Source organism: Achromobacter sp. UBA4530, assembly GCF_002388205.1.
GTDB lineage: Bacteria > Pseudomonadota > Gammaproteobacteria > Burkholderiales > Burkholderiaceae_B > Achromobacter > Achromobacter animicus.
This window is the reverse complement of sequence record NZ_DGMA01000016.1, coordinates 1-57,177: the sequence shown is the minus strand read 5'-3', so window position 1 is coordinate 57,177 and position 57,177 is coordinate 1. Positions and strand designations below refer to the sequence as shown.

The window sequence follows — 57,177 nt, the reverse complement described above, 5'->3', positions numbered from 1 at the left end:
ACGGCCGCCGGCCAGTTCAACCTGGGCGGCTACTGCAACAAGAAGGTGGACGAGCTGACCAACAAGATCGGCGTCGAAACCGATCAGGCCAAGCGCAACGCGATGATCAAGGAAGCCTTCGGCATCGTGCGCAGCGACTTCGGCTACCTGCCGCTGCACCAGCAGCCCATGTCGTGGGGCGTGAAGGAAAACGTCACCGTCACCCAGCGCGCCGACGACGTGCTGGACCTGCGCGACGTCGTGCTGCCGTAAGCGGCGCGTGATGCAACCCCGGGCGGCACGCGCCGCCCGGACGCGCCCGGCCCAGCCCCCATTCCCGCATCGCGCGCGGAACGCGGCCCGGCGCCGTGCGAACCAGAGGGCTTCCTGACATGCTTTCCTTTATTGCGCAGCGGCTGTTTCAGTCGGTGCTCGTGATGTTGACGGTGGCGCTGATCGCGTTCTCCATGTTCCGCTACGTGGGCGATCCGGTCGCCAGCATGGTGGGTCAGGACACGACGCCCGAACAGCGCGCCCAGTTGCGCGAACAGCTCGGCCTGGATGATCCCTTCGTCGTGCAGTACGCGCATTTCGTCATCAATGCAGTGCAGGGCGACTTCGGCATGTCGTACCGGCACCGCCGCCCGGTCAGCGACCTGCTTGAAGAGCGCATGCCGGCCACACTGGAACTGTCGTTCGTGTCCGCCGTCATGGCGCTGGCGCTCGGCATTCCCATGGGCATCTACACCGCGCTCAAGCGCCACGGCGTGCTGTCCAAGGCGTTCATGGCGATCTCGCTGGCGGGCATCTCGCTGCCCACGTTCCTCATCGGCATCCTGCTGATTTTGTTCTTTGGCGTGCAGCTGCGATGGCTGCCCAGCTTCGGGCGCGGCGATGTCGTCAGCCTGGGATGGTGGACCACGGGCTTTCTCACCAAATCCGGATGGCTGGCGCTCATCATGCCCGCCATCACGTTGGCGCTCTTTCAGATGACTCTCATCATGCGCCTGGTGCGTGCCGAGATGCTGGAAGTGCTGCGCGCCGACTTCATCAAATTTGCTCGGGCACGCGGGCTGCCTGAACGGCTGATCAATTTTCGCCATGCTTTGAAGAACACGATGGTGCCCGTCATCACCATCACCGGGCTACAGCTCGGTTCCATCATCGCGTTCGCCATCATCACCGAGACGGTGTTTCAGTGGCCGGGCATGGGTCTCCTGTTCATCCAAGCCATCAGCATGGTGGACATCCCGGTCATGGCCGCGTATCTGGTTTTGATCGCCTTCATGTTCGTGGTGATCAACCTGGTCGTTGACCTGCTGTACTTCGCCGTGGACCCGCGTCTGCGCGTGCAGAGCAAATAAAGGAATAACGCATGATTGCTCGCATCGCTCCCTTCTTCACACGCGCCGCCGACAGCGACCTGTGGCACAGCTTCAAGCGCTCGCCCGGCGCCATCATCGCCGCGATCGTCACGCTGGTCATCGTCCTGGGCGCGCTTTTCGCGCCGCTGGTCGCACCCCACAATCCGTTCGATCTCGCGTCCCTTAGCATCATGGACGCCAACACGCCGCCGGCCTGGGAAGAGGGCGGCAGCCCCGACTTCCTCTTGGGCACGGACGACCAGGGCCGCGACATCCTGTCGGCCGTCATGTATGGCTCGCGCGTGTCGCTGCTGGTTGGCTTTGCCTCGGTGCTGTTCTCGATGGTGCTGGGCGTGACGCTCGGGCTCATCAGCGGCTATGCGGGCGGGCGCGTCGACAGCTTCATCATGCGTATCGCCGACGTGCAGCTCTCGTTTCCGGCGATCCTGGTCGCGCTGCTGATCGACGGCGTCGCGCGCGGTTTGTTGCCGCGGGACATGCACGATCAGCTCGCGCTCTATGTGCTGATCTTCGCCATCGGCATTTCCGGCTGGGTGCAGTACGCGCGCACGGTGCGCGGCTCGACGCTGGTCGAACGCAACAAGGAATACGTGCAGGCGGCCAAGCTGATCGGCATCGGCCCGATCACCATCCTGCGCCGCCACATCCTGCCCAACGTCATGGGGCCGGTGCTGGTCATCGCCACCATCCACCTGGCGATCGCCATCATCACCGAGGCCACGCTGTCGTTCCTGGGCGTGGGCGTGCCGCCCACCGCGCCGTCGCTGGGCACGCTGATCCGCATCGGCAACAGCTATCTGTTCTCGGGCATGTGGTGGATCTCCATCTTCCCCGGCATCGCGCTGGTGGCGCTGGTGCTGTCGGTCAACCTGCTGGGCGACTGGCTGCGCGACGCGCTCAACCCCAAGCTGCGCTGAGGACGTCATGGCCCTGCTGAACATTGAAGACATCCGCATCGAATTTCCCAGCCGCCGCGGCACGCTGGTGGCGGTGGACGGCGTTTCCCTGTCGCTCGAAAAAGGCGAGATCCTGGGCGTGGTGGGCGAATCGGGCGCGGGCAAATCCACCATCGGCAACGCTGTCATCGGCCTCTTGGAAGCGCCCGGACGGCTGGCCGGGGGCTCGGTGCTACTCAACGGCGAACGCATCGACACGCTCACGCCCGCGCAAAAGCGCAAAGTGCGCGGCCGGCGCATCGGCATGATCTTCCAGGATCCGCTGACCTCGCTGGACCCGCTGCAGACCGTCGAAAGCCAGCTTGTCGAAACGATGCTGGTACATCTGGACCTGACGCATGACGCGGCCAAGAAACGCGCCGTGCAGCTGCTGGCGCAGGTCGGCATCGACCAGCCCGAACTGCGCGTCCAGCAATACCCTCACCAGTTCTCCGGCGGCATGCGGCAGCGCGTGGTGATCGCGCTGGCGCTGTGCTGCGAACCTGAAGTCATCATCGCCGACGAACCCACCACCGCGCTGGACGTGTCGATCCAGGCGCAGATCCTGGACCTGCTTAGAAAGCTGTGCCGCGAAGAGCAGGTGGGCATGATCATCATCACGCACGACATGGGCGTGATTGCGGATGTGACGGACCGCGTCGCGGTGCTGTATCGCGGCAAGCTGGTCGAGCAAGGCCCCACGGCCAAGATCCTGGGCGACCCCGACCACGCCTACACGCGCAGCCTGATCTCGGCCGTGCCGCGACCGGACATCAAGCTCAAGCGCTTTCCGCTGGTGACCTATATCGAATCCGTGCGCACGCCTGCGCAGCCGCTGGACCTGGCCACGCACTGGCTGGGCCAGCGCCGCGACTTCGGCAAGCGCACGGACGGTCCGCTGGTCCAAGCGCGCGACCTGTCCATGCGGTTCGTGCTCAAAAGTGCGTTCCTCAAGCGCAACCAGCGCACGCTGGACGCGGTCAAGCGCGTGAACCTGTCCATCGGCGAAGGCGAGGTCTTTGGCCTGGTCGGCGAATCGGGCTCCGGCAAATCGACCGTGGCGCGACTGATATCGGGGCTGTACACGCCCAGCGAGGGCTCGGTCACGTTCGGCGGCACCGACCTCACGGCGCTCAAGGGCGAGAAGGAACTGAACCCGTTCCGCCGTCAGATCCAGATGATCTTCCAGGACCCGTTCTCGTCGCTGAATCCGCGCATGCGTGTGCTGGACATCGTGGCCGAGCCGATCCGCTTTCACAAGCTTGCCGCCAGCGAAGCCGAGACGCGCCGCATCGTGGCCGACCTGCTGGACGTGGTGGGCCTCGCAGACCGCGCCGCGGAACGCTTTCCGCACGAGTTCTCCGGCGGTCAGCGGCAGCGCATCTGCATCGCGCGGGCGCTGGCCACGCGGCCGCGCTTTCTGATCTGCGACGAGCCAACGTCGGCGCTGGACGTCTCCATCCAGGCTCAGATCCTGAACCTGCTGAAAGACCTGCAGGAAGAGCTTGGCCTGACCATGCTGTTCATCAGCCACGACCTGCCGGTAATCCGGCAGATGTGCGATCGCGTCGGCGTGATGCGCCACGGCGAACTGCTGGAAGTCGCTGAGACCGAAAGCCTGTTCGAACACCCGCAGCATCCCTACAGCCAACATCTGCTCGGTTTGATGCCTCGTCTGCAATCCATGTCCCGCGAAGGGCTGGACGTGGTGGGTTGAGACCGCGCGCCAACGGAGTCCACTGACATGAGCGAGTCACGGCAAGCCCTCTTCATCGGCGGCAAGGTTTTCGACGGGGAGGGCAAGACACTTACCAACCACGGCGTGCTGGTGGAGGGCGCACGCGTGGCCCGCGTGGCGCCTGCGGGCGAGTTCTCGGGCTACGCGGGTGCAAGGGTCGACACCACCGGCATGACGCTCATGCCCAGCCTGGCGGATTGCCACGTGCATCTGGTGTACACGGGCGGCGCGGACCCCAATGCACAATTGAGCAAGCAGGGCCCCGCACAGATCACGCTGACCGCGCTGGAGAACGCGCAGGCCAGCCTGCGCGGCGGCGTCACGGCGCTGCGCGACTGCGGCGGCAAGGACTATCTGGAATTCGGCGTGCGCGATGCCATCGCGCGCGGCGTGTTTCCCGGCCCCACCATCAAGGCCTCGGGCCGCATCATCTGCATGACGGGCGGCCACGGCAACCGAATCGGCCGCGTGGCCGACGGTTGCGAGGAAGTGGTCAAGGCTGTGCGCGAACAGGTCCACGCCGGCTGCGACCTGGTCAAGATCATGGCCACGGGCGGCGTCATGACCCCGGGCGTCAGTCCCATGGATGCGCACTACAGCTTTGACGAAATGAAGGCGGGCGTGCACGAGGCCAAGCGCTTTCGAAAAAGCACCGCCAGCCACGCGCAAGGCACGCAAGGCATCCTGAACGCGGTGCGCGCGGGCATCGATTCGATCGAGCACGGCATCTTCATGGACGACGACTGTCTGCGCGAGATGCTGGAGGCCGAGACGTATCTGGTGCCGACCATCGCCGCCGTGCGCAACATCATCGCAAACGCCGACAACGGCATACCCGCCTACGCGGTGGAAAAGGCCCGCGCGGTGGAGCAGCGCCATCGCGAGTCGTTCCAGATGTACTACAAGGCCGGCGGCCGTATCGCGCTGGGCACTGACGCGGGCACGCCGTTCAACCTGCATGGCGAGAACGCCATGGAACTGGCGTACATGGTGGAGTTCGGCATGACGCCGGTGGACGCGCTGATCGCCGGCACGTCACGCGGCCATGACCTGATGGGCATGACCGATCACGGCGTGATTGCAGAGGGCAAGGTGGCCGACCTGCTGCTGGTGCAGGGTGACCCGGCTGAAGACATCATGAAGGCCGCCGACAAGCGCTTTCACGTCGCCGTGCTGCGCAACGGCGAACTTGCGGCGGGGGCCTTGCCGTTCTGACCCTCAGGGCGCCGGCGCGGCGCCCGGCGAATTGCGCATGAACATCTGGCCCAGGAACATTTCGATGGGCATGCGCTTGCCGTTGATGTCGACTTGACCATCGCGGTAGTCCGCCTCGAACTGGATCACGCCGTCCTCGATACGGGCCCAGGTCGTTGCGGCGACCAGGCCGCGCAGCCCTGCGGCTTCCCGCTCGGCTGCCGACCGGGCCGCCTCGCGCGTGGCGCCCTTCAGTTCCGCCCGCGCCGCGATCACATCGGCCAGGTTTTCCGGCGACAGCTTCAGTCGCACGCTCAGGTTCCGCACGACCTCCTTGGCGACGGCGATAGGGTCGCTTTTCCAGAATGACGGCGAGTCCAGGCCGATATCCAGGCTGAGCGACGACGTGCCACGCGCCGTATCGACCTGCAGCGTCGACAGCGTGAAGCTGGGACGGGCCAGAAGAAACTTCAACATTTGCGACGCGGCAAGCATCCCGTCGCCCGAAAGCGGATCGGCCTTTTTCGCGTTCAACGGCGTGCTTGTGGTGGCGTCCTGAAATGCCTTGAGCGCCGCCACGTCCAAGTCCTTGCCGCTCGCCGCCATCCGCAGCTTGGCCACGTGCAGGCCGCGCACGCTGATGCTGCCGACATCGAGCGCCATCTTGCCCGTCATGCGTTCGGGGGTCCCTTCGGAACCCAGCGTCAGCGCAATGTCCTTCAGGCCCAGCGGCAGCTTGTCCATATCGGACGCCCATTGCTTGACCGTCAGCGTCGAGCTGCTCGTGGAGGACGCCGCGGTGCCGGACAATTCATGCGACACCGCCAGATCATCCAGGGTCAGCGTGTTGGGATTGCCCCTGATCACTTCGGTCAGCGAAGCCTTGTTGACGGCGAGTGACACCGTGTCGTGCGTGCCGTCGCCGGCATGTTTGACCTGCATCTGCAAGCCCGAGAAGTCGAACGTGATCGGAGCGTCGGCATACTTCACCGGCGCCAGCGCCAGATCGCCGGAAAAGTCGCGGTCATACGCGATCAGGAAGTTTGCCGTCACCGGCGCCGATCCTCCCGCCGCCGCGAACCAGGCGGCTGCGTCGGGCGTCTCGGTCATGAGCAGCCGGCCCGCCGCCATCACGGGCGCGATGTCGCCTGACGAAAGCCGAGAGGCGGGAAACGGACCGTGCTCGATCTTGCTCGTGAACGCGAATGTCTTTTCGGCCGGCTTGCGTCCGGACGGCACGTTGACCTTCACCCCGAACCGCGCATCGGAAGAAAACACGCCGCGTTCGAACGATTGCAGTTCGAGCGTCACGGGCACACCCAGCTTTGCGCTCAGGCGCTGCGCCTCTGCATTCAACGCCTGCACATCCTGCGCCAGCCGGGCTTCGATCTGCTTGCCGGTGTACCACGCGGTGCCGACCCACGCCGCGGCCACCACCGCCACCACCACGCCACCCGCCACGATCCGCTTGTTCATGATGCCTCTGTCCGTTTGAGATACGCCGAGATTGCCGCAAGGGGCGATCATAAAGAAAAACGGGCTGTCGCAAGGACAGCCCGTCGCAGGCGACGCCGAGAAGATCGCGGCGTGCCAATCGTGTTGCGGCAGCTTAGCGCATGCCGCCCAGCACGCCACCCATCGCCATCATCAGGAACTGCTGCAGCGGCATCTTCTTGCCGTTGAAGTCGACCTGGCCGTCGGCGTAGTTCAGGTACGAGACGATGTTGTTGTTTTCGATCTTGCCCAGACCCATTGCCGTGGCCATGGTGCCGACCATTTCAACCTGGCCCTTGGCGGTCTGCGCGGCCTGCTCGGCCGCCACACCGCGCATTTGCGGTTCGATGGCCATCAGGTCCGCCAGGTTGCCCTTGGACAGCACGAGCTTGGCATCCAGCTTCTTCAGGGCCTTCACCGCCATGTCGGACGCGTCGCCTTCCAGCTCGGCCGGCTTGACCAGCGCCATGTCCAGGTTGAACGTCGACGTACCGTTAGCGGTGCGCACTTCCAGCGGCGCGACGGCCAGCGTGGGGTTGCCGGCCAGCAGTTGCTCGACGTTGGCCTGGATCAAGGCCTTTTCTTCGTCCGTGAATTGCGGCGTCTGCTCTTCGCCCTTGCTTTGCAGCATGCGGCGCGAGGCGGCCTCATAGATGTCGTTCAGCGACTTCAGCGCCTTGGAGTCCATGTTCTGCGCGTCGATGACCAGCTTCAGGCCGGCCATGTCCTTGGCCTGCACGTTGATCATGCCGAAGTCGACGGCCATCTTGGCGCCCATGGCCGCACCGTTCTCGGTCATGTCCACGGCGATCGACGTGTCCTTGAGCTGGACGGGCGGCTTTTCGCGCGACGTGATCGTCCAGTCCTTGAGCGTCACCTTCTGGCTGCCCACGTACATTTCGTTGGCGGCCGGCTTCAGGTCGCTGGTCAGGGTGATGCCCTTGACCGCCATGGCGGTGATGTCGCTGGTGTCGGACGGGCCCGACAGCTCCAGGCTGTCGACGGCCACGTCGAAGATGCCGCGCTTGGTGGAAGTGGCGTAATCGAAGTCGCCCTTCATGCCCGAGAACACGAGCTTGGTGGTGTCCTTGGCGACTTCGACCGGGGCCATGTTGAACGTGCCGGTGATGTCCTTGCCGTAGCTGACGCTGTAGTGGCCCGACAGCGGCACCGCGCCCTTGGCGGCGGCGAACCACTCTTTGACCGTCTCGCTTTCTTCCAGCGCGAAGTCGCTGGCCACCATGGCCGGCATGAACTTGCCCGACTTCAGGTTGGAGAACGGCAGGGGGCCGTGGCTTAGGTGCTCGATGAAGACCACGTCGCGCTCTTGCGCGGGCTTGCCTTCGGCGGCGGGCGTGGTGAACTTGATGCGGTAGCGGGACGTCGAGGTGAAGACGCCGCGGTCGAACGAGACCAGCTCGGCGACGGCATTGATGCCCCATTTGTCGGCGACCTTCTTGAGCTCGACGTTCGAGTCCTCGATGGCCTGCTTGACGAATGCTTCGGCCTTTTGGCCCGTGTACCAAGCCGTGCCGGTCCAGACCGCGCCCAGCGCGACGACGATGCCAACCAATGCCGATTTCTTCATTGCATCCCTTTTATTTTGAATAGATGAAAGCCGACGGATTATAGGGAGGGCCGACTAGGGAAAACACTTATTTTGTTCTAATTTAATTCAAAATATTGCTGAATGATTCTATAGCTACCTTTTGTGCGCTTGCTGCGCCGCCACATCAGCTACAATCCGTTCCGTGCGCCAAGCCAATCTGCGCACGTCCGCTCGGCCCTTCGCCGCCAAGCTTCGCCCTGATGGGCGCTTCCCCTTTTCTCCTTATTCGACCGCCTGGATTGGAGTCTCTCAAATAGAGCGACAGGCTGCCGCTGGAGCTGTTTTGACTACCACTTCCCCTTTCGCCGACCTCGGGCTGGCTGATTCGCTGTTGCGCGCCATTGCCGACACCGGCTACACCGCGCCCACGCCCATTCAAGCCCAGGCCATTCCCCAAGTGCTGAAAGGCGGCGACCTGCTTGCAGCCGCCCAGACCGGCACCGGCAAGACCGCCGGTTTCACGCTGCCGATCCTGCACCTGCTGTCGCAGAAAAAGCCCGAGGCCCGCAAGCCCGGCCGCCCGCGTTGCCTGATCCTGACCCCGACGCGTGAACTGACCGCGCAGGTCGCCGAATCGGTGCAAACCTATGGCAAGTACACCTCGCTGTCGTCCATGGTGATGTTCGGCGGCGTCAACATTAACCCCCAGATCTCCGCGCTGCGCAAGCCGCTGGACATCCTGGTCGCCACCCCCGGCCGCCTGCTGGACCATTGCGGCCAGAAGACGGTCGACCTGTCGGGCGTCGAAATCCTGGTGCTGGACGAAGCCGACCGCATGCTGGACATGGGCTTCATCCGCGACATCCGCAAGATTCTCGCGCTGCTGCCCAAGCAACGTCAGAACCTGCTGTTCTCGGCCACGTTCTCCGACGAGATCCGCACCCTGGCGCGCGGCGTGCTGAACAATCCGGGCGAAGTCTCGGTCACCCCGCGCAACACCGCCACCGAGCTGGTCACGCAGACGGTGCACATCGTCGAGCAACACCACAAGCGCGACCTGATCAGCCACATCATCCGTGAAAGCGGCTGGCACCAGGTGCTGGTCTTCACGCGCACCAAGCACGGCGCCAACCGCCTGGCCGAAAAGCTCGTGAAGGACGGCCTGACCGCCGCCGCCATCCACGGCAACAAGAGCCAATCGGCCCGCACGCGCGCGCTGGCCGGCTTCAAGGACAGCAGCGTGACCGTGCTGGTCGCCACCGACATCGCCGCCCGAGGCCTGGACATCGACCAGTTGCCGCAGGTCGTGAACTTCGAGCTGCCCAACGTGCCGGAAGACTACGTGCACCGCATCGGCCGCACGGGCCGCGCGGGCGCCACGGGCGCCGCGGTCTCGCTGGTCGACAACAGCGAGATCAAGCTGCTCAAGGACATCGAGCGCCTCATCAAGAAGACGATCGAACGCAAGCCCGTGGAAGGCTGGACGCCGCCCGCCACCAGCGCAGCCGCCTTCGAACGCCAGGAACGCGACGAAGACTCGCGCAGCATGCGCGGCGGTCCCCGTAATGGTGGCCGCGGCGGCAACGGCGGATCGGGCCGCTCCTCGCGCCCCGCCCAAGGCCAGCCGCGCGCAGCGGCCGGTGGCCGTGCCCCCGCACCGGCCCGTGCCGGCGAAGGCCGTGGCAACGGCGGATCGCGCGATGGCAAGCCCGCCGACCGTCCGGCTCACGCCGGCCGCAACGAGGGCCGTCCGCAACAGAATCGCCGTCCCGAAGGGTCGTCGCGCCCGGCCGGCAATGCTGGTTCCGGCCGCCCGGCCGAAGGACGCGCCGGCCAAGGGCGCCCCAGCGGCGCGCCGCGAGCCGCGTTGCTGAGCAAGTAATATCTCCCGCAACCCCGACACTGCGATACACGGACCCGCAACATCATGCCCTTATCCACCTGGTTGACGTTCTTCCTGGCCTCCTGGGCCATTTCGTTCTCACCGGGCGCCGGCGCCATCTCGGCCATGTCGTCCGGCCTGAAATACGGCTTTGCGCGCGGCTACTGGAACACGGCAGGCCTGATCCTGGGCATCTTGTTCCAGTTCGTCGTGGTCGCCGTGGGGTTGGGCGCCGTGCTGGCGACGTCGGAAATGGCGTTCAACGTGGTCAAGTACCTGGGCGTCGCCTACCTGATCTACCTGGGCGTGCGCCAGATCCGCACGGATGCCGCGCCGGTCGCGGTGGATGCCGGCGATCCGCGTCAGGCGTCCATTCGTGACCTGGTCCTGCGCGGGTTCCTGATCAACACCATGAACCCCAAGGGCACCGTGTTCCTGCTGGCCGTGGTGCCGCAGTTCGTGGATCCGGCGCTGTCGCTGACGCCGCAGTACGCGGCCTTGGCGGCCACGCTGGCGTTCACCGACCTGGTGGCGATGGGCGTGTACACGCTGCTGGCGGCGCGCGTATTGCGCCTCTTGCGCGACGCCAAGCACATCCGCTGGATGAACCGCACCTTCGGATCGCTCTTCATCCTGGCAGGCGTGTTCCTGGCAACCTTCCGCCGCCACAACTGAAATTAAAAGCGTGGGGCACGGGCCGGCAACGGCGCGTGCCCCACATGTTTTCGTGCATGACACCGGACCGCACCGGCCTGAAAAGCGGCGTTAAGTAGAATCCTCCGATCATGAGCATTTCCAACGAAGTCGCACGGCGCCGTACGTTCGCCATCATTTCCCACCCTGACGCGGGCAAGACCACGCTGACGGAAAAACTGCTGCTGTTCGCAGGCGCCATTCAGATCGCCGGCAGCGTCAAGGCGCGCAAGGCGTCGCGCCACGCCTCGTCCGACTGGATGGAAATCGAAAAGCAGCGCGGCATTTCCGTGGCGTCCTCGGTGATGCAGATGGAGTACCGCGACTGCGTCATCAACCTGCTCGACACCCCGGGCCACCAGGACTTCTCCGAAGACACGTATCGCGTGCTGACGGCGGTGGACGCCGCGCTGATGGTGATCGACGCGGCCAACGGCGTCGAGCCGCAGACCATCCGCCTCCTGCAGGTCTGCCGCGCGCGCAACACGCCGATCATCACGTTCATCAACAAGATGGACCGCGAAGTGCGCGAGCCGCTGGAACTGCTGTCCGAAATCGAAGGCCACCTGGGCATGGACGCCGTGCCGTTCTCGTGGCCGGTGGGCATGGGCAAGTCGTTCGGCGGCGTGTTCGACATCCGCCGCGACCGCATGCGCGTCTTCCGCCCCGGCCAGGAGCGCCGTTCCGACAACGACGACTTCATCGAAGGGCTGACCAACCCCGAGATCGCCAAGCGCTTCGGCGGGGCGTTCGACCAGGCCAGCGGCGAGATCGAGCTCATCAACGAAGCGGCGCCCGCCTTCGACCGCGACCAGTTCCTGGCCGGCAAGCAGACGCCCGTGTTCTTTGGTTCGGCCATCAACAACTTCGGCGTGCAGGAAGTGCTGGACGCCCTGGTCGATCAGGCGCCGCCCCCGGGCGCGCGCATGGCGCTGCAACGCGAAGTGAAGCCCGAAGAACCCAAGTTCACCGGCGTCGTGTTCAAGGTGCAGGCCAACATGGACCCCGCCCACCGCGACCGCGTCGCCTTCGTGCGCGTGAGCTCCGGCCGCTTCGAGCGTGGCATGCGCCTGAAGGTCGCGCGCACCAACAAGGAAATGCGCCCCAACAACGTGGTGTCCTTCCTGTCGCAACGCCGCGAACTGCTGGACGAAGCCTATGCGGGCGACGTCATCGGCATTCCGAACCACGGCGTGCTGCAACTGGGCGACGTGCTGACCGAAGGCGAGACGCTGCAGTTCACGGGCCTGCCGTTCTTCGCGCCGGAACTGTTCCAGGCGGTCGAAGTGAAAGACCCGCTGCGCACGAAGCAATTGCGCACGGGCCTCACCCAATTGGGCGAGGAAGGGGCCATTCAGGTGTTCCGTCCTGAAGTCGCCGGCGGCTCGCTGCTGCTGGGCGCGGTCGGCCAACTGCAGTTCGAAGTGGTCGCGCACCGCCTGAAGACGGAGTACGGCGTGGATGCCCGGATGCTGCCTTCGCGCTACACAATGGCACGTTGGATTACGTCTGAAAACCCCAAGGCGCTGCGCAAGTTCATGGATGCCAATGCCGCCCATATCGCCTATGATGTGGTCGATGCTGCGGCGTTTTTGATCGGTTCTCCCGCGCAGTTGCGCGTCGCCGAGGAACTGTATCCCGATGTGAAATTCCACGCCATGCGGGAGCACGGCGGCAAGGTTTTCGGAGACAAGGCGTAGACCCGTTCGGGTTCCGCACGGCAGATTGAGGGTAGCAATGTCTTGGCGTTTTTTATTCGCAACGCTCCTTATCGCGCTCGGCGCGTCGGCTTGGGGCGGAATTCAACTGGGTGACTGGCTGGTGGCGCATGCGCCGGCGGCCGCGCCCGCTCCTGGGCAGGACGCAGCCGCGTCCCAGCAGCCCGTGCTGGACGCCAATGGCCGTCCGTATGTGGCACAGCCGCCGCAGCCACGCATCGACGGCACGTTGGGCGTGCCTGACAAACCGTCCGATCGCGAATGGCAGGTCAACACGGTGTCGCTGTTCGACACTGTCAGCGATCCCGCCGTCCAGATCTCGCGTGAACGCATCAGCCCCGAACAGGCGCGCGAAATCGCCGCCTCGTCTCAGGTGCCCCTGCCGTCGGGCAATTCCGACGTCAGCACGATGGACCTGCTGGTGCCCGGCACCTCCACCGCCATCAACGGTGGCGTAGCCGCTGGCGGCAGCTACGGCACGCCGCAGATGGTGCAGGCGCCCCCGCCGCCGCCCAACACGGCGCCGGCAGCCGGCGCGCAAGGCTGGCAGGATGCGCTGCGGCGCGAACTGGCCCAATGCGCCACGCAAGGCTTCTTCGAACGCCCCTCGTGTTCCTGGAACGCGCGCAACAAGTACTGCGCGCCGAACCGCGCCTGGGGCACGATGGCCGAATGCCCGGCCCGTCCGCAGTAAGACGTCTGCAATAAAGACGTCACCTCGCCACCTGCACGTGCAGGGGCAAGACAAGAAAAATGGCGCCCCGCGGGGCGCCATTTCTTTTGCAGCCAGCAGCCTTATTCAGGCACGGACATCTGGCTTTGCAGGTAGTTCTGGATGCCGACCTTGTCGATCAGGTCGATCTGGGTTTCCAGATAGTCGATGTGCTCTTCGGTGTCGTCCAGGATGTCCTGGAACAGATCGCGCGACACGTAGTCCCGCACCGATTCGCAATACGCAATGGCTTCCTTGACGGTCGCCTGAGCGGCCGTTTCCAGCTTCAGATCACAGGCCAGCAGTTCCGGCACGTCTTCGCCGATCAGCAGCTTGTGCAGGTCTTGCAGATTGGGCAGGCCGTCCAGCATGAAGATGCGGGCGATCAGACGATCGGCATGCTTCATTTCGCCGATGGATTCTTCGTACTCGTGCTTGCCCAGCTTGTCGAAGCCCCAATGGTTCAGCATGCGGGCATGCAGGAAATATTGGTTGATGGCCGTCAGTTCGTTGGTCAGTTGCTTGTTGAGAAACTGGATGACGGTTTTGTCGCCTTTCATGATGGACTCCTTGCAGTCAGGCGCGACGCGAGCGCATCGCGACAAAGGAGCGCACGATGCCGCGCGTACGCAACCCATGCAGACTACCATTGGCCGCAGGGCCGCGCCTAGCCTTGCTCTGCATTTGGTAAACGGCTTTAGGAGCGCAACAAGAAAGCGACAAGCTAATGAGAATGAGTATGTGTGTCTGAGGCCTTGCATGCGTGGCGACGCAACGGCGCGGGCTGCAGACTCGGGACGCGCTGGAATGGCTTCGCGATTGTCCCCATATATGTTGCGCGGCGGCCCCTGCGCCGCGTCATTCTGCGCTGCCAACGCGTCACCCCGGCTCGTTGCATATCAGCAACCGGATCAGGCCGCGTTGACCGTCCTCAATTCACGCGGTGCGCCGCGTCGCAAGCCAGATGCCGAATGCGATGGGCACGATGCCCAGCAGGTCCAGCCACGAGACGGGCTCACGTAGCACCACCCAACCGAACAACAGGCCCAGCGGCGGCATCAGAAAATGCAGTGCGCTGGCCGAGGTGGCGCTGGCCCGGCCCAGGATCATGAACCACAGGTAATAACCGCCCATCGACACCGCGACGATCATGTAGGCCATGCTCCAGATCAGGCTGGACGTCAGACGCGCATCGCCGAGGTTTTCCGTGGCCAGGGCGAACGGCAGCAATGCCGCGGCGCCTGCCAGCGACTGGATGCCCGTCGACGTCCACAGACCGGAGGTGGGTTTGAGCATCTTGTAGAGCAGGGTGCCGGCCACCAACGCAATCAGGCCCCCGGTCACAAGCAGCGTGCCGTGCAGGTCTTCCTGCATGCCGGTCAGCCGCGATCGCAACACCAACGCCACGCCCGCCAACCCCAGGCACAGCCCCAGCAGTTTGCGCCAGCTCAGCCGCTCGCCCAGCAACGGACCCGCCAGCACGCCGATGAGCAGCGGGTTGGTGCTGATGAGCACAGCGGTGAACGCCGACGACACGGTGGTCATGCCCGACCAGCTCAAGCCCAGGTACAGCGCGTTGTTGAGCGCCCCCAGCAGGACCAGCGCGGCCAGGTCGCGGCCCGAAGGCAGCTTCCAGCGACCGCTGGCCGCCGCCAGGCCCAGCATCAACGCGCCCGCGATCAGGAACCGGATCGTCAGCAGGGTCAGCGGCGGACAGTCGCGCACGGCGATCTTGGCTGCGGCAAACGCCGAACTCCATAGAAAGCAGAACGCGGCGATCGGCAGGAGGCTGATGCCCGGGCTGTCGGATGCGGGCAAGGCAGGGGCAGGGGTCGAAAGGGCCTTCATGGTTGATCCGGCTTCGTAGATCTGCAACCGCATGCGCGGCGGGATGGGAGGCATTCTGCGCGCCGGGCCATCCATTGACAAACTCTTTATTCGGATCGAAAGTATTTGAAATTCGAATGCTTGAAGGCGCCGTCATGCTCGATCTCGATCTCCTGCACAGCTTTGTCTCGGTCGTGGACGCTGGCGGCTTCACCGCCGCAGGCGAACGCGTGCACCGCAGCCAGTCCACCGTCAGCCAACAGATCCGCAAGCTGGAAGAGACGCTGGAATGCCCGCTCTTCCTGCGCGAGGGCCGGCAGGTCCAGCTGACCGAGGAAGGCGAACGCCTTCTGGGCTACGCGCGCCGGATGCTGGCGTTGTCTACCGAAGTCCGTGAGGCCGTCAGCGGCCGCAAGCGCGTGGACGTGATCCGCCTGGGCATTCCGGACGACTTTGCGGTGGACGCGCTGACTGCCGTCGTCGCCGCCTTCGCCAGAACGAGGCCCGCGGTGCAGCTGTCGGTACGTTGTGACCTGACGGCGGTCCTGACGCGCAGCCTGGAGCGGGGGGATCTGGACGTGGCGCTGCTCAAGCGCGAGCCGGGCGCGGGCACGGCGCTGGCCGCGTGGCCCGAGCGGCTGCACTGGATCGGCAGCGCGTCAGAGCAGGCGCCGCTGACGCCGGAGGCGCCCGTGCCGCTAGTGGCGTTTCCGCAGGGCTGCATCTACCGCAACCGCGCCATCCATGCGCTGGAGGCCGCCGGACGCCGCTGGCGCATCGCCTACGAAAGCCCGAACCTGTCCGGCGTGCAGGCCGCGCTGGCGGGCGGGTTGGGTATCGCGCTGCTGGAACGCCGCTGCATCGCGGACGGGCACCGGATCCTGGACGTGGGCCTGCCCGCCGTCCCGCCGTCCGAATTGGCGCTATGCGTGGCCGGCAACGTGCGCGAAGCGGCACGTCAACTGGCGATGGATATCAGGGAATTTTGCGAGAAGGAAATGACGCGGCTCGCCGCATGAAGGCAGCGAGCCGGAATTGACACCAATGCTCAGGCGATGGCGACCAGCGGAATCGGGAAGCTGCTGTTGGCAGCCGGCGTGTCCGATTCGACGAGGGCGGGAGCATTGACCGGAACTGCGATGGAGCGCACGTCGCACACGCTGGAGCAGCGGCCGCCCGGCAGGTATTCGGCGGCGGTTGCCGCGCAGCAGCCGCAGCACGTGGCCACGCCCAGCTCGAACTGCAGGTCGGAAAGCGTCGTCGCGCCCGCGTCCACGCTGGCGCGGACTTGGCGTTCGGTGATGGCATTACATACGCAAATGTACATGCGAATGATTATCGAAAATTATTTAGGCCCTGGCAAGCCCTTCAAGCAAATAATTTTGCAACCGAAGTGTCACGCAAGCCATTGAAAATAGGGACAATTTTGCCGAAGCTTGTCCCTTATTTCAACGCGCGGCGGCTTGCGCCTTGCGCAGCGCGGCCGGGGCAATCCGCAGCGCTTCGCGGTACTTTGCCACCGTCCGGCGGGCGATCACTATCCCCTGATCGGCCAGTTTTTGCATGATCTGGCTGTCCGACAACGGCTTGGCGCGATTCTCGTCGGCCACCATCTGGCGGATGTAGGTCTGCACCGCCGTCGCCGACGTGGCGTCGCCGCCTTCGGTCGAAACGCCCGTGCCGAAGAAGCGCTTGAGCTCCAGAGTGCCGAACGGAGTGAGCATGTACTTCTGCGTCGTGGCGCGCGAAATGGTCGATTCGTGAAGACCGAGTTCGCCGGCGATGTCTTTCAGGATCAGCGGGCGCATGGCCGCCGGGCCCTGGCTGAAGAATGCCGTCTGGCGTTCGACGATGGCCTGCGACACGCGCAGGATGGTGTCGAAACGCTGCTCCACGTTCCGGATCATCCATTTGGCCTGCTGCAATTGCGCCTGCAGCCCGGCGTGCGCCGATTCCTTCTGGTTGCCCAGCATCTGCGCATACAGGCCGTTGATCTGCAAGCGCGGCACCGCGGCGCTGTTGAGCGTGGCCTGCCAGCCGCGCCGCGTCTTGCGCACAATGACGTCCGGCACCGCGTATTCAGCCGCCGGCACGGTCCACGCCCGTCCGGGGCGGGGCTCCAGGCGCAGGATCAACGCATGCGCCGCGCGGAACGTGGGTTCGTCGCAACCCAGCGCCGCGCATACGCGCGCAGCGTTGCCGGTTGCCAGCAGCGGCAGGTGTTCGGCGCAGATCCGCCGCGCACAGGCCAGCACGGCGGGATCGGCCGCCTCGGGCAGCCGACTGAGGTCAGGATTGCGCAACTGCAGGTGCAGGCACTCGGCCATGTCGCGCGCGCCGATACCCACGGGATCGAACGACTGCAGCAGCGACAGCGCCGCGCGCAGCTCGTCCATGTCCGGCTCCATCTCTGCCGGGAGCCAACTAAGAATCTCGTCCAGCGGCGATCCGAGGTATCCGTTTTCGTCCAGTTCGTCGATCAGCAGGGACGCCAGCGCGGCATCGCGCGGCGCCGCCCGGGTCAAGGCAAGCTGGCCCAGCAGATGCTCGCGCAAGGTGTCCGGACGCGCCGCCTCGGGCAGGCTGGCGTCGTCATCGGGGTACACGCCGCCCGAACCCGGCATCTCGTCGATGGGTGTCTCGCGCTCGGCCGCCGGCTCGTCGTCCTGCACCGAGGACTCGCGTTCGGACTCTGCCCGCGACTCCGCCTCGGCCGACGACGGCTCGTCCTCCCGGTCCAGCAGGGGATTTTCGGCCAGCACTTGTGAGATTTCCGCTTCAAGGTCGAGCGTCGACAGCTGCAACAACCGGATCGATTGCTGAAGTTGTGGGGTCAGCGTCAGGTGCTGGCCAGGCCGCAGTTCTAAAATTGGACGGGTCATAGGTACAATATTTTGCATGATGAATCTGACTTCGCCCGCAAGCGTTCGCCAGGACTGCCGACTGATCGGCCAGACCCTGCTCAAACTGGCGCTTCCCCGACTCGTTTTGCGCGCGATCGTCATCGCTGTCGCGATCGTTGTCTGGTATCTGGTTGCCTCCTGGATACTCGATTTCGGCAAGCGCATGAACTACGACTTCCTGCACACGCTAGGCCAGCCGACCCAGGACATGGCGCAGCGGATCAATCCCTACCTCTGGTGGGTGGTTGCCGGCATCTGGACCCTGATCGTCTTCTTTTCGGTGCGCGCCTGGTTCTACGCCAGTCTGGCCTCGGGCGCCGCGACGCCGGTCGGCACGGATACGCTGGCCGAACTGGCGCCCAATCTGTCTGAAGAATCGCTAGGCGTGCTGCGCTGGACCTGGGGCGACCGGCAGGAACCCTTCACCGTCGGCGACCTGCGCCGCTCGCTGTCGGAATTGCGCCACAACCGCATTGGCAAGATCGACATGGTGGCCGAGCAGGCCCGGATCCTGGAAGCGGGCGCCAACCGCCCCGGCCGCGATCCGCACGACGACGGCCGGCGTGACGACGTCCGCCGCGACGCGCCGCGCGAACCGCGCTATGTCGAACCCCGCATCGGCCCGGCCCGCTAGGCCGCATCCAGACTGCCAAAAGGCCGCCGCAAGGCGGCCTTGCTGTTTCCAAAGGCCCATTCGTCAGCCTTCGGAAAAGACCACGATCTGATCCGTCCCTTGCTCTTTCCGTTTGCGCTTCCTGAAAAAGTGTGTTTGACTAGCACCCCATGGCCGCTTACCGCACCCCCCTCGCGATTGCCACCGGACGCTCCGCCGCTCCGGTCGCCGGCCTGCGCGTTCAATCCTCCTTCATCGCGCTATCGCTATTGCTACCGATCGGTTGCCGGGCCTAGTGTCCCCGTGGTAGCTCGGCAGCCACGTTTGCCACACGCGATTTCCCCTTTTTATCTCTGAATCCTGCCGGCCATCCCGGCAAACCCTGGCACAAGACCGTCATCCGGTTGCGATGCCGACGAGCGCAAAACGCGCCGGGATTCAAAAGAAACCGATCGAGGTGTAGTGATGATGCTTGCCAACCCCGCCACCAAATACGTCCCCTTCGCGCCCTTTACCCGCGATTTCTCCGAACGCACCTGGCCCAGCCGCCGCATCACGAAGGCGCCGATCTGGATGAGCACGGACCTGCGCGACGGCAACCAGGCGTTGATCGAGCCGATGAGCGTGGAACGCAAGGTCCGCTTCTTCGAACAGCTCGTGAAGATCGGCTTCAAGGAAATCGAAGTCGGCTTCCCGTCCGCGTCGCAGACCGACTTCGACTTTGTGCGCAAGCTCATCGACGAGAAGCGCATTCCCGATGACGTGACGATCATCGTGCTGACCCAGTCGCGCGAAGACCTGATCAGCCGCACCGTGGAAGCCGCCGCGGGCGCCAAGCAAGCCATCGTCCACATGTACAACGCTTGCGCACCGGCCTTCCGCAAGGTCGTGTTCAACATGTCCAAGGACGAGATCAAGAACATCGCCACCACCGGCACGCGCCTCATCAAGCAGTACACGTCGCAGCGTCCCGAAACCAAGTGGGGCTACGAATACTCGCCCGAAGTCTTCAGCACGACCGAACCCGAATTCGCGCTGGAAGTCTCGGACGCCGTTGCCGAGGTGTGGCAGCCCACGCCCGACAACAAGATGGTGCTGAACCTGCCCGCCACCATCGAGGCGACCACGCCCAACCTGTACGCCGACCAGATCGAGTGGATGCACAAGAATCTGGCCCGCCGCGACAGCATCGTGCTCAGCGTCCATCCGCACAATGACCGCGGCACCGCCGTGGCCGCCGCCGAGTTTGCAGTGATGGCCGGCGCCGACCGCATCGAAGGCTGCCTCTTCGGCAGCGGCGAGCGCACCGGCAACGTCGACCTCGTCACGTTGGCGCTCAACCTCTACACGCAAGGCGTGCATCCCGGCCTGGACTTCTCGGACATCGATGAAGTGCGCCGTTGCGCCGAATACTGCAACCAGTTGCCGGTCCATCCGCGCCATCCGTACGCGGGCGACCTGGTCTTTACCGCGTTCTCGGGTTCGCACCAGGACGCGATCAAGAAGGGTTTCGCATTGCAAAAGGCCGACGCCGTCTGGGAAGTGCCGTACTTGCCGATCGACCCCGCCGATCTCGGCCGCAGCTACGACGCCGTGATCCGCGTGAACAGCCAATCGGGCAAGGGCGGCGTGTCGTACCTGCTCGAGCAGGAACACGGCCTGGTGTTGCCGCGCCGCTTGCAGATCGAATTCAGCCGCGCCATCCAGCGCGTCACCGACGAGACGGGCCGCGAAGTCACCGCCGACGACGTGCACACGATCTTCAACCGCGAATACCTCGAGCAGAAGGCGCCGTGGAAGCTGATCCGCCATCGCATCGACGGCGATCCGTCGGCCGGTGAAGGCCAGCACTTCAGCATCGAAGCCGAACTTGAATTCAACGGCGAACGCCGCATCGTGCGCGGCAAGGGCGACGGCGCGATCTCCGCCTTCGTGGCCGCGCTGGACGTGCCCGTGCGCATCATGGATTACCACGAGCACGCCATCGGCACCGGCACCGGCACGCGCGCCGCATCCTATGTCGAACTGCGCGTCGGCGAATCCGCCACGGGCTTTGGCGTGGGCATCGACCGCGACATCGTGACGGCCTCGTTCCAGGCCGTGCTGAGCGCCGTGAACCGCCACATCAATTCCGGCGCCGTCACCGCCGAACAGGAAGCCGCCGAAGCCGTGTGATCCACGACCAGGCTTGAAGCCCCCGACAACGGGGCACGAAATGAAGCCCGCCTTATCCGGCGGGCTTTTTCATTGGGGGTGATTGCAATCAGCCGCGCGGCCACATGTCGGACGCGCCGATATCCGGCGCATTGGCGGCCAGCAGGCGCGCATGGATCCATGCGCCGATGGCGAGCAGGCGGTGGTCCTCATATCGCGCGCCAACGAGCTGCAAGCCCACCGGCAGGCCCTGCGGGCCTGTCGCAAAGGGCAGGTTCAGGCAAGGCAGCCCGAACAGCGTCCAGGCCCGCGAGAATTGCGGATCGCCCGTACCCAGGTCGGCAAACGGCGCCTCGCCGCTGGCGCTGGGGGCAATCAGGACGTCGTATTGGCCGAACCATGTGTCGACCCGCGCGCGCGATTCGGCGGCGCGTTCCAGGTTCTTGATGTGCTGCTCCGCGCTGATCTGCGCGCCGGATTCCAAGATGGCCTGCAGCTTGGGACTGAGCTGCGCGGCATGTTCCACGCGTTCGTACGCCAGCGCCTGCGAGGCCTCGAACGCCATGATGTCCGAATGCAGCTGCACCAGCACGCAATGCTCCGGCGGCAGCGGCACTTCTTCGACCTTGGCGCCCGCGCGCGACAGGATCGCCGCGGCCTGCGCGAAGGCCTCTTTGGTTTCGGGCTGCGCATGGCGCCATTGCAGGCTGCGATACATGCCCACACGCGGCGCGTCGTGATAGGACAGATCCAGCATGCGCGGATCGCGCATCAATACCGACGAGAACAGCGCCACGTCTTCCACCGAGCGCGCGAATCCGCCCACCGTATCCAGCGATTCGGCCAGGCTTTTCACGCCGGCGCGGGAGATCCCGCCGAACGTGGGCTTGAAGCCGACCACGCCGCAATAGGACGCGGGCCGGATGATGGAACCCGCGGTCTGCGAACCCAGCGCAAAAGGCACCATGTCGTCGGCCACCGCAGCGGCCGAGCCGCTGGACGAGCCGCCGGGCGTGTAGGCCTCGTTGCGCGGATTGCGGGTTGGGCCGGCCTGGTAGGTGGCGAATTCGGTGGTGACGGTCTTGCCGATGACGATGGCGCCCGCGCCACGGCACAGCGCCACCGAGGCGGCGTCCAGTCCGGGATGATGGCGGTCGTAGATGGGAGACCCGTAGCGGGTGGGCAGGTCGGCGGTATCGAACAGGTCTTTCACGCCGATGGGCAGGCCGTGCAGCGGACCGCGCAGCGCGCCGCGGTCGAGGGTTTCGGCGTGGTCGAGCGCAACCTGCTTCTGCAGGGCCGTCCAGGCATGAACGGTGTTCTCGCGCTGTTCGATGCGCGCGAAGCAGGCGCGCACCAATTGCACTGCGGTCAATTCACGCCGTTGCAGCTTGCGCGCGGCTTCAACCGCGCCCAGTCTGTTCAAGGCAGTAGACATGATTCTTTCCTCTTTGCCGGTGCCGCGACGAGCGCGGAAAAACATACTGCGCACCCGGTCCCCTTGACCGAGGGTATGCCCGGCGTGGCTGCCTGCCTGTGAAAGCAAGCGTCATGCCCGGCACACCGACCCCGCCGTTGTGCGTGTTGCGTCAATTGGGAAAAACACCGAAAGAACGGGGTTTCCGCCGAATAACGCGCTGCGCCATGGCTTTGTGTTGTTGCGTTCGCACCAGCATAGCGCAAACCCGTGCAATACAAAGTTCATATTCCTCAAGTAAAGTGAAATCGTTTTCAGCAAACTTGCAGCGATTCCATCAATGGCTACGCGCCCGTCGCCCCGCTTTTCCATCATCGAAGTGGCTCGCAAGGCGGGAGTTTCGCCGGCGACGGTGTCGCGCGCGTTCAACCAGCCGGAGATCGTGCATCCCGACACGCTGGCGCACATCCGCAACATTGCCAAGCGCGCGGGCTTTCGGCCGAACCGCGTGGGCCGCAGCCTGCGTTCAGGCAGCACGCGCACCATCGGGCTGATCCTGCCGACGCTGTCCAATCCCGTGTTTGCCGAGTGCTTCGAAGGCGCCGAACGCCGCGCCCGTGAGTCGGGCTACAGCGTCATGCTGACCGCCACCGGCTACGACCCCGCCGTGGAATCCGCGGCCGTGCAGGGCCTGATCGACCATCAGGTCGACGGACTCATCCTGACCGTGGCCGACGTCAGCAAGAGCGCCACGCTGGACGACCTGGACCGCAGCGGCATTCCTTACGTGCTGGTCTACAACGAATCCAATGATCATCCGTTTGCTTCGGTCGACAATCGCGCCGCAGCAAGCGACATGGTGGCGCATCTGGCCGCGATGGGGCACAAGCGCATCGCGCTGGTGACCGGCCCGCTGACCGCCTCGGACCGCGCGCGCCGTCGCCTGATGGGCGCGCGCGCCAGCGCCAAGAAGCTGGGCCTCGATGCCATCCAGCACATTTCCATGAGTTCACATACCGGCAGCGACGTGGACGCGCTGAAGGCCGCGCTGCGCGGCAAGCAGGCGCCCACCGCGCTCTTCTGTTCCAACGACCTGCTGGCCACCGCCGTCATCGCCGACCTGGTGGGACTGGGGCTGTCGGTGCCCGCTGACATTTCCGTGTGCGGCTTTGACGGCATGCGCTTTGGCGCGTTGCTGACCCCGCCGCTGACCACCGTCGCGCAACCCAGCGACGGCATTGGCCAGACCGCGTGCTCGAACCTGCTGGCGCAGATTCATGGCCAGCCACCGCAATCGAACCGCCTGCCGCATTGCATCGTCGTCGGCGGCACTGCGGCATCCGTGCGCCGCTAAGCCCGCTATCCACCATTCAGACAACTTCCAGATCGCCATGCTCATCGCACAAATCACCGACCTCCACATGCGCACCCCGGGAGACAAGGCCTACGGCATCATCGATCCCGCGGCGTTTCTGGCGCCGGCGGTGCGCGCCCTGAATGCGCTGACGCCGCGCCCCGACTGCGTGCTGATCACCGGCGACCTGACGGACCTGGGCAAGCCCATCGAATACCAGACGCTGCGTGAACATCTGCAGGCGCTGGAGATTCCGTATTTCCTGCTGCCCGGCAACCACGACGACCGCGCCCAGTTGCGCACCGCATTTCCGGACCACGCGTATCTGCAGGACGGCAGTCAGTTCGTGCAGTACGCCATCGAGACCTATCCGCTGCGCCTGCTGGCGCTGGACACCGTGGTGCCGATGAAGAGCCATGGCGAACTCTGCCAGACGCGCCTGGATTGGCTGGCAGAGCGCCTGGCCGAACAGCCCGGCCGGCCCACGCTGGTCCTGATGCACCACCCGCCATTCCTGACCGGCATCGAGCACATGGACGACATCGGCCTGCTGGCCGGCGCACCGGAACTGGAACGCATCGTCGTGCACTATCCCAACGTCGAACGCGTGCTGTGCGGCCACCTCCATCGCACGATCTTCCAACGCTTTGGTGGCACGATCGCATCGACCTGTCCGGGCACCGCGCACCAGCTTGCGCTGGAACTCGGTCCGCGCCCGACACTGCAATACATCATGGAACCGCCCGGCTATCAGCTGCATTGGTGGCAGGGCGGCAACCTGGTCACGCATCACGCCGTCATTGGGGATTACCCCGGCCCGTATCCGTTCGGTTGAAGCCGGCGCGGGGAACCCGCGCATTGCCACATATCCGTCATGTTTGCGCTGCACAATGAAAAGGTTTTCATAACAGGCAACAATGCGGATCTAACAATTAGATCTTCGAGACAGCATGTCATCCATCGTTCTGGATAACCTCACCAAACAGTACGCCGGCGCGGCGGCGATCCAAGGCGTGAGCTTTACGGTTCCGGCCGGCAGCTTCACCGTTCTGCTGGGTCCGTCCGGTTGCGGCAAGTCGACGACGCTGCGCATGATCGCCGGCCTGGATACGCCCACGTCGGGCACCATCCGCATCGGCGACCGCGACGTCACGCAACTGCCGCCGGCCAAGCGCCGCATCTCGATGGTGTTCCAGTCGTATGCGCTGTTTCCGCACCTGTCGGTGCGCGAGAACATCCTGTTCGGCCTGAAGGTGCGCAAAGAGCCCGCCAAGGACTTCGACCGGCGCTTGAAGCGCGTGGCCGACCTGCTGGGCCTGTCGCATCTGCTGGACCGCAAGCCGTCGCAACTGTCCGGCGGCCAGCAGCAGCGCGTGGCGCTGGGCCGCGCCGTGATTTCCGAAGCGCCGGTCTGCCTGATGGACGAGCCCCTTTCCAACCTGGACGCACAGCTGCGCCACGAGATGCGCCGCGAGATCCGCGCATTGCAGCAGAGCCTGGGCATCACCATGGTCTACGTCACGCACGATCAGACCGAGGCCATGAGCATGGCCGATCAAGTGGTGCTGCTGCGGGGCGGCCAGATCGAACAGCACGACACGCCCGATGGCCTGTATGCGCGTCCGGCCAGCGAGTTCGCGGCGCGCTTCATCGGCACGCCGCCCATGAATTTGATCAACCTGACGCAGCAAGCAGGCGCCACGGTGATCGCCGGCACGCAGGGTCCCGCTATCGCGAATGCGCCCGCGGGCGCCGTAAAGCTGGGCGTGCGTCCTGAACACATCCGCATCGACAGCGACGGCATCGCAGCCACTGTCGAAAGCGTGGAGTACTTCGGCGCGGACTCCATCGTGGTGTGCCGCATCGGCGACACGGGCGGCGTGGCCGTGCGTGTCGGCGGCCACCTGCGCGCCAGCGCCGGCGAGTCGCTGCGCCTGTCCTGGCCGGACGGGCAACAGCATTTCTTTGCCGCCGATTCGGCGGTCATCAACACCGACGGGCGCTAGAAAAAATAGCCCACACACAGGAAAGGAACATCCCATGCGACGCATCGTACTCAAGACCCTGGCCGCCAGCCTGGCCGCCGCCTGCCTGTCTCTGCCTGTGCAGGCGCAGAACAAGCCCGTCGAGGTCGAGTTCTACTACCCGGTTGCTGTCGGCGGCCCGATCACCAAGATCGTCGACGACATGGTGACGGATTTCCAGAAAGAAAATCCCAACATCAAGATCAAGCCGATCTACGCCGGTTCGTATCAGGACTCCATCGCCAAGGCGCTGACCGCGCTCAAGGGCGGCACCCCGCCGCAACTGGCCGTGCTGCTGTCCACCGACATGTTCACGCTGATCGACGAGGACGCCATCGTTTCGATCGACAGTCTGGCCAAGACCGACGCCGACAAGAAGTGGCTGGGCGGCTTCTATGACGCCTTCATGCAGAACAGCCGCACCGGCGGCCACACCTGGGGCGTGCCGTTCCAGCGTTCGACGATCGTCATGTACTACAACAAGGATCTCTTCAAGGCCGCCGGCCTGGATCCCGAAAAGCCGCCCAAGACCTGGGCCGAGCTGGTCGAGTACGGCAAGAAGCTGACCAAGCAGGACGCCTCGGGCAACACGACGCAGTGGGGCATCGAGATCCCGTCGGGCGGCGCATTCGCGTACTGGCTTTTCCAGGCGTTGACCACGCCCAACGGCGCGATCCTGATGAACGAAGCCGGCAACGAGGTCTACCTGGACAAGCCGGCGGTGGTCGAAGCCGCGCAGTTCTGGCGTGACCTGTCGGCCAAGCACAAGATCATGCCGACCGGCACGATCGACTGGGGCACCACGCCCAAGGACTTCCTGGAAAAGAAGGCGGCCATGGTGTGGACCACCACCGGCAACCTGACCAACATCCGCAAGAACGCGGACTTCCCGTTCGGCGTGGCGATGATGCCGCAGCAAAAGCGCGGCGGCAGCCCCACGGGCGGCGGCAACTTCTACATCTTCAAGAGCGGCACGCCGGAGCAGCAGGCGGCGGCGCTGAAGTTCGCGCAGTGGGCCACCACGCCCGAGCGCGCGGCCGACTGGAGCATCGCCACGGGCTACGTAGCCGTGACGCCGGCCGCCTGGGAAACCGAGAAGATGAAGAAGTACGCGCAGGAAGTGCCGGCCGCCACGGTCGCGCGCGACCAGCTGGAAGTCAGCGTGGCGGAATTCTCGACGCACGAGAACCAGCGCGTCACCAAGACCCTGAACGACGCCCTGCAGGCGGCGCTGACGGGCTCGAAGACCCCGCAGCAGGCCCTGACCGACGCGCAGCGCGAGTCCGATCGCATACTGCGTTCCTACAAGTAAACCGACCGCACGCACGATGAGCCGCTCTTTGAATGCGCTTTATGGCTGGCTGCTTCTGCTGCCAGCCATCGTGCTGCTCGCCGCCTTCACGCATTACCCGGCGGTGGCGACGCTTTGGCACAGCTTTTTCTCCACCCCAAAGGGCGCGCGCCCGGCCCGCTTCGTCGGGCTGGACAACTACGCGGTCATGCGCGACGACCCCGTGTTCTGGCAGTCGCTGTGGAACAACCTGTGGTTTGCGCTGGGCACCATTCCCACCTCGATCGGCATCGCGCTGATCATGGCGCTATGGGTCAACCGCAACCTCACCGGGCGCGGGTTCCTGCGCATGGCGTACTTCACGCCGACCGTGCTGCCCATGGTGGCAGTCGCCAACATCTGGCTGTTCTTCTACACGCCGCAGTACGGGCTGATCGCGCAGGTGATGGGCTGGTTCGGCGCGCCGGGTCCCAACTGGCTGGGCAACCGCGAGACCGCGCTGCCCGCGCTGATGCTGGTGACCGTCTGGAAAGAGGCCGGCTTTTTCATGATCTTCTATCTGGCGGCGCTGCAGACCGTGTCGCCGTCGCTGCGTGAAGCGGCCATGCTGGAAGGCGCCTCGCGCTGGCAGTACTTCCGCCGCATCCTGTGGCCGCTGCTGATGCCCACCACGCTCTTCGTGCTGATCAATGCGCTGATCAACGCGTTCCGGCTGGTCGACCACGTGGTCGTCATGACGCGCGGCGGGCCGGACAACGCGAGCACCTTGCTGCTCTATTACATCTACCAGGTGGGATTCAGCTTCTGGGATACGGCCTATGCCGCCACCCTGACCGTCGTGTTGCTGGTGGTGCTGGCGCTGACCGCGCTGATCAAGTTCCGCTGGCTGGACCGCAGGACGCACTACCAATGAAAGACAAGCTCGATACCCTGGGCGCGTGGGCACTTGGCCTCTTGTGGATCCTGCCGCTGGCCTACGCGATGTGGGCGGCGTTTCATCCGCCGGCCTACGCCACCCGCTTCGATCTCTTCGCGCCGCTGACGCTGGATAACTTCGTCCGTGCCTGGAATGCAGCGCCGTTTCCGCGCTACTTCCTGAACACGTTCGTGCTGGTCACGATGGTGCTGGCCGCGCAGCTGGTGCTGTCGACGCTGGCGGGCTATGCGTTCGCGCGCTTCGAGTTCCGCGGCCGCGATTTTGTCTTCATGCTGGTGCTGTTGCAGCTGATGATCATGCCCGACGTGCTGCTGGTGGAAAACTACCGGTCGATGAGCCTTCTTGGCGTACGCGACACGGTGTTCGCGATCGGCCTGCCGTACTTTGCCTCGGCGTTCGGCATCTTCCTGTTGCGCCAGACCTTCAAGACGGTTCCGCGCGAACTGGAAGAGGCGGCCCGCATGGAAGGCGCCAATGCGTTGCAGGTGCTGTGGAAGGTCTACGTGCCGCTGGCCAAGCCGATCTACGTGGCCTACGGGCTGGTGTCGGTCAGCCACCACTGGAACAACTTCCTGTGGCCGCTGATCATCACGAATTCGGTCGAATCCCGGCCGCTGACGGTGGGCCTGCAGGTGTTCTCGTCGACGGATCAGGGCATCGACTGGTCGGTGATCACCGCCGCGACGCTGATGTCGGCCGCGCCCCTGCTGATCGCGTTCCTGCTGTTCCAGCGCCAGTTCGTGCAGTCGTTCATGCGGGCGGGGATCCGGTAGAAATCCGTTCGCACGCCGCGCCGCACACATCGCGCCGCCGTGAACGCAGCGCACAAAAAACCCCGCCAGGCGGGGTTTTTCACGGGTGGCGGGATGTTCGGCCGTTCAATACCCGACAGTCAGGCCCGGCAGGTCCACGGTGATGCGCGGACGCTCCAGCGCCAATGCCAGGTGCTCGGCGAACTCGCGGGCTTCCTTTTCGTCGGTGGACAGCGTGTCGTAGCCCAGCGCGTCGGCCACGCCCAGCACCTTGTCCAGCAACAGGACCTTGCCGCTGGGCCGCAGGGGCTCGCAGCCCAGGGTTTCCCAGGCGCTGTCAAACCAGTCGCGCGCATCGGCCTGGCGTTGCGGGGAGGTTTCGACGTTCGCGGAAAGGTCCAGCGAACGCCGGGAGTCGAAAACAATGGTGATGTCGCTGCGCATGGGAATAAGGCTCCGTCAGAGGGCGTCAGGCCAACAGGGTAGGCAAAAAAAGCCGGACAGATTGTCCGTCCGGCGACATAGTCCTACCAGCCCCGCGAGACTTCCCAGGTGACCTCGGCGCCTGCGGCCTGCGACTGGCGCATCATGTCCAGCAGGGGGAAGGCACGCTCCTTCAGACCGACCGCGCGCGCCATCGGGGCGACGGGCGCCTTGTCCTCGTCGTCCTCGTCCGGGCTTTCGTGGGCGTGCTGGTACTCGTCGATCGCGCGTTCGATGCCGCTGATGGCCGGTCCAAGCTGCTCCACGGTGAAGACGCCGCGCTCGGGGATCTTGTCGCCGACCGGCTTGCCGGCCGCCTGCAACAGGGCGCCCGCGTGGTCGGTCAGCATCAGGACTTCGGCCACGACCTTGGAGTGAAAAGTGATCAGCATATTCCGGTCTCCTACATTGATTACCTTAGCTCCGTACACTACCCCAACGCCCCCATGATGCCAACTGGCGCCCCCAAATCAACTATGATTCAGGGGTTTCCCGTGACAGCAGGCGCCGCGCCGGGCCCCAGATTTCCGGCACATGCGCGCCGGCTTGCCCGCCGCCGCCGGACAGAACCGCGAGCCCGCCAGCGGGCACGGCGCGGATCGCCGGCAGGCCGCAAGCGCCGTGCCGCCATCGTCACTCACTCAGAACCACGCCAGACGCCCATGCTCCTCGAGCAACAAAAACAGCTTATCTCCCTGATCCAGGCCGCCGTCGCGCAGAGCCTTCCCGACGCCCAGCCCAACGTGCTGCTGGAGCGCCCCAAGGTTGCCGCCCATGGCGACGTCGCCACCAACGTGGCCATGCAGCTCGCGAAACCCGCGCGCCGCAATCCCCGCGAACTGGCCCAGGGCATCGTCGACGCCGTGATGGCCAATCCCGACGCCGCCGCGCTGGTCGAAAGTGCCGAAGTGGCCGGCCCCGGCTTCATCAACCTGCGCATCACGCCGGCTGCCCGCCAGGCCGTGATCGCCGCGGTGGCTGAGCAGGGCGATGCCTACGGCCGCGCCGCGCGCCTGGGCGAGAAGATTTTGGTCGAATTCGTGTCGGCCAACCCCACCGGTCCGCTGCACGTGGGCCATGCCCGCCAGGCCGCGCTGGGCGACGCGCTGTGCCGTCTGTACGACGCCGTGGGTTGGGACGTCACCCGCGAGTTCTATTACAACGACGCCGGCAACCAGATCCAGAACCTGGCGATCAGCGTGCAGGCCCGCGCCCGCGGCCTGACCACCGATTCCCCCGACTGGCCCGAAGACGGCTACAAGGGCGACTACATCGCCGACATCGCCCGAGACTTCCAGGACGGCAAGACCATCCAGGCGTCCGACGGCGAGCCCGTCACCGCCACCGGCAACATCGACAACCTGGACGACATCCGCGCCTTTGCCGTGGCCTACCTGCGCCGCGAACAAGACCTGGACCTGCAGGCCTTCGGCCTGGCGTTCGACAATTACTACCTGGAAAGCTCGCTCTACACGTCCGGCCGCGTCGAAGCGACGGTCAAGGCGCTGATCGCCGGCGGCCATACCTACGAGGAAGGCGGCGCGCTGTGGCTGCGCACCACCGAATTGGGCACGGGCGACGACAAAGATCGCGTCATGCGCAAAAGCGAGGGCGGCTACACCTATTTCGTCCCCGACGTGGCCTACCACAAGGCCAAGTGGGAACGCGGCTTCCATCGCGCCGTGAACATCCAGGGCAGCGACCACCACGGCACCGTGGCCCGCGTGCGCGCCGGCCTGCAGGCGCTGGAAGAGGGCATCCCGAAGGACTATCCGTCCTACGTGCTGCACAAGATGGTCAAGGTGATGCGCGGCGGCGAAGAGGTCAAGATCTCCAAGCGCGCCGGCAGCTACGTCACCATGCGCGACCTGATCGACTGGGTCGGCCGCGACGCCGTCCGCTACTTCCTGATCCAGCGCCGCGCCGACACGGAATTCGTGTTCGACGTGGACCTGGCCCTGTCCAAGAGCGACGAGAACCCCGTCTACTACATCCAGTACGCCCACGCGCGCATCTGCTCGGTCATCAACAACGCGGGCATGCCCGCCGCCGACGTGGCCCAGGCCGACGCCGCGCTGCTGACGGCCCCGACCGAATTCGCGCTGATGCAGCGCCTGGCCGAGTTCCCGCAAGTGGTGGCGCTGGCCGCCCAGGACCTGTCGCCGCACCACATCGCGTTCTGGCTGCGCGACTGCGCGTCGGACTTCCACGGCTGGTACAACGCCGAACGCGTGCTGGTCGACGACACCGCCGTCAAGTTGGCCCGCTTGCGCCTGGCCGCCACGACCCGCCAGGTGCTGGCCAACGGCCTTGCGCTGTTGGGCGTTTCCGCGCCCGAGCGGATGTAACATCGGTTCATGGCAACCAAGCGCAAATCCACCCGCCGTTCCTCCGGCGAAAGCGGCAGCACCCTGTACGGGGCGCTGGCCGGTCTGCTGATCGGGCTGATCGTCGCCGCCGTCGTCGCGTTCTATGTCACCAAGGCGCCCGTTCCCTTCGTGGACCGGGCCAGCCGCCAGGGCGATACGGGCAAGCTGCCCGATCCGCGCTCGGCGCCGGACCCCAACGCCGGCCTGTACGGCCGCGACGGGGCCGCGGGCGCGCCGCCCACCGGTCCCACCGCCACCGCGCCGGCCCCGCTGCCGGGTGCGGGCGCACCGTCCAAGGGCGATGAAACGCCCGCCAAGCTGGACGACCTGGGCGCGCTGATCGCCACGCTGCCCACCTCCCGGGCGCCGGCTGCTGCGCCGTCGGCGCCCCCCGCCACGGCGTCCGCGCCCACGCCCATCTCCAAGGCCGCCCCCACGGCGACGGCATCCGCCAAGCCGTCCGCGCCCGCCGCCAACGGCACGTACTACCTGCAAGCCGGCGCCTTCCGCGGCGAGAACGACGCCGAATCGCTCAAGGCGCGCATCATCCTTTTGGGACTGCCGGTCGCGGTACAGAAGGCGGAATTGAACGGCAAGCCCATCAACCGCGTCCGGGTCGGTCCGTTTGCCCGCCTGGACGACATGAACCGGGCGCGCGGACGCCTGGGCGAGAACAAGATCGAAACCGCCGTGGTGCGCCAATAGCGCTACGCGGCGGATCGTTTTGCATTGAACTAATCCGGCCCCGGGCCTGTCTGTAGCCTTTTATTCAGGAACCTCACCCATGCTGTCCCCCAAGCTCATCCGCATCCTGGCAGCCGCCGCGCTGACCGCCACGGCGTTCTTCAGCCCGGCCAGCCACGCGCAAGGCGCCCAACAGTACGTGCCGATCAACCCGCCGCTGCCGTCGGACACCCCGGGCAAGGTCGAGGTCCTGGAATTCTTCGCCTACACCTGCCCGCACTGCGCCGCCATGGAACCCATGGTCGAAGACTGGGCCAAGACCGCGCCGTCCGACGTCGTCTTGAAGCAGGTCCCCATCGCCTTTAACGCCGGCATGAAGCCGCTGCAGCAGCTGTACTACACGCTGCTGGCCCTGGACCGTCCCGACCTGCACCCCAAGGTCTTCACGGCCATCCACGGCGAACACAAGCGCCTGTTCGACAAGAAGGCCATGGGTGAGTGGATTGCCACCCAGGGTGTGGACCGCGCCAAGTTCGACTCGGTGTTCGATTCGTTCAGCGTGCAGACCCAGGTGCAGCGCGCCAACCAGCTGGCCGAGGCCTATCGCATCGAAGGCACCCCGTCGTTTGCCGTGGGCGGCAAGTTCATGACCTCGCCGGTCATGGCGGGCAACAGCTACGAAGGCGCGCTGAAGGAAGTCAATGCGCTGATTCCGATGGCGCGCGCGAAGTAAACCTCGCAAGGTTCCGCGCACGATCTGCGCAGTACCCGCATCAAAAACGCCCCGAGCCTTCCAGGCCGGGGCGTTTTTTTCAGCCATCATTCAGCCGTGCCGTCATGGCGCCGGGCTACACTTTCACCATAAAAATCGCCGCACGCACGGCATCAAATGGGTGGAAGACAAATGAAGAAGCACTTCTCGCGCAGCAGCGCGGCGCTGGGCCTGTGCCTGTCGCTCGCAACGGGCCTGGCCCACGCCAACGCCGCCGACGGCGTCAAGATCGGCGTTCTGACAGACATGGCGGGCGTCACCGCCGACGCCACCGGCAAGGGGTCGGTGGAAGCCGCCCGGCTGGCCATCGAGGAAATGGGCGGCACAGTGCTCGGCAAGCCGATCACGCTGGTTTCCGGCGATCACCAGCACCGCCCCGACATCGGCAGCAGCATGGTCCGCAAGTGGTACGACACGGAAGGCGTGGACGTAGTGGTGGACGTGCCCAACTCGTCCGTCGCGCTGGCCGTGCAGGGCATCGCGCGCGAAAAGAAAAAGCTGGTGCTGTTCTCCAGCCCCGGCACCACCGCGCTGACGCAGGCGCAGTGCTCGCCCTACGGCGTGCAATGGACCTACACCACCTACGCGCTGTCGCGGGGCACCGCCACCGCCGTCGTGAAAGAGGGCGGCAAGCGCTGGTTCATCCTGGCGTCCGATTACGCGTTCGGCAAGCAGCTTGCCGCGGACACGGAAACGGTCGTCAAGGCCAACGGCGGCGAGATCGCCGGCACGGTCTTCCATCCGCTCAACGCGTCGGACTTCGCGTCCTTCCTGCTGCAGGCGCAGGGCTCCAAGGCGCAGATCATCGCAATCGCCAACGCAGGCGGCGACACCATCTCGGCCATCAAGCAGGCGGCGGAATTCGGCATCGGCGGCACGCAGCAACTGGCGGCGATGCTGCTGCTGTTGACGGACGTGCACAGCCTGGGGCTGGCCGCCGCGCAAAAGACCTACCTGACCGTGCCGTCGTATTGGGACATGAACGACGGCACCCGCGCCTTCACCAAGAAGTTCGAGGCGCGCGTGGGCCGTCCGCCCACCTTCCTGCAGGCCGGCGTCTACAGTTCCGTGCGCCATTATCTGCAGGCGGTGAAGGCGGCCGATTCAGTCGCTGCGGACGCGGTGATGGCCAAGATGAAGTCCATGCCGATTGACGACCCCTTCAGCCTGAACGCGCACATCCGCGCCGACGGCCTGGTGGTGCGCGACATGATGCTGGCGCAGGTGAAGACGCCCGAACAGTCCAAGGCTCCCTGGGACTACTACAACATCGTGCGCACCATCCCGGCGAATCGCTGGCGTGGCCGCTGTCCGACAGCCAATGCCCGCTGGTCAAGCCATGACGCAGGAACTGGCGCTGGCGGACTTCGGCAGCTTCTATGCGGGCGGGCGGCCCGTGCGGATCGACGGGCAGCCCAAGCGCGATATCGCCTTCACGCAGACGGCGTCGCTGGCCTACGACCCCAACGGCCTCTATCACTTTGAGCAGGCCTACGTGCAGTACTTCATCCCGGCGCGCCTGGCGCATCCGCTGCCCATCGTGCTGCTGCACGGCGGCGGGATGACCGGCGCGATGTGGGAACAGACGCCCGACGGCCGGCCCGGCTGGATGCAGCATTTCCTGCGGCAAGGCCATGCGGTCTATGTGGTGGACAACGTCGAGCGCGGGCGCGCCGGTTGGGCGCCGTTCACGCAGGTCTGGCCCGAGCCGCCCATCATCCGCAACGCCGAGGAAAGCTGGTCGCTGTTCCGCTTTGGACGCGCCGAGGATTTTGCTGCGCGGCAGGCGTTTGCGGGACAGCGCTTTCCGGTTGGCCATTTCGACGACTTCATCCGCCACGCCGTGCCGCGCTGGCTGGGCAACAACGATGCCGCGTTGCAGGGCTTTTGTGCCGTGCTGGACCGGATCGGGCCCTGCATCGTGCTTGCCCACAGCCACGGCGGCGAAGTGGCCTACCGGGCGCTGCACGCGCGGCCGGATCTGGTGCGCGGGGTGATCGGCATCGAGCCGTCCGGTTTTTCCACCGAGGTCATCGCGCACTGCGTGGCGGACAAGCCGTTTCTGTTCGTCTATGGCGACTATCTGGACGCAACGCCACTCTGGGAAAAGCTCACGGCAACAGGCGCCGCCTACGCCGAAGACCTTGGGCGCCATGGCGGGCGGGTGCAGACGTGGCGGCTGGCGGATATGGGCATCGCGGGCAATTCGCACATGCCGATGATGGATGACAACAGCGACGATATCGCCGCGCGCATCGGCGCGTGGATACGCGACACGGCGGGGTGATCGCGTTCGTCAATGCAACGCGGCGGCCTTGCAGCCGCCGCGTGTAGTTCTTTCAAGTGTAGTTGCGCGCGCTTACTGCGCGATCATTCCTTGACTGCCGCAGCCTGTTCAAACGCCTGCGTCAGATCCGCAATGATGTCCTCGGGCGACTCCAGCCCGATGTGCAGGCGCACGACCGGGTTCTCGCCTTCGCCCCAATAGCCGTGCTTGGACAGATCCTTCGGCGACACGAGCTGCACCAGGCTTTCATAGCCGCCCCACGAAAAGCCGATGCCAAAGAGCGTCAGCGCATCGACAAAGCGGCGCGCGGCGGCCGGGGACAGGGCCAGTTCGGCCGACAGCATGCCGTTCGACCCGGTGCAATCGCGTTTCCACAATTCGTGGCCGGGATCCTTGGGCCAGGCCGGATGGAACAAACGCACGGTCTCGGGACGGGAATCCAGGAACTCGCATACCTGCATCGCGTGGCGCGCATGCTGCGCCATGCGGATGGGCATGGTGCGCACGCCGCGCAGCGCCAGCCACGCGTCGTCGGCGCTGATCGAATAACCCATCGCATACTGCGTGCGGTTCAGCTTGCGGGCAATGCCTTCGTCGTTGGTGACCACCGCGCCCAGCATCAGGTCGGAGTGTCCGCCCACATACTTGGTGCCGGCGATGACCGAGACCTGCGCGCCCAGCGTCAACGGCCGATAGATATAGCCGGAGCCCCAGGTGTTGTCGGTGGCCAGCACCAGCCCGTGGCGCTGCGCGATGGCGGCCATGGCGCCCATGTCCAGCATCTCGAAAAGCAGCGAGCCGGGCGATTCCACGTACAGCAGCTTGGTATTGGGCCGCACCAAAGCGTCCACGTCTTCACCCGCGGCAAAGTACGTGATCTCGATGTTCATGCGCTTGAGCACCGCATCGTCCAGCTCGCGCATCGGGCCGTACACGCTGTCGGAGATCAGCGCATGGTCGCCGGCCGAGCACAGCGCCATCATCACCATCGTCATGGCCGACAGACCCGAGGACGCCAGATAGCAGTGCGTGCCGCCTTCCAGCTGCGTGAAGACCTCTTCCAGCGCGGCATGGGTGTCCATGCCCATGCGCCCGTACGTGGACGCGCGGCCGCCAGCCGCCTTGCTGCGCTGCGCGTTTTCCAGCGCGGCGATATTGGCAAAGCGCACCGTGCTGGCCCGCATGGGCGGCAGCGGCACCGGCGCCGTGCCGGTCTCGGGATTGAACGGGGCGGTGCCCGCGTGCTGGAGAACCGTATCGATGTGTTTGGTAGGCATCTTGTAGAGGTGCGTCAAAACCGGGAAAACCAAACCATATCAGGACGCGGCCGGAATTTCAGCCGATCCATTGGACCGTCTCGGACAAATCCGCGCGCCGGGTGCGATAGCTGTTGGCCGGATGCGCCGTGTCCTCGAAGCCGAACGAGATGCCGCAGACTACGCGCCGGCCAGGTGCGATGCCCAGCACTTCGCGCAAGACCTCGGGATACATCGCCAGCGAGGCTTGCGCCACGGTCGCCACGCCATTGGCCTGCGCCGCCAGCAGAAAATTGGCGACATACCCGCCGCAATCCATCGCGCCGTATTCGCCCAGCGCCTCGTCGGTCGTGATGATCGCGACATGCGGCGCGTCGAAGAGGGCGAAGTTGCGCATCTCCTGGCGCCGGTAGGCGTCGCGGTCGCCGCGCGGCACGCCGACGGCGCCGTACAGCTGGAAGCCGGATTCGCGGCGGCGGGCCAGGTATTCGTCGCGGTATTCGCGCGGGAACGGAAAGTCGGGCGTGAAACCCTCGACCTGCGCGCGGCGCTCCAGTGCATCGCGCAGGCGCCGCGTGCCGTCGCCTTCAGTGATCGCCACCTGCCACGGCTGGCAGTTGCACCAGGACGCCGTGCGCTGCGCCAGCGTCAATATGCGTTCGACGGTCGTGCGAGGCACAGGCTTCGGCAGAAAGGCGCGGCAGCTGTGGCGGGCAAGCAGCCAGTCCTCGAGCGCGGTATCGGGCAGGGCGTTGTTGGCGTTATCGGTGTTATTGGCGTTCTGAGCGGCAACGGTCATGATCAAACTGTCTCCTGTCGTGGTCGGCTTTGCCCTTATCATGCCACTTGCTGTCCGCCACCGTCCCGCCCGTTGCATCCGCGGTCCGATACCGAAGAGACTCCATGCTGCCCCTCGACACCCTGATCGCATTCTTTGGCATTGCCGTGCTGCTGGCGCTGACGCCGGGGCCGGACAACCTATTTGTGCTGATGCAGTCCGCCATCTGGGGACGCAAGGCGGGCATGTTCGTGGTGCTGGGGTTGTGCACGGGACTGCTGGGACACACGGCGGCGGTTGCGGTTGGCTTGGCCGCAGTATTTGCCGCGTCGCCCGTGGCGTTTACGGTGCTAAAGCTGGCGGGCGCGGCCTATCTGGCGTATCTGGCCTGGCAGATCCTGCGCGCCCCCGTCGAATCCGAAGACGGCAAACGTCCCGAACCCATGCGGCCCGGCGCGTTGTACCGCCGCGGCATCGTCATGAACCTCACCAATCCGAAGGTGCTGTTGTTCTTCTTCGCCTTCCTGCCGCAGTTCACGTCTCCGCGGCTCGGGCCGGTCGGATTGCAGACCATGCAACTGGGCGCGGTGTTCATCGTGTCGACGCTGCTGGTGTTCGGCGCGATCGCGTTCTTCTCGGGGGCGTTCGGGGAATTGCTGCAGCGTTCGGTCACGGCCAAGCGCTGGTTGAATCGCATTGCCGCGCTGGTGTTCGTCGGGCTGGCCGTCAGGCTGGCGACGGCTTCCCGCTAGACACCGCTAATCGTCGCGCTGGCGCTGATCACCAGCGACGGCAAGCGATCAGCGGGACACCGGCAGCCGGACACGAGCAGCAACGCTCGCATCCCCCGGCCGCCCATCACCGCCAATCAAACCGCCTTGAACCGCACGATGCCATCGGCATCCTGCACACGCGTCAGCTTGCCTTCGAAGTACAACGCATGCAGATGCGCCAGCGCCTCGCCCATCGCGAACGTCAGCTGATGCAGATCCAGCTTGCGCTTGAACAGCACCGGCACGATGTCGGATGTCGATTGCGGCTTCACGGCACAGGCTTCCAGCACCTCGGCCAGCCGATCACGATGATGCTCGTGCTGCTGAGTAATGCGCTCATGCAGCCCTTTGAACGGGCGGCCGTGCGACGGCAGCACCAGCGTGTCGCGGGGCAGGCCGTCATAGCCGTGCAGCGACCGCAGATACAAAGGCAGGGGATTCGCGTCGGGTTCGTAGTCGAACACGCTGACGTTGGTGGAAATGCGCGGCAGCACCATGTCGCCGGAAATCAGCACGCCCAGATCGGGCGAGAACAGCGACGCGTGTTCCGGCGCATGACCGTAGCCCACAATCACACGCCAATTGCGACCGCCGATGCGCACCTGATCGCCGTCCATGATGCGCGTATAGCGCGACGGCACGGCAGGCACCAAGTTCGGGAAATAGCTGGCGCGCTGGCGGATCTGTTCCTGCGCGTCCGGGTCCGTCAGGCCGTGACGGGCGAAGTGTTCGACCGCCGATTGGCCGCCCGGCCCCGCGCCGGCATCCGTGCGGCGCGACGACCACAGCGACGCCACCATGTAGTCCGTCATCGTCATCCACAGCCGCGCGTTCCAGCGCTCGCACAGCCAGTAGGCCAGGCCGATGTGGTCCGGATGCATGTGGGTGACCAGCACGCGCAGCACGGGCAGGCCGTCCAGTTCGTTCTTGAACACGTCTTCCCACAGCGTCTTCACTTCGTCGCGCGAAATACCGCAGTCGACGACGGTCCAGCCCTCCTGGCCGTCGATGTTGTCGCGCAGCAGCCAGAGGTTGATATGATCCAGCGCGAACGGCAGCGGCATCCGGATCCATTTGACGCCCTCCGCCACCGCATGCGCGCGGCCGGCCTCGGGCTGAAAATCGGCCCAGGGATACTGAAGCTTCTGTTCGTTGGGGTTCATTGCCTCTCGCTCCACGCTTGACGATCACGTCAAGTCATCATAATTTACGTTTACGTAAACTGCCACACGTCGCATGTCCCCGTCAACCTGGACCATCTCCGAGCTCGCCCGCGAGTTCGACGTCACGCCCCGCACGATCCGCTTCTACGAAGACCAGGGGATCGTCAGCCCGGCGCGCGAGGGCCGCAACCGCATCTTCGGACCGCGCGACCGCACGCGCCTGAAACTGGCCCTGCGCGGCAAACGGCTGGGCCTGCAACTGTCCGAGATCCTGACGCTGATCGACATGTATGACGGACCCGGCGACACCGAGGTGCAGTTGCGCCAGTATCTGTCCGTGCTGGAACAGCATCGCGTCACGCTCGAGCAGCAGCGTCGCGACATCGACGATACCCTTCAGGAAATCAGCGAGCAGGAACGCCAGTGCCGCGTCCTGTTGGCGCAGAAGCCGTAGTCCGCATGGCTGTTTTTCAAACCATCGGGCTTTTCGTCCTGACTGCCCTGGCCGAGATCATCGGCTGCTATCTGCCTTATCTGTGGTTGCGCAAGGGCCACTCCATCTGGCTGCTCGCGCCCGCCGCGCTGAGCCTGGCGCTGTTCGCGTGGCTGCTGACGCTTCACCCGACGGCGTCCGGCCGCGTCTATGCCGCGTACGGCGGCGTGTATATTGGCATGGCGCTGCTGTGGCTGTGGGCGGTGGACGGCGTGCGGCCCAGCGCGAGCGACTGGATCGGCGTGGGCCTGTGCCTGTCCGGCATGCTGGTGATCATGTTCGGGCCGCGCGGGACCTGATCCGGCCGGCTGGACAAGCAAAGAAAAAGCGCGCGTTCCCGTAAAGGGCCGCGCGCTTCGCATTGGTGCTGGTCTTTGACGCAGGCTGCGCCTCGGCGCATTTTCACGCGGCGGATCGACCGCCGCCGCGCTGAAGTGCCATTACAAACCGCCGATCATTCCGCCTTGATATTGCTTTCCTTGATGATGCGGGCGTTGTTCGTGAACTCGGCCTGCACCTGCTTGGCAAACGCCTCACCCGATGCCGTACCCGGCTGCAGGAACGACTTGGCCAGCAGTTCCTGGAACTCGGCGCTGGCCACGGCCTTGGTCAACGCGGCCTGCAACGGCTGCGCCACGGTGGGCGGCAGATTCGCCGGCGCGAAGATGCCGAAGTTCGAGTAGTACTGCGCCTGCGGCAGCTTCAGCTCGGCCATCGTCGGCACGTCGGGCCACGCGGCCAGACGTTGCGGCGCCATCACCGCCAGCGGCTTGAGCGCGCCGTTGGCCACGTGCGGCAGCACCACGTCGCTGTTGACCACCAGCAGTTCCACCACGCCGCCCAGGCCGTCGGTCAGCGCCTGGCTGTTGCCGCGGTAGGGCACGTGCAGCATCTTGGTGCCGGTCTGCGCGGTGACCGCCGCCATGCCGATATGCGCGACCGTGCCCTGGCCCGGCGTGCCATAACGCACGCCTTCGGGATGCGACTTGGCGTATTCCACCAGCCCCGCAAAATCCTTCACCGGCAACGCCTTGGTCGCCACGATGGCGACCGGCGCCACGGCCACGCTAGCCACCGGCGTCAGGTCCTTCATCGGGTCGTAATTGGTCTTGGCCAGATGCGGAAAGATCGTCAGCGGGCTGGTCGAGGCCAGCAGCAATGTGGTGCCGTCCGGCTGCGCGCGCGCCACGTAGTCCGTGCCCACCGAGGCGCCCGCGCCCGGCTTGTTCTCAACGATGACCGTAATGTTGGCTTCCTTGCGCAGCGCGTCGCCCAACCGGCGCGCGATCGCATCGGCGCTGCCGCCGGCCGTGTAGGGCACGACCACGGTAACGGGCTTGGCCGGCCAGCTCTGCGCCATCGCGCCGCTTGCCATGATTGCCAGGGCCGCCCCCGCGGCCTTGATGAACAACGTCTTCTTTTTCATATCGTCCTGGTGATTTGCGTAGCACTGCGTGGGTGAAACAGACTGCGGTAAAGCACATCAGGCGAGGTAGCGTTGCGCCAGGCGAACCCAGTACGACGCCCCCGCCGGAATCAAGGAATCATTGAAGTCATAGCTGGCGTTGTGCAGCATGCACGGACCCAGGCCGTGGCCCGCCATGCGATGCTCGCCGTCGCCATTGCCCAGGAACACGTAGCACCCCGGCTTTTCCTGCAGCAGGAACGCAAAGTCTTCCGACGCCATGGCAGGTTCGATGGTCAGCGCGCGGTCCTCGCCCACGAGCTCGCGCATCACGCCCATGCAGAATTCGGTCTCGGCCACGGTGTTGACCAGCGCCGGGTAGCGGCGCTCGAAGTACACCTCCGCCTCGCAGCCATGCGCCGCGGCAATGCTGGGTGCGATCTCCTGCATGCGCCGCTCGATCAGGTCCACCACGTCGGTGCTGTACGCGCGCACCGACCCGCCCAGCCATGCGGTATTGGGAATCACGTTGATGACGCTGCCGCCCGCCTGAACCTGCGTGATCGACAGCACCGCCGCATCCAGCGGACGCTTGCTGCGCGTCAGGATCGTCTGCAGCGACTGGCCGATGGCAAAGAGTGCCGGCACCGGGTCATTGCAGTCCTGCGGCGCGGCGGCGTGACCGCCCTTGCCCTTGACCGTGATCTTGAAGCCGTTGGCCGCCGCCATCATGGGACCGGCACAGACGCCGAACGCACCGGCCGGCAAGCCCGGCCAGTTGTGCATGCCAAACACGGCCTCGCACGGAAAGCGCGTAAACAGGCCATCCTGGATCATCGCGCGGCCGCCCGCGCCGCCTTCCTCGGCCGGCTGAAAGCACAGGTACACCGTGCCGTCGAAGCCGCCCGCCGTCTGCAAATGCTGCGCCGCAGCCAGCAGCATCGCGGTGTGGCCGTCGTGGCCGCAGCCGTGCATCTTGCCGTCGTGGCGCGAGCGATGCTCGAACTGGTTTTCTTCCTGCATGGGCAGCGCGTCCATGTCGGCGCGCAGCATGATGGCCCGGTCCGATGCGCCCCGTTTGATAACACCCACCACGCCCGTCTTGGCGATGCCGGTATGCGTTTCGATGCCCCAGCCGCGCAGCGTATCGGCCACCACCTTGGCCGTGCGGTGCTCTTCGTAGCAAAGCTCCGGGTGCATATGAATGTCACGGCGCAACGCCACGATGTCGTCCAGATTGGAAAGTTCGAGCACAGCTGACTCCGTCGGATATTTCAGGATTAAAGGGTCATATCAAGTATTGCCCATCGTTCCTGTCGCAGCAGTGCGCCACGCGCTAGGGATAACCCTCATCCAATTTACGTTTACGTAAACGTAATATTTGCATTGCATCATTGCGCAGCGCCGGATGAACGGCGCATCATGGATCACCCCGCGACGGCGGCCAAGACACGCCCGCGCAGGTTCATGAATGTAAGCACCTACTATCACGGAGACACTGATGAATCTTCCCGGCCTGAACTTCGACCTGGGCGAAGACCTGGACATGCTGCGCGACGCCGTCCGCAATTTCGCGCAGGCCGAGATCGCGCCGCGCGCCGCGGAAGTCGATCGCAGCGACCAGTTCCCCATGGACCTGTGGCGCAAATTCGGTGACCTCGGCGTGCTGGGCATGACCGCCGACGAGGAATACGGCGGCGCCAACATGGGCTATCTGGCCCACATGGTCGTCATGGAAGAAATCTCCCGCGCCAGCGCCTCCATCGGCCTGTCGTACGGCGCGCACTCCAACCTGTGCGTGAACCAGATCAACCGCAACGGCACCGCCGCCCAGAAGGCCAAGTATCTGCCCAAGCTGATCTCCGGCGAACACGTCGGCGCGCTGGCCATGAGCGAGCCGGGCGCCGGCTCCGACGTCGTCAGCATGAAGCTGCGCGCGGAAAAGAAGGGCGACCGCTACGTGCTGAACGGCACCAAGATGTGGATCACCAACGGCCCGGACGCCGACACGCTCGTCGTCTACGCCAAGACCGATCCCAAAGCCCACCAGCGCGGCATCACCGCCTTCCTGGTCGAAAAGGGTTTCAAGGGCTTTTCCGTGGCGCAGAAGCTGGACAAGCTGGGCATGCGCGGCAGCCACACCGGCGAGCTGGTGTTCCAGGACTGCGAGATCCCCGAAGAAAACGTGCTGGGCCAAGTCAACGGCGGCGTAAAGGTGCTGATGAGCGGCCTGGACTACGAACGCGCCGTGCTGTCCGGCGGACCGCTGGGCATCATGCAGGCCGTGATGGACGTGGTGGTGCCCTACATCCACGACCGCAAGCAGTTCGGCCAGGCCATCGGCGAATTCCAGCTCATCCAGGGCAAGGTCGCGGACCTGTACACGACGCTGCAGGCCAGCCGCGCCTTCTGCTATCAGGTCGGCAAGAACCTGGACAAACTGGGGTCCGACCACGTGCGCCAGGTGCGCAAGGACTGCGCCGCGCTCATCCTGTACACCGCCGAAAAGGCCACGTGGATGGCGGGCGAGGGCGTGCAGATCCTGGGCGGCAACGGCTACATCAACGAATACCCGGTCGGCCGCCTGTGGCGCGACGCCAAGCTGTACGAAATTGGCGCCGGCACCAGCGAAATCCGCCGCATGCTGATCGGCCGCGAACTCTTCAACGAAACCGCCTGACGCCTTATCCACAGCCCGCGCCATGATCCGCACGTCCGACATCCAGCACATCGAGCAGGCTCCCGCCCCGGGGCCGTCTCCGCTGGAGGTCGCGCGCCTGATCCTGGCCGGCTTTGACCGGCACTACGCGCTGTTCCGTTACAGCGCACAGCGTGCCAAGGCGCTGTTTGAATCCGGCGACTGGCACGGCATCCAGCATCTGTCGCGCGAACGCATCGAGTACTACGACATGCGTGTGCGCGAATGCGCCACGCAACTGGAAGGCGTGCTGCGCGGGCGGCCCGAGGGTGCCGTGGGGGGAAACGGTACGAGCAACGGCACCGGCAATGGCGCCGCCGCCCCGTCCCTGACCGACTCGCAGACCGCGTACTGGCAGCAGATCAAGCAGGAATTCGTCGGCCTCCTGGGCGAACACCGCCAGCCCGAATGCGCCGAGACCTTCTTCAACTCGGTCTCGTGCCGGCTGCTGCACCGCGATTACTTCCACAACGATTTCCTGTTCGTACGCCCGGCAGTCGCCACCGACTATCTGGACAGCAGCGTGCCGTCCTACCGCGTGTACTACCCGGCGACCGACGGCCTGGAAAAAAGCCTGATCCGCATGGTGGCCGACTTTGGCCTGGCGCTGCCTTTTGAAGACCTGCCGCGCGACACGCGATTGCTGGCGCGCGCCGCCGTGTCCAAGCTTCGCGCGGTCCTGCCGCGCCACGTCGGCCGGCGCATCGCCACCGACTGCCAGCTCCACGCACTGGGATCGCTGTTCTTTCGCAACAAGGGCGCCTACATCGTCGGCCGCCTGATCAACCAGACCACCGTCTACCCCTTTGCCATCGCGCTGACGCGCAATCCGGCGGGGCAGGTGACGCTGGACGCGCTGCTGCTGGGCGCGGACGACCTGAGCACGCTGTTCAGCTTTACCCGCGCGTATTTCCTGGTCGACATGGAAACGCCCGCTGCGGTGGTGAATTTTCTGTCAAGCCTGTTGCCGCGCAAGCCCAAGGCCGAGCTCTACACCATGATCGGCCTGCAAAAGCAGGGCAAGACGCTGTTCTACCGCGACTTCCTGCACCACCTGGCCCACTCGCGCGACGCCTTCGACATCGCCCCCGGCATCAAGGGCATGGTGATGTGCGTGTTCACGCTGCCGTCCTATCCGTACGTGTTCAAGCTCATCAAGGACCGCATCGACAAGGACGGCATGGATCACGCCACCGTGCGGCGCAAGTACCAGATGGTCAAGCTGCACGACCGCGTGGGCCGCATGGCCGACACCTGGGAATATTCACAGGTGGCCCTGCCGCGCGCCCGCTTTGCGCCCGCGCTGCTCACCGAACTGCGGCGTCTGGTGCCTAGTCTTATCGAGGAAACCGGCGACACCGTCGTCATCCGCCACGTCTACATCGAACGCCGGATGACGCCGCTGAACCTGTATCTGCAGCAGGCGCCGGACGCGCTGCTGGACCACGCCGTGCGCGAATATGGGGACGCCATCCGGCAGCTGGCCGCGGCCAACATCTTCCCCGGCGACATGCTGTACAAGAATTTCGGCGTCACGCGCCTGGGCCGCGTCGTCTTTTATGACTACGACGAAATCCAGCGCATGACCGAGATGAACTTCCGGCGCATTCCGCCGGCCCCGAATGAAGAAGCGGAGATGGCGTCCGAACCCTGGTACGCCATCGGCCCGAACGACGTCTTCCCCGAGGAATTCAGCCGCTTCCTGCTGGGCGACGCGCGCGTGCGCGGCGCCTTCATGCGTCACCATGCCGACCTCCTGGAACCGGACTGGTGGCAGGCCTGCCGCGCCCATGTGGCGCAAGGCCGGATCGAAGAATTTTTCCCTTACGATAAGGACAGACGCCTGCGCGCAGACCGCCCTTCAAACGGCAACGCGGTGTTGTAACTCAATCGCTGTCCCGACCCTCACAGGAGCAAGTCATGTCAGATCCCATCGTCATCGTTTCCGTCGCCCGCACGCCCATGGGCGGCATGCTGGGCAACTTGTCCGGCTTGGCCGCGCACGAGCTGGGCTCGGTCGCCATCAAGGCCGCCGTCGAACGCGCCGGCATCAAGCCCGAGCAGGTCGACGAAGTCATCATGGGCAACGTGCTGCAAGCCGGCCAAGGCCAGGCGCCCGCTCGCCAGGCCGCGCTGGGCGCCGGCCTACCGCTGGGCGTGGCGTGCACCACCATTCACAAAGTCTGCGGCTCGGGCCTGAAGGCCGCGATGTTCGGCCATGACCTGCTGGCCTCGGGCAGCGCCGAAATCGTCGTCGCCGGCGGCCAGGAAAGCATGAGCAACGCGCCGTACCTGCTGCTCAAGGGCCGCCAGGGCTACCGCTACGGCCACAACACCGTGTACGACCACATGGCGCTGGATGGCCTGGAAGACGCGTACGACAAGGGCAAGGCCATGGGCGTCTTCGCCGAAGACTGCGCCGCCAAGTACTCGTTCACGCGCGAACAGCAGGATGCGTTCTCGCTGGAATCGCTGCGCCGCGCGCGCGCCGCTTCGGAAGACGGCAGCTTCAAGTGGGAAATCGCGCCCGTCACCGTGGCCGGCCGCAAGGGCGACACCGTGATCGACACCGACGAAGCCCCCACCAAGGCCATGCCGGAAAAGATCCCGACGCTCAAGCCCGCGTTCAAGAAGGACGGCACCGTCACCGCCGCGAACTCGTCGTCGATCTCCGACGGCGCCGCCGCCATGGTGCTGATGCGCGCGTCCACCGCCGAAAAGCTCGGCGTCAAACCGCTGGCCCGCATCGTCGCGCACTCGCAGCACTCGCAGGAACCCAACTGGTTCACCACCGCCCCCGTCGGCGCGCTGAAGAATCTGTTCAACAAGACCGGCTGGAAGGCCGAGGACGTGGACCTGTACGAGATCAACGAAGCCTTCGCGGTGGTCGCCATGGCCGCCATGACCGACTTCAAGCTCTCGCCTGAAAAGGTCAACATCCACGGCGGCGCCACCGCGCTGGGCCACCCGATCGGCGCCTCCGGCGCACGCCTGGTGGCCACCCTGATCGGCGCGCTGCGCAAGACCGGCGGCAAGCGTGGTGTGGCCACGCTGTGCATCGGCGGCGGCGAAGCCGTCGCGATGGCCATCGAAATGGTCTAAGCCGTTGCCGTTTGAGACACGGGCTTCGGCCTGTGTCTCAAGCAGGATTTCGCTGCGCCTTTCTGGCATTGCAACCACCGCGACGGGTCGGTCGCGGGCCATGCAGGAAAGGCGCAACGAAATCCTGATTTACCAAATCGACAAGAATGCCCGGCCCACCGGGCAGCGAGACAACCCGCTCTTATCGAGCGCCTTCAAATTCCAATCAAGCAGGACGGGTGGTACCCCATGCCCATCATCGAATCCCGCATCAATCCGCGGTCGCAGGACTACATCGACAACGCCAGCGCCATGCAGGCGCAACTGGACGATCTGAACCAGCAACTGGCGCAGACGGCCTTGGGCGGCAGCGAATCCGCCCGCGCCAAGCACACCGCGCGCGGCAAGCTTCTGCCGCGCGACCGCGTCGAAAACCTGATCGATCCGGGCACCCCGTTCCTGGAACTGTCACCCATGGCGGCGCACGGCATGTATGACGGCGACGCGCCCGGCGCGGGCGTCATCACCGGCATCGGCCGCGTATCCGGCACCGAGTGCGTCATCGTCTGCAACGACGCCACGGTCAAGGGCGGCACCTACTATCCGATGACCGTCAAAAAGCACTTGCGCGCGCAGGAGATCGCCGCGCAGAACAACCTGCCGTGCGTGTATCTGGTGGACTCTGGAGGCGCCAACCTGCCGCAGCAGGACGAAGTCTTTCCCGATCGCGACCACTTCGGCCGCATCTTCTACAACCAGGCGCAGATGTCGGCGCAAGGCATCGCGCAGATCGCCGTGGTGATGGGCTCTTGCACCGCCGGCGGCGCCTATGTGCCCGCCATGAGCGACGAGTCCATCATCGTCCGTAACCAGGGCACCATCTTTCTGGGCGGCCCGCCGCTGGTCAAGGCAGCCACCGGCGAAGAAGTCAGCGCCGAAGACCTGGGCGGCGGCGACGTGCACACGCGCCTGTCCGGCGTGGTCGACCACCTGGCCGCCAACGACATGCACGCGCTGCAACTGGCGCGCAACGCGGTTGCGCGCCTGAACCGCAAAAGGCCCCAGCCGCTGGCCACCATCCCTGTGCGCGAGCCGCGCTTCGATCCCAGCGAACTGAACGGCATCATTCCCGCCGACACTCGCAAGCCTTACGACGTGCGCGAAGTCATCGCGCGCATCGTCGACGGCTCCGAGTTCGACGAGTTCAAGGCGCGCTTCGGTCCCACGCTGGTCACCGGCTTTGCACACATCCACGGCATGCCCGTCGGCATCGTCGCCAACAACGGCATCCTGTTCTCCGAGTCCGCGCAGAAGGGCGCGCACTTCATCGAACTGTGCGCGCAGCGCAAGATCCCGCTCGTGTTCCTGCAGAACATCACCGGCTTCATGGTCGGCCGCAAATACGAAAACGAAGGCATCGCGCGCCACGGCGCCAAGATGGTGACGGCCGTGGCCACCGCCAACGTGCCCAAGTTCACCGTCCTGATCGGCGGCTCGTTCGGCGCGGGCAACTACGGCATGTGCGGCCGCGCGTATTCGCCGCGCATGCTCTTCATGTGGCCCAACGCCCGCATCTCGGTCATGGGCGGCGAGCAGGCGGCAAGCGTGCTGGCGACGGTGAAGCGCGACGGCATCGAAGCGCGCGGCGGGCAATGGTCGGCGGATGAAGAGACGGCGTTCAAGGCCCCGATCCGCGAACAGTATGAGCGCGAAGGCCATCCGTATTACGCCACCGCAAGGTTGTGGGACGACGGCATCATCGCCCCCGCCGACACGCGCCGCGTGTTGGGTCTGGCGTTGTCTGCGGCGCTGAACGCGCCTATTGAAGACACGAAGTTCGGTGTCTTCCGGATGTGAATGGGACCCACCCCCTACGCGCTTCGCGCGCCCCCTCAAGGAGGCGGCACTGGCGGACCGGCGGAGCCGGATCCGCGGTGCCCCCGATAGGGCCGGTGCAGGCGGGGAACGGTTGTTAGAAATTTAGCGGCAGTGCCCTCGCCGCACCGCTGTCAACAAACAAACTCAGCTTGGATAACGCAATGTTCGATACTGTGCTGATTGCCAACCGCGGCGAAATCGCCTGCCGCGTCGCCGCCACCGCTCGCCGCATGGGCCTGCGCACCGTCGCCGTCTATTCCGACGCGGACGCCAACTCGCGCCACGTCGCCGCCTGCGACCAGGCCGTCTACATCGGCGGCTCCGAGCCGCGCGCCAGCTACCTGCGCGCCGACGCCATCCTGCAGGCCGCGCGCGACACCGGCGCCGGCGCTATCCATCCCGGCTACGGCTTCCTGTCCGAGAACGAAGCCTTCGCCCAGGCCGCGCAAGACGCCGGCATCGCCTTCGTCGGCCCACCCGCATCCGCCATCGCCGCGATGGGCAGCAAGTCCGCCGCCAAGACCCTCATGGAAAAAGCCGGCGTGCCGCTCGTGCCCGGCTACCACGGCGACAACCAGGACCCGCAGTTCCTCAAATCGCAGGCCGACGCCATCGGCTATCCCGTGCTCATCAAGGCCAGCGCGGGCGGCGGCGGCAAGGGCATGCGCATCGTCGAATCGTCCGGCGCGTTCCTCGACGCACTGGCCTCGTGCCAGCGCGAAGCCGCGTCCAGCTTTGGCGACGACCGCGTGCTGATCGAACGCTACCTGCAGAAGCCGCGCCACATCGAAATCCAGGTCTTCGCCGACACGCACGGCAACTGCGTGTACCTCTTCGAGCGCGACTGCTCCGTGCAGCGCCGCCACCAGAAGGTCATCGAAGAAGCCCCCGCCCCCGGCATGACCGAAGAACGCCGCCGCGCCATGGGCGAAGCTGCGGTCTCCGCCGCGCGCGCCGTCGGCTACGTTGGCGCCGGCACCGTCGAGTTCATCGCCGAGCCCGACGGCCGCTTCTACTTCATGGAAATGAACACGCGTCTGCAGGTCGAGCACCCGGTCACCGAAATGATCACCGGCCACGACCTCGTCGAATGGCAACTGCGCGTCGCCGCCGGCCAGCCGCTGCCCGCGCGCCAGGAAGACCTGCGCATCAACGGCCACGCCATCGAAGCCCGCATCTACGCCGAGAACCCCGAGAAGGGCTTTCTGCCGTCCATCGGCACGCTCGCCTACCTGGGCCTGCCGCCGCACACCGCGTTTGCTAACGGCGACATCCGCGTCGACGGCGGCGTGCGCATGGGCGACACCATCACCCCGTTCTACGACCCGATGATCGCCAAACTCATCGTGCACGGCGCCGACCGCGATCAGGCCCGCGCCCGCATGCTGCAAGCGCTGGCGCAGACGCAGGCTGTCGGTGTGCAGACCAACGTCGCCTTCCTGGCGCGGCTGATGAAGGACAGCGCCTTTGCGGCTGCCGATCTGGATACCGGCCTTATCGAGCGCCAACGCGCCACGTTGCTGCCTGACCCGAAGCCCGCCGACGCCGACGCACAGGCCCTTGCCACCGCGGCCGTGTTGGTTCGCCAAGGACTGGCTCAACCGGGCGCGCAAGGCGCGGGCAAAGGCCCAACCGACCCGTGGGACGCGCGCGACGGCTGGCGCTTAGGCGGCCAGTATCGGCGTCAACTGCAATGGACCGACAACGGCGAAACCCGTCACGTCACCGTGGCCCGACAGGGCGGTGCGTGGACGCTGGATACCGGCGACGGCGCGCGGCCGTTCTTGTGGCGCTCGCATGCCAGCGCCAATCCCAACCTGGCCTACGGCCTGCGCATCACCCTGCAAGGCCATGAAAGCGCCGGCACCGTCGTCCTGCACGGCGACCGCGCCTACGTCTTCCGCGAGGACGGCTCGCACGTCCTGGAGCTATATGACGCGTTGACGCACTCGCAGGACACGCAGGGCGACCACGGCGCGGGACTGGCCGCGCCCATGCCCGGCAAGATCATCTCGATCTCGGTCAAGGCGGGCGACAAGGTCGAAAAGGGCCAGCCGCTGCTGGTGATGGAAGCGATGAAGATGGAACACACCATTTCTGCCACCGCCGACGGGACGGTGGGGGAAGTGTTCTATGGGGTGGGGGATCAGGTGACGGAAGGCGCCGAACTCGTCTCGATCGAGTAACGGCGGTTTGCGCTCGCCTGACGGCTTCCGGCGGTTGCGCCGGGAGCCGTTTTGTTTTTGGGGCCCGCCGTGGTTTAGCTGTCCGTCAGCGCCCCTCGCCTAGAATCGGCGCTTCCCCCCGCGCCACGCCCACCATGTCCGCCGCCGACACGCCCAGTCCGCTTTCCCGTCCGCCGTTCCTGCATTTCCTCTGCGGCCGTGTCGCTGCATCGCTGGCGTTCCAGATCGTCTCCGTCGCCGTGGGCTGGCAGATCTACGCGCTCTCCGGCAGCGCGCTCGACCTGGGCCTCATCGGCCTTGCCCAGTTTCTCCCGATGGCTGCGCTAACGCTCGTCGTGGGCCACGTCGCCGACCGCTACGACCGCCGCAAGATCGTCGCCATCTGCATGGCCCTAGAAGCGCTGGCCACGCTGGTCCTCGCCATTGCGGCGCTGCACGGCGTCGGCGGCAAGACGCTCATCTACGCCACCATCATCATCATGAGCTCGGCCCGCGCCTTCGAAGCGCCAACCCTGTCCACGCTGATCCCCGCTGTCGTCCCCCGCGAATGGCTGCCGCGCGCCACCGCGCTGTCCTCATCCGGCGGCCAGATCGCGCAGATCGCCGGCCCCGCGCTCGGCGGCGTTGGCTACAGCCTCGGAGCAGGGTGGATCTACTGCGTCGCCGCTGCGTTGTATATGACGGCCTTCATCGCCATCGCCACGCTCGCCATCGAACGCGCGCCTCCACGTGAAGAACCCACCACGTGGCACACGCTGTTTGGCGGCATTACGTTCATCTTCCAGCGCCGCTTGCTGCTGGGCACGTTGTCGCTGGATCTCTTTGCGGTGCTGCTGGGCGGGGCGACGGCGTTGCTGCCGATCTTTGCGAAGGACATTCTCAATGCAGGTCCGTGGGCGCTTGGTGCTTTGCGAGCGGCGCCTGCGTGCGGTGCGGCGCTGATGTCGTTGACGCTGGCGCGATTGAGCCTCGGTGAAAACGTCGGCCGGCTGCTATTCGGCTCGCTGATCGTGTTCGGCCTGGCGACCACGGTGTTCGGTCTGTCCACCTCGATTCCGCTTTCGATCGCCGCGCTGGTCGTGCTGGGCGCAGCGGACGCGGTCAGCGTTGTCGTGCGGTCATCGCTAGTGCAGTTGAATACGCCCGATCACATGCTGGGGCGAGTTAGCGCGGTGAACACCTTGTTTGTCGGTGCGTCGAACCAGTTTGGGGAATTTGAGTCCGGGCTCACCGCCCAGTTGTTTGGTGCGGTCCCCGCCGTGGTGATCGGCGGGGTGGGGACGATTGCGGTCGCTGCACTTTGGATGCGGTGGTTCCCGGAGCTGAGGCGGCTTCGGACGTTGAATGGGAATGAGGTGGCGCAGGGCCGAGGATTGCGTCGGGAAAAGCCAACGCGCCAGTCAAACGCAGGTGTCTGACACCCTGTGGAGACGCTCATCAATCTGTAGCGGCGTCTCAACGGGTGTCAGACACCGGAGCAAGCCACCGACCCTACAGCCAAAATCTTGTTGCCTGCTGGCGCGGAACTAGGCCGTAACCAAGACCACCGGCCTTGGTCAGCCGGCTTAGGCCTTGCACCGAAACCCTACTTCCTCATCTCAAACCGATTCGCCGCCCCAGCCGCCGGATCGAAGTAATACTTAGGCTCCCGATAGACCAGCTCCTTCAACGCGGCATCCAGCTTAGGCAGCTTAAAACTCGCAGCAGAAGGCGCCTCCCGAAAATCCTCAATGCTGGCGGGCAGACGCTCCAGCGTCATCGACTCCAGCAAACACACCCATTCCCGCGCCAAGACCCCGCACGAATCCTTGACCATGACCGGTTGGTCGTCCGGCAGCTTGAATCCATCCATCAGCACCACGTCGCCCGCCTTCAGCGTGATCGTGGCCAACGGCGTGAAGAGCAGCTCGGTGTCAACGCCCGCAACCGGCACCATCTCCGCCGTGCGTTCGTGGAATGCGCGTTTGGCGTCCTCGACCCAGCGATACTCCCGCGCGGCCTCATTGCAGCCTTCCCCGAAGCGCAACATGACCTGGCAGCCTTCGCCCAGCCCATCCTCGCCGGGTGCAAGCGGCGTCCAGGGTCCTGTCTTCTTGAAGTCGACATCCGCCGTCTCCGTCAGCGTTGCCATGCCCAGATCTTTCTGAAAATCCATCGACTTGGCGCGCGCGTCCGTGTCCGGCAAGGCCGTACGCGGCTGGTGATAGGTAATGCGGTTGAGCCGGTATTCGCCGGGCCAGACCGGAATCACCTGATACGTCAACCCGCCGCGCGTCGTCTGAAACATCGGCCCGAGGTCGGCGGCATCGAACTTGTGCTTACCTTGCCCCACCGTCATCGCGTATCCCTTTTCGGTCACATGCTGCCAATGCAAAAGCGTGCTGCTCTGGCGCGTGAATTGGTCCCGCGTGGCGGCATCATCAAAATCGCGCTGCGGCTGCGCATCGAAATTGACGGTCGGCATCACCACCAGCGCCATGTCCTCGCGGGCTTGATCCAGCAGCTTGTCGGTGTTCGCGCGATGTCGCTCCCTCAGGGCTGCGGCCTCGGCGTCCAGCGCGCGATCCGTTGGCGACTGTGCCAACGCAGCGAGCGGGGCGAACAGGGCAGACATGCATACAAGGGCAACCACGCGGCGAAACAGGGTCATCGGTCTTCGTTCCTCTGTGATTTCGGGTGTTGAACAAACGGGCGCCTGCCACCATCGGGCTGAATCCTGCCAGCGCGAAATCGGGCGAGACGGCCAGGGCATCATATCGCGGCAAGTGTCGGGGAATGCGCCAAGCCGCATCGCGCTATGGGCCGCGCCGCACACGCGCCCGTGCCCGTGCCCGTGCCGCCGCACAGAGTAGACTGGCAGCCTCTCTCAACATTCCGAGTCCCCCTTCATGCTCGTTAAAGCCCTACGTGTCGGCCTGGGTCAAATCATTGTCCTGGGCGACGCACTGACCCGTCCGCGTCCGCAGAAGCGCTCGCCGCAAGGCCAGGCCGCCGTCAACGCCGACGCGGCCGAGCTCTCGCTGTATCAATTCCAAGCCTGCCCCTTCTGCGTGAAGACGCGCCGCGCCATGCATCGGCTCAACGTGCCGGTTGCATTGAAGGATGCCAAGCACGACCCCGACGCGCGCGCCGCGTTGCAGGCGGGCGGCGGCAAGGTGAAGGTGCCTTGCTTGCGCATCGAAGACGCCGAGGGCACGCGCTGGATGTACGAGTCCAACGACATCATCGCTTACCTGGAAAAGCGGTTTGCCCACGTTGCCTGATCGCACATAAAGCAACGGCCCGCCAAAAAATCCGGCAGGCCGCTTTCAGGCGTATAAAGAACGCACCAGGAACTTCCCCGCAGCGTCAGCATCCTTCATCACCGCTTTTGGGGTGGTTTTGCGCATACTCCGGGATCGTGCTTGACCAATAGACCTTCTCCGCAGAAGGCTTAACAGAATTCGCCCTCTGCCTGCTGCTCGGGTGGACAAGATAATTTGGGTATGGCTCGGGTGCTGATGAATAAACGCGTTCTACACCCCCGTGCGCGACTCGACGTCCATATCCGCCGGCCACTCCACCTTCGGCGCTAGACGCAGGGCTAAGTGGTAGGGCGGCACATCGTTGTTCCAATCACGAGGCGGGTTTGGATACTTGGGTAACGCCTCCGGTCCACGGTTCATGAACGCACGCGCCATTGCCCACATGTGTTCGCCGTTGGCGTTGCTGCCGGCTAGTTGGAAGCGGTCAATGACGTGATTGGTGCCCGGCGCCACCACAGCGATATCCACGCCCCACGCGAAAATCGGCACACCGCTGGGGGTCGGCGCCTTGCGACTCCAGGCTTCGGCTCGGAGGTCCTTCCAGTCGAATGCCTCCGGGCGAACACCCCAACCCTTTCGACAGATCGGTCCGCCGCTGTGAAATCGGTACACGTAAACTTTGCCTCGCTTGCGGTTGAAACGAATGGGCTCGTCTCGAGGGGCGGCTATACCTGTGCGTAACATGCCTATTCCCAGGACGAAACTGACCATTATTGCTCCCAATAAAAAGACATAAGCCAATGGATTTGATTTAAATGCATATGCTCCGTCTGCAAGCTCAAGCAACAACATTACGAGCATTAGAAACGCGATCGTGAGAATAAAGATGCCACAAGCGCAAACCACCGTTCGATTCAATATTTTGGCGGTATGCAACTCAAGGTAGATTTCGTCCACGTAATTTGGTGCGACGCCGATTGGATGAAAAATATGATCCGGTGGTGCCCATGGAAGCGGAAGATCAGCTTTCCATCCAGCAGTCGGAATGTCCAAGAGAGCTTTCGGAGACGTTGTCATTTGGCCTCCGAAACGTCCACGATTGCGATCATCTCTGAGTCGTGAATGTTTGGTAGGTACTCTAGAACGATTCGTGCCTCATCGATATCGTGACTAACTTTGAGTTCGATCGAGCCTTCCACAATAAGGAAGGTTTCCTTTCCTTCCTCTACTGCAGTAACCGTGCGCTCGCGGCTAGTCGGCGCATTACTTTCAGGCACATAAACCAGCCGCTGTAGCGGGATGCTATGTTCACTTGCCTTGGGATCACCGAGTGGGTGCATACCGGACGCCATAATCTGCTCGCCGGAATACCGCTTTACGATAAGTCGCCACTTAAAGGCTACGCGGGAGACATCGTAGCGAGGCATGACTATTTGATATTGCAATTGCGGTATAACCGCCGGCCCTCCCTCCGCCCCACCCATGGCGGCAGCCTTCCCTTCGTAGTGGACGGCTCGCACTATAGAACCAAACACCACCTGCGCATCGACCCCAAGAACCGCCGCATTCAATGCGGAAACTGCCGAATTCGCGTCGTCAAACTTATCACTCTCCGATAGTCCAAAGTGACTACGATACGCCCATCGTTCTAAGGGAGACGACTCAGCCTCCCCACCAAGCTGCAGAAAGACAAACGCACTAATTCCAGCAAGAATTGCCCACCCGACAGGCCCAAGCACCCAGGTGGCACTCAATATTGTCGTCGAGGCGGAATAGAGGGCGTACACCGCAAAGCCCGCGCTTGTGACGGATAATCCTGCAGCACCGAAGTACCAAGATCTTGCTGATTTACCGCCAGCATCACCGGCACGACCAGCTGCAGCTAAAGCCGCAACAGCGTCAACAGCCCCAGACACCGCGCCAAGTATTCCCCCAAAGCGCGCCAGTGCTTTACCAGCGTCCGCGAGCTGACTGATGGCACCGACACTCGACGCATGCGCGCGGAGAACTTTCCTCGCTTGCTCAGCGCTGGCCCTCATCGTCATTCCCGCCACCTCAATACTTCCCCCCAACACCCCGATCGAGGCCGAGTACACCGCCAGCACGGCTTCCTCGTGTTTGGCTCCGAAAGTGGCATCCACGGCTTCAACCGATTTGCGCAAACCCTGCGATAGTAGGTACGTGCCGCCAACGGCAATCAGCAATTCAGCGCTCCCGACCGTTCCGCGGGCGATGGATGCAGCACTGCGCGCGCCCCTCAATCCGGACCGCGCGAGCTCGGCAGCCCGCGACGCGCTGAGCTGAAGACCGGCTAACGCCTTGCGTGCCCCCGGCTCCAGCGTGCCAGCGAGCACCTTGAGTTCGCTTAGCGCTTCTCCGGCCCGGCGCGTAGCCTCTCCCATAACCTTCCCCGTTTGCTGGGTAACATCCTTGACGACGTCGCCGAAGCGCTTTCGCAAGTCATTGGCGTTGCCTTCGACCCAGAACACGACTTCGACCATCTGTTCCGCGAGTTTCGGATCGCTCAGTGCCAGACTTAGGACGCCCGCTGTCAGCACCGAACGCACTTGCTTGTGCGCCTTACCGGTCGCTTTTTCAATGGCCGCCGAAAGCCTGTTTCGGTCTTCCCCGATCTGCTTGCACATTAATGTGTAAAACTCGCCCAGCTTCATCTGAACAGCGACCTGGGTCAGGTACGTACGCGAGTACAGCAAGAGCGATGCGCTGTTCACGCGCGTGGCGACGTTGCGCACGCCGGCATCAACCTTCAGTTCCAGTCGGCTCACCGCACTGTTGTAAGCCGCCAGCACACTGGCGATCGCGTCCTGGACGTTAGGCCAGATGAGTTTTTCACCCAGGTCGCTACTGTTAATGATCTTGGTGACCGGGGCGTAGAGCTTCCCGAAGTCGTCCCAATCCAGTTCGCCCTGATTGCTGAACGTGGGAACCAGGCTTTGCATCAGGTTTTTGTCGAGCGCGAGCAAGGTCTTGAACACGATGCTCCGACCATCCTTGATCCAAACTTCCCAAGCGCGCGCCGACGGCCCGGTGACCGGTTGAATGTTGCCCTCGGAA

General features: G+C 65.0%; 49 protein-coding genes and 1 pseudogene (1 of these 50 only partly in view). 33 read left to right on the top strand and 17 right to left on the bottom strand.

Annotated elements, in window-relative coordinates; translation table 11 throughout:
• The 5 genes from B2W22_RS14005 to B2W22_RS13985 all read left to right on the top strand — a co-directional run.
• Window positions 1–252, top strand: partial view of an ABC transporter substrate-binding protein gene (locus B2W22_RS14005; RefSeq protein ID WP_286938202.1) — the end only. It extends 1,356 nt beyond the left edge of the window; only the last 252 of its 1,608 coding nucleotides appear in the window; its start codon lies off the left edge, out of view; the stop codon is at window positions 250–252.
• A gap of 119 nt (window positions 253–371) precedes the next feature.
• Window positions 372–1,343 (top strand): ABC transporter permease, encoded by a 972-nt coding sequence (locus B2W22_RS14000; RefSeq protein ID WP_056565682.1) that lies wholly within the window; start codon window positions 372–374, stop codon window positions 1,341–1,343.
• A gap of 11 nt (window positions 1,344–1,354) precedes the next feature.
• Window positions 1,355–2,281: an ABC transporter permease gene (locus B2W22_RS13995; RefSeq protein ID WP_286938200.1), complete on the top strand. Its 927-nt coding sequence runs from the start codon at window positions 1,355–1,357 to the stop codon at window positions 2,279–2,281.
• A 7-nt stretch (window positions 2,282–2,288) separates the two neighbouring features.
• Window positions 2,289–4,016, top strand: coding sequence for a dipeptide ABC transporter ATP-binding protein (locus B2W22_RS13990; RefSeq protein ID WP_286938198.1), 1,728 nt, complete (start codon window positions 2,289–2,291; stop codon window positions 4,014–4,016).
• A gap of 27 nt (window positions 4,017–4,043) precedes the next feature.
• Entirely contained in the window at window positions 4,044–5,252 is a 1,209-nt protein-coding gene (locus tag B2W22_RS13985; RefSeq protein WP_286938196.1) for a metal-dependent hydrolase family protein, read from the top strand.
• Window positions 5,253–5,255: 3 nt separating this feature from the next.
• Here the strand turns inward: B2W22_RS13985 and B2W22_RS13980 are convergent, their stop codons facing one another.
• Window positions 5,256–6,707: a YdgA family protein gene (locus B2W22_RS13980; protein ID WP_286938194.1), complete on the bottom strand. Its 1,452-nt coding sequence runs from the start codon at window positions 6,705–6,707 to the stop codon at window positions 5,256–5,258.
• 133 nt (window positions 6,708–6,840) lie between these two features.
• Window positions 6,841–8,313, bottom strand: coding sequence for a YdgA family protein (locus B2W22_RS13975; RefSeq protein ID WP_286938193.1), 1,473 nt, complete (start codon window positions 8,311–8,313; stop codon window positions 6,841–6,843).
• A gap of 304 nt (window positions 8,314–8,617) precedes the next feature.
• On the opposite strand from B2W22_RS13975, the gene B2W22_RS13970 reads away from it, so the two are divergent.
• The 4 genes from B2W22_RS13970 to B2W22_RS13955 all read left to right on the top strand — a co-directional run bounded on the left by B2W22_RS13970 (window position 8,618) and on the right by B2W22_RS13955 (window position 13,261).
• Window positions 8,618–10,156 (top strand): DEAD/DEAH box helicase, encoded by a 1,539-nt coding sequence (locus B2W22_RS13970; protein WP_175123937.1) that lies wholly within the window; start codon window positions 8,618–8,620, stop codon window positions 10,154–10,156.
• Between the two features lie 45 nt (window positions 10,157–10,201).
• Window positions 10,202–10,831: a LysE family translocator gene (locus tag B2W22_RS13965; protein ID WP_175123938.1), complete on the top strand. Its 630-nt coding sequence runs from the start codon at window positions 10,202–10,204 to the stop codon at window positions 10,829–10,831.
• A 110-nt stretch (window positions 10,832–10,941) separates the two neighbouring features.
• Window positions 10,942–12,549, top strand: a complete 1,608-nt coding sequence (locus B2W22_RS13960; RefSeq protein WP_056565700.1) for a peptide chain release factor 3 — start codon at window positions 10,942–10,944, stop codon at window positions 12,547–12,549.
• A gap of 37 nt (window positions 12,550–12,586) precedes the next feature.
• Window positions 12,587–13,261: a hypothetical protein gene (locus B2W22_RS13955; RefSeq protein ID WP_056565702.1), complete on the top strand. Its 675-nt coding sequence runs from the start codon at window positions 12,587–12,589 to the stop codon at window positions 13,259–13,261.
• Between the two features lie 101 nt (window positions 13,262–13,362).
• On the opposite strand, the gene bfr is transcribed toward B2W22_RS13955, so the two are convergent.
• Together bfr and B2W22_RS13945 are read right to left on the bottom strand one after the other, a co-directional pair.
• Window positions 13,363–13,839, bottom strand: a complete 477-nt coding sequence (bfr, locus tag B2W22_RS13950) for a bacterioferritin (RefSeq protein ID WP_056327755.1) — start codon at window positions 13,837–13,839, stop codon at window positions 13,363–13,365.
• Window positions 13,840–14,215: 376 nt separating this feature from the next.
• Window positions 14,216–15,127 (bottom strand): DMT family transporter, encoded by a 912-nt coding sequence (locus B2W22_RS13945; protein ID WP_175123939.1) that lies wholly within the window; start codon window positions 15,125–15,127, stop codon window positions 14,216–14,218.
• Window positions 15,128–15,261: 134 nt separating this feature from the next.
• Here B2W22_RS13945 and B2W22_RS13940 point away from each other — a divergent pair, with 134 nt between their 5' ends.
• Window positions 15,262–16,125, top strand: a complete 864-nt coding sequence (locus B2W22_RS13940; protein ID WP_175123986.1) for a LysR substrate-binding domain-containing protein — start codon at window positions 15,262–15,264, stop codon at window positions 16,123–16,125.
• A 29-nt stretch (window positions 16,126–16,154) separates the two neighbouring features.
• Here the strand turns inward: B2W22_RS13940 and B2W22_RS13935 are convergent, their stop codons facing one another.
• Together B2W22_RS13935 and rpoN are read right to left on the bottom strand one after the other, a co-directional pair.
• Complete coding sequence (locus tag B2W22_RS13935) at window positions 16,155–16,433, bottom strand: (2Fe-2S)-binding protein (RefSeq protein WP_056327752.1); 279 nt, start codon at window positions 16,431–16,433, stop codon at window positions 16,155–16,157.
• A gap of 121 nt (window positions 16,434–16,554) precedes the next feature.
• A complete protein-coding gene (gene rpoN / locus B2W22_RS13930; protein ID WP_175123940.1) occupies window positions 16,555–18,006 on the bottom strand; it encodes an RNA polymerase factor sigma-54 in 1,452 nt (483 codons plus the stop codon).
• Here rpoN and B2W22_RS13925 point away from each other — a divergent pair.
• Both B2W22_RS13925 and leuA read left to right on the top strand, forming a co-directional pair.
• Window positions 18,005–18,643: a hypothetical protein gene (locus tag B2W22_RS13925; RefSeq protein ID WP_286938188.1), complete on the top strand. Its 639-nt coding sequence runs from the start codon at window positions 18,005–18,007 to the stop codon at window positions 18,641–18,643. The genes rpoN and B2W22_RS13925 overlap by 2 nt on opposite strands.
• Before the next feature lie 444 nt (window positions 18,644–19,087).
• A complete protein-coding gene (gene leuA, locus B2W22_RS13920; protein WP_286938186.1) occupies window positions 19,088–20,797 on the top strand; it encodes a 2-isopropylmalate synthase in 1,710 nt (569 codons plus the stop codon).
• Window positions 20,798–20,885: 88 nt separating this feature from the next.
• Here the strand turns inward: leuA and B2W22_RS13915 are convergent, their stop codons facing one another.
• Entirely contained in the window at window positions 20,886–22,214 is a 1,329-nt protein-coding gene (locus B2W22_RS13915) for an amidase (protein ID WP_286938185.1), read from the bottom strand.
• Between the two features lie 319 nt (window positions 22,215–22,533).
• On the opposite strand from B2W22_RS13915, the gene B2W22_RS13910 reads away from it, so the two are divergent.
• The 6 genes from B2W22_RS13910 (at window position 22,534) to B2W22_RS13885 (ending at window position 28,572) form a co-directional block, all read left to right on the top strand.
• On the top strand, window positions 22,534–23,547 hold the full coding sequence (locus B2W22_RS13910) for a LacI family DNA-binding transcriptional regulator (RefSeq protein WP_175123944.1): 1,014 nt from the start codon (window positions 22,534–22,536) through the stop codon (window positions 23,545–23,547).
• A 37-nt stretch (window positions 23,548–23,584) separates the two neighbouring features.
• Window positions 23,585–24,382, top strand: a complete 798-nt coding sequence (locus B2W22_RS13905) for a phosphodiesterase (protein WP_286938183.1) — start codon at window positions 23,585–23,587, stop codon at window positions 24,380–24,382.
• Between the two features lie 115 nt (window positions 24,383–24,497).
• Entirely contained in the window at window positions 24,498–25,553 is a 1,056-nt protein-coding gene (locus tag B2W22_RS13900) for an ABC transporter ATP-binding protein (RefSeq protein WP_175137036.1), read from the top strand.
• A gap of 34 nt (window positions 25,554–25,587) precedes the next feature.
• Complete coding sequence (locus B2W22_RS13895; protein ID WP_175137035.1) at window positions 25,588–26,883, top strand: ABC transporter substrate-binding protein; 1,296 nt, start codon at window positions 25,588–25,590, stop codon at window positions 26,881–26,883.
• 16 nt (window positions 26,884–26,899) lie between these two features.
• A complete protein-coding gene (locus tag B2W22_RS13890) occupies window positions 26,900–27,775 on the top strand; it encodes a carbohydrate ABC transporter permease (RefSeq protein WP_175137034.1) in 876 nt (291 codons plus the stop codon).
• Window positions 27,772–28,572 carry a carbohydrate ABC transporter permease gene (locus B2W22_RS13885; protein WP_076518055.1) on the top strand — a complete coding sequence of 267 codons (801 nt, stop codon included), beginning with the start codon at window positions 27,772–27,774 and terminating at the stop codon, window positions 28,570–28,572. Before B2W22_RS13890 ends, B2W22_RS13885 begins: the two co-directional genes overlap by 4 nt.
• 105 nt (window positions 28,573–28,677) lie before the next feature.
• Here B2W22_RS13885 and B2W22_RS13880 read toward each other — a convergent pair whose 3' ends face one another.
• Window positions 28,678–28,995, bottom strand: coding sequence for a hypothetical protein (locus B2W22_RS13880; RefSeq protein ID WP_175123948.1), 318 nt, complete (start codon window positions 28,993–28,995; stop codon window positions 28,678–28,680).
• A gap of 83 nt (window positions 28,996–29,078) precedes the next feature.
• Entirely contained in the window at window positions 29,079–29,426 is a 348-nt protein-coding gene (locus B2W22_RS13875; RefSeq protein ID WP_175123949.1) for a DUF1840 domain-containing protein, read from the bottom strand.
• Between the two features lie 270 nt (window positions 29,427–29,696).
• Here B2W22_RS13875 and argS point away from each other — a divergent pair, with 270 nt between their 5' ends.
• From argS to B2W22_RS13850, 5 genes and pseudogenes are all read left to right on the top strand, one after another.
• On the top strand, window positions 29,697–31,382 hold the full coding sequence (gene argS, locus B2W22_RS13870; protein ID WP_175137032.1) for an arginine--tRNA ligase: 1,686 nt from the start codon (window positions 29,697–29,699) through the stop codon (window positions 31,380–31,382).
• A gap of 9 nt (window positions 31,383–31,391) precedes the next feature.
• Complete coding sequence (locus tag B2W22_RS13865) at window positions 31,392–32,108, top strand: SPOR domain-containing protein (protein WP_239215037.1); 717 nt, start codon at window positions 31,392–31,394, stop codon at window positions 32,106–32,108.
• Between the two features lie 79 nt (window positions 32,109–32,187).
• Window positions 32,188–32,820, top strand: coding sequence for a thiol:disulfide interchange protein DsbA/DsbL (locus tag B2W22_RS13860; RefSeq protein ID WP_056565750.1), 633 nt, complete (start codon window positions 32,188–32,190; stop codon window positions 32,818–32,820).
• Window positions 32,821–32,991: 171 nt separating this feature from the next.
• Window positions 32,992–34,202: pseudogene (locus tag B2W22_RS13855) on the top strand (ABC transporter substrate-binding protein).
• Complete coding sequence (locus B2W22_RS13850; protein ID WP_286938177.1) at window positions 34,181–35,146, top strand: alpha/beta fold hydrolase; 966 nt, start codon at window positions 34,181–34,183, stop codon at window positions 35,144–35,146. The pseudogene B2W22_RS13855 and the gene B2W22_RS13850 overlap by 22 nt, the downstream one beginning before the upstream one ends.
• Window positions 35,147–35,229: 83 nt before the next feature.
• Here the strand turns inward: B2W22_RS13850 and metC are convergent, their stop codons facing one another.
• Both metC and B2W22_RS13840 read right to left on the bottom strand, forming a co-directional pair.
• A complete protein-coding gene (metC, locus tag B2W22_RS13845) occupies window positions 35,230–36,423 on the bottom strand; it encodes a cystathionine beta-lyase (protein ID WP_175137030.1) in 1,194 nt (397 codons plus the stop codon).
• A gap of 58 nt (window positions 36,424–36,481) precedes the next feature.
• A complete protein-coding gene (locus B2W22_RS13840; protein ID WP_286938174.1) occupies window positions 36,482–37,201 on the bottom strand; it encodes a nitroreductase in 720 nt (239 codons plus the stop codon).
• Window positions 37,202–37,305: 104 nt separating this feature from the next.
• Between B2W22_RS13840 and B2W22_RS13835 the strand changes: the two genes are divergently transcribed.
• On the top strand, window positions 37,306–37,932 hold the full coding sequence (locus B2W22_RS13835; RefSeq protein ID WP_175123954.1) for a LysE family translocator: 627 nt from the start codon (window positions 37,306–37,308) through the stop codon (window positions 37,930–37,932).
• A 116-nt stretch (window positions 37,933–38,048) separates the two neighbouring features.
• Here B2W22_RS13835 and B2W22_RS13830 read toward each other — a convergent pair whose 3' ends face one another.
• Window positions 38,049–39,116 carry an MBL fold metallo-hydrolase gene (locus B2W22_RS13830; protein WP_286938171.1) on the bottom strand — a complete coding sequence of 356 codons (1,068 nt, stop codon included), beginning with the start codon at window positions 39,114–39,116 and terminating at the stop codon, window positions 38,049–38,051.
• A 73-nt stretch (window positions 39,117–39,189) separates the two neighbouring features.
• On the opposite strand from B2W22_RS13830, the gene B2W22_RS13825 reads away from it, so the two are divergent.
• Together B2W22_RS13825 and B2W22_RS13820 are read left to right on the top strand one after the other, a co-directional pair.
• On the top strand, window positions 39,190–39,570 hold the full coding sequence (locus tag B2W22_RS13825; protein ID WP_175123956.1) for a MerR family transcriptional regulator: 381 nt from the start codon (window positions 39,190–39,192) through the stop codon (window positions 39,568–39,570).
• Window positions 39,571–39,575: 5 nt separating this feature from the next.
• Window positions 39,576–39,908, top strand: a complete 333-nt coding sequence (locus tag B2W22_RS13820; protein ID WP_286938169.1) for a YnfA family protein — start codon at window positions 39,576–39,578, stop codon at window positions 39,906–39,908.
• 155 nt (window positions 39,909–40,063) lie between these two features.
• Here B2W22_RS13820 and B2W22_RS13815 read toward each other — a convergent pair whose 3' ends face one another.
• On the bottom strand, window positions 40,064–41,035 hold the full coding sequence (locus tag B2W22_RS13815) for a Bug family tripartite tricarboxylate transporter substrate binding protein (RefSeq protein ID WP_286938167.1): 972 nt from the start codon (window positions 41,033–41,035) through the stop codon (window positions 40,064–40,066).
• Between the two features lie 57 nt (window positions 41,036–41,092).
• The gene (locus B2W22_RS13810) at window positions 41,093–42,268 is read right to left on the bottom strand and encodes a M20 aminoacylase family protein (RefSeq protein WP_286938165.1); all 1,176 of its coding nucleotides are present in this window, start codon (window positions 42,266–42,268) and stop codon (window positions 41,093–41,095) included.
• Window positions 42,269–42,515: 247 nt separating this feature from the next.
• Between B2W22_RS13810 and B2W22_RS13805 the strand changes: the two genes are divergently transcribed.
• The 6 genes from B2W22_RS13805 (at window position 42,516) to B2W22_RS13780 (ending at window position 52,275) form a co-directional block, all read left to right on the top strand.
• Window positions 42,516–43,694, top strand: a complete 1,179-nt coding sequence (locus tag B2W22_RS13805; protein ID WP_286938163.1) for an isovaleryl-CoA dehydrogenase — start codon at window positions 42,516–42,518, stop codon at window positions 43,692–43,694.
• 22 nt (window positions 43,695–43,716) lie between these two features.
• Window positions 43,717–45,597, top strand: a complete 1,881-nt coding sequence (gene aceK / locus B2W22_RS13800) for a bifunctional isocitrate dehydrogenase kinase/phosphatase (RefSeq protein ID WP_286938161.1) — start codon at window positions 43,717–43,719, stop codon at window positions 45,595–45,597.
• Between the two features lie 35 nt (window positions 45,598–45,632).
• Complete coding sequence (locus B2W22_RS13795) at window positions 45,633–46,814, top strand: acetyl-CoA C-acetyltransferase (RefSeq protein ID WP_175137022.1); 1,182 nt, start codon at window positions 45,633–45,635, stop codon at window positions 46,812–46,814.
• A 228-nt stretch (window positions 46,815–47,042) separates the two neighbouring features.
• Window positions 47,043–48,650, top strand: a complete 1,608-nt coding sequence (locus B2W22_RS13790; protein ID WP_286938160.1) for a carboxyl transferase domain-containing protein — start codon at window positions 47,043–47,045, stop codon at window positions 48,648–48,650.
• A gap of 182 nt (window positions 48,651–48,832) precedes the next feature.
• Window positions 48,833–50,857, top strand: a complete 2,025-nt coding sequence (locus B2W22_RS13785; protein ID WP_286938158.1) for an acetyl/propionyl/methylcrotonyl-CoA carboxylase subunit alpha — start codon at window positions 48,833–48,835, stop codon at window positions 50,855–50,857.
• Window positions 50,858–50,991: 134 nt separating this feature from the next.
• Entirely contained in the window at window positions 50,992–52,275 is a 1,284-nt protein-coding gene (locus B2W22_RS13780; protein ID WP_286938155.1) for an MFS transporter, read from the top strand.
• A gap of 167 nt (window positions 52,276–52,442) precedes the next feature.
• Here the strand turns inward: B2W22_RS13780 and B2W22_RS13775 are convergent, their stop codons facing one another.
• On the bottom strand, window positions 52,443–53,507 hold the full coding sequence (locus tag B2W22_RS13775; protein ID WP_286938154.1) for a hypothetical protein: 1,065 nt from the start codon (window positions 53,505–53,507) through the stop codon (window positions 52,443–52,445).
• Window positions 53,508–53,745: 238 nt separating this feature from the next.
• Here B2W22_RS13775 and B2W22_RS13770 point away from each other — a divergent pair, with 238 nt between their 5' ends.
• On the top strand, window positions 53,746–54,120 hold the full coding sequence (locus B2W22_RS13770; protein ID WP_175123965.1) for a glutaredoxin family protein: 375 nt from the start codon (window positions 53,746–53,748) through the stop codon (window positions 54,118–54,120).
• A 252-nt stretch (window positions 54,121–54,372) separates the two neighbouring features.
• On the opposite strand, the gene B2W22_RS13765 is transcribed toward B2W22_RS13770, so the two are convergent.
• Together B2W22_RS13765 and B2W22_RS13760 are read right to left on the bottom strand one after the other, a co-directional pair.
• A complete protein-coding gene (locus tag B2W22_RS13765) occupies window positions 54,373–55,155 on the bottom strand; it encodes a DUF6708 domain-containing protein (RefSeq protein ID WP_286938153.1) in 783 nt (260 codons plus the stop codon).
• Window positions 55,156–55,175: 20 nt separating this feature from the next.
• A partial coding sequence (locus B2W22_RS13760; RefSeq protein WP_286938151.1) for a hypothetical protein occupies window positions 55,176–57,177 on the bottom strand: 2,002 nt, incomplete at its 5' end.

What these genes read in the sequence shown, in the direction of transcription:
- B2W22_RS14000 (WP_056565682.1), top strand. Translation starts at nt 372, where the DNA reads ATGCTTTCCTTTATTGCGCAGCGGCTGTTTCAGTCGGTGCTCGTGATG.
- B2W22_RS13995 (WP_286938200.1), top strand. Translation starts at nt 1,355, where the DNA reads ATGATTGCTCGCATCGCTCCCTTCTTCACACGCGCCGCCGACAGCGAC.
- B2W22_RS13990 (WP_286938198.1), top strand. Translation starts at nt 2,289, where the DNA reads ATGGCCCTGCTGAACATTGAAGACATCCGCATCGAATTTCCCAGCCGC.
- B2W22_RS13985 (WP_286938196.1), top strand. Translation starts at nt 4,044, where the DNA reads ATGAGCGAGTCACGGCAAGCCCTCTTCATCGGCGGCAAGGTTTTCGAC.
- B2W22_RS13980 (WP_286938194.1), bottom strand. Translation starts at nt 6,707, where the DNA reads ATGAACAAGCGGATCGTGGCGGGTGGCGTGGTGGTGGCGGTGGTGGCC.
- B2W22_RS13975 (WP_286938193.1), bottom strand. Translation starts at nt 8,313, where the DNA reads ATGAAGAAATCGGCATTGGTTGGCATCGTCGTCGCGCTGGGCGCGGTC.
- B2W22_RS13965 (WP_175123938.1), top strand. Translation starts at nt 10,202, where the DNA reads ATGCCCTTATCCACCTGGTTGACGTTCTTCCTGGCCTCCTGGGCCATT.
- B2W22_RS13960 (WP_056565700.1), top strand. Translation starts at nt 10,942, where the DNA reads ATGAGCATTTCCAACGAAGTCGCACGGCGCCGTACGTTCGCCATCATT.
- B2W22_RS13955 (WP_056565702.1), top strand. Translation starts at nt 12,587, where the DNA reads ATGTCTTGGCGTTTTTTATTCGCAACGCTCCTTATCGCGCTCGGCGCG.
- bfr (WP_056327755.1), bottom strand. Translation starts at nt 13,839, where the DNA reads ATGAAAGGCGACAAAACCGTCATCCAGTTTCTCAACAAGCAACTGACC.
- B2W22_RS13945 (WP_175123939.1), bottom strand. Translation starts at nt 15,127, where the DNA reads ATGAAGGCCCTTTCGACCCCTGCCCCTGCCTTGCCCGCATCCGACAGC.
- B2W22_RS13940 (WP_175123986.1), top strand. Translation starts at nt 15,262, where the DNA reads ATGCTCGATCTCGATCTCCTGCACAGCTTTGTCTCGGTCGTGGACGCT.
- B2W22_RS13935 (WP_056327752.1), bottom strand. Translation starts at nt 16,433, where the DNA reads ATGTACATTTGCGTATGTAATGCCATCACCGAACGCCAAGTCCGCGCC.
- B2W22_RS13925 (WP_286938188.1), top strand. Translation starts at nt 18,005, where the DNA reads ATGATGAATCTGACTTCGCCCGCAAGCGTTCGCCAGGACTGCCGACTG.
- rpoN (WP_175123940.1), bottom strand. Translation starts at nt 18,006, where the DNA reads ATGCAAAATATTGTACCTATGACCCGTCCAATTTTAGAACTGCGGCCT.
- leuA (WP_286938186.1), top strand. Translation starts at nt 19,088, where the DNA reads ATGATGCTTGCCAACCCCGCCACCAAATACGTCCCCTTCGCGCCCTTT.
- B2W22_RS13915 (WP_286938185.1), bottom strand. Translation starts at nt 22,214, where the DNA reads ATGTCTACTGCCTTGAACAGACTGGGCGCGGTTGAAGCCGCGCGCAAG.
- B2W22_RS13910 (WP_175123944.1), top strand. Translation starts at nt 22,534, where the DNA reads ATGGCTACGCGCCCGTCGCCCCGCTTTTCCATCATCGAAGTGGCTCGC.
- B2W22_RS13905 (WP_286938183.1), top strand. Translation starts at nt 23,585, where the DNA reads ATGCTCATCGCACAAATCACCGACCTCCACATGCGCACCCCGGGAGAC.
- B2W22_RS13900 (WP_175137036.1), top strand. Translation starts at nt 24,498, where the DNA reads ATGTCATCCATCGTTCTGGATAACCTCACCAAACAGTACGCCGGCGCG.
- B2W22_RS13895 (WP_175137035.1), top strand. Translation starts at nt 25,588, where the DNA reads ATGCGACGCATCGTACTCAAGACCCTGGCCGCCAGCCTGGCCGCCGCC.
- B2W22_RS13890 (WP_175137034.1), top strand. Translation starts at nt 26,900, where the DNA reads ATGAGCCGCTCTTTGAATGCGCTTTATGGCTGGCTGCTTCTGCTGCCA.
- B2W22_RS13885 (WP_076518055.1), top strand. Translation starts at nt 27,772, where the DNA reads ATGAAAGACAAGCTCGATACCCTGGGCGCGTGGGCACTTGGCCTCTTG.
- B2W22_RS13880 (WP_175123948.1), bottom strand. Translation starts at nt 28,995, where the DNA reads ATGCGCAGCGACATCACCATTGTTTTCGACTCCCGGCGTTCGCTGGAC.
- B2W22_RS13875 (WP_175123949.1), bottom strand. Translation starts at nt 29,426, where the DNA reads ATGCTGATCACTTTTCACTCCAAGGTCGTGGCCGAAGTCCTGATGCTG.
- argS (WP_175137032.1), top strand. Translation starts at nt 29,697, where the DNA reads ATGCTCCTCGAGCAACAAAAACAGCTTATCTCCCTGATCCAGGCCGCC.
- B2W22_RS13865 (WP_239215037.1), top strand. Translation starts at nt 31,392, where the DNA reads ATGGCAACCAAGCGCAAATCCACCCGCCGTTCCTCCGGCGAAAGCGGC.
- B2W22_RS13860 (WP_056565750.1), top strand. Translation starts at nt 32,188, where the DNA reads ATGCTGTCCCCCAAGCTCATCCGCATCCTGGCAGCCGCCGCGCTGACC.
- B2W22_RS13850 (WP_286938177.1), top strand. Translation starts at nt 34,181, where the DNA reads ATGCCCGCTGGTCAAGCCATGACGCAGGAACTGGCGCTGGCGGACTTC.
- metC (WP_175137030.1), bottom strand. Translation starts at nt 36,423, where the DNA reads ATGCCTACCAAACACATCGATACGGTTCTCCAGCACGCGGGCACCGCC.
- B2W22_RS13840 (WP_286938174.1), bottom strand. Translation starts at nt 37,201, where the DNA reads ATGACCGTTGCCGCTCAGAACGCCAATAACACCGATAACGCCAACAAC.
- B2W22_RS13835 (WP_175123954.1), top strand. Translation starts at nt 37,306, where the DNA reads ATGCTGCCCCTCGACACCCTGATCGCATTCTTTGGCATTGCCGTGCTG.
- B2W22_RS13830 (WP_286938171.1), bottom strand. Translation starts at nt 39,116, where the DNA reads ATGAACCCCAACGAACAGAAGCTTCAGTATCCCTGGGCCGATTTTCAG.
- B2W22_RS13825 (WP_175123956.1), top strand. Translation starts at nt 39,190, where the DNA reads ATGTCCCCGTCAACCTGGACCATCTCCGAGCTCGCCCGCGAGTTCGAC.
- B2W22_RS13820 (WP_286938169.1), top strand. Translation starts at nt 39,576, where the DNA reads ATGGCTGTTTTTCAAACCATCGGGCTTTTCGTCCTGACTGCCCTGGCC.
- B2W22_RS13815 (WP_286938167.1), bottom strand. Translation starts at nt 41,035, where the DNA reads ATGAAAAAGAAGACGTTGTTCATCAAGGCCGCGGGGGCGGCCCTGGCA.
- B2W22_RS13805 (WP_286938163.1), top strand. Translation starts at nt 42,516, where the DNA reads ATGAATCTTCCCGGCCTGAACTTCGACCTGGGCGAAGACCTGGACATG.
- aceK (WP_286938161.1), top strand. Translation starts at nt 43,717, where the DNA reads ATGATCCGCACGTCCGACATCCAGCACATCGAGCAGGCTCCCGCCCCG.
- B2W22_RS13795 (WP_175137022.1), top strand. Translation starts at nt 45,633, where the DNA reads ATGTCAGATCCCATCGTCATCGTTTCCGTCGCCCGCACGCCCATGGGC.
- B2W22_RS13790 (WP_286938160.1), top strand. Translation starts at nt 47,043, where the DNA reads ATGCCCATCATCGAATCCCGCATCAATCCGCGGTCGCAGGACTACATC.
- B2W22_RS13785 (WP_286938158.1), top strand. Translation starts at nt 48,833, where the DNA reads ATGTTCGATACTGTGCTGATTGCCAACCGCGGCGAAATCGCCTGCCGC.
- B2W22_RS13780 (WP_286938155.1), top strand. Translation starts at nt 50,992, where the DNA reads ATGTCCGCCGCCGACACGCCCAGTCCGCTTTCCCGTCCGCCGTTCCTG.
- B2W22_RS13775 (WP_286938154.1), bottom strand. Translation starts at nt 53,507, where the DNA reads ATGACCCTGTTTCGCCGCGTGGTTGCCCTTGTATGCATGTCTGCCCTG.
- B2W22_RS13770 (WP_175123965.1), top strand. Translation starts at nt 53,746, where the DNA reads ATGCTCGTTAAAGCCCTACGTGTCGGCCTGGGTCAAATCATTGTCCTG.